Here is a 57,671-nt window from a genome sequence, read left to right on the forward strand (position 1 = left end):
CAGCGCAGCGATCCTAGCAGTGACGTAGTCACGCTCTAGATCCTAGCAGGACGCAGTCCGTCCTAGCAGCGCAGCGATCCTAGCAGTGACGTAGTCACGATCTAGTAACTAGCAGGACGCAGTCCGCCCTAGCAGCGCAGCGATCCTAGCAGTGACGTAGTCACGCTCTAGATCCTAGCAGGACGCAGTCCGTCCTAGCAGCGCAGCGACTCTAGCAGTGACGTAGTCACGCTCTAGTAACTAGCAGGACGCAGTCCGCCCTAGAAGCGCAGCGCACTATCCGCGTAGAGGCCTAGTAGCGAAGCGGCCTAGCCCCTAGGGATAATCAGCATTGGTATTGTGGTTTAATACTGTTAAGTTTATTTTCTGGTTAGATAGTTATGTTTAAGGAGGCGTATGCCAAAAGGCTTATTACAACAAGGTTGGTTGGCCAGCGCGAGACCATGTATTTCGCCACATTTTAATCCACGACCCAACAATGAGGTCAGCTTGTTGGTGATCCACAATATTAGCTTGCCTGCGGGGTGTTTTGGTTTACCGCATATTGATGAACTATTTCAAGGTTGCTTGGATATTGATGCCGACGACAGTTTTGCTCAGTTGGATGGCTTGCAAGTCTCGGCGCATTTTTTAATTAGGCGCGATGGTGAAGTGGTGCAGTATGTTGGTTGTGATGACAGAGCATGGCACGCTGGCGTGTCTGAGTTCAAGGGGCGTAAGGGCTGTAACGACTTTGCTATTGGCATCGAACTGGAAGGCACAGATAGTAGTGGCTATACCGACGAGCAATACCAGCAATTAATCCTGTTAACATTGGAGTTAATGGCGCAGTATCCTATGATTAAGGTAAATAATATTGTTGGCCATTGCGATATCGCTCCTGGGCGTAAAACAGACCCTGGTTTCAGTTTTGATTGGTCGCGATATCAACAGGCCATTGCAACTGTTTAAGTAAGCATTTGTGGCATAGCTTGTGTTACTCGTTACGTGTTTCGCTATGCGTTACAGGGTACTTGCAGGCTCCGCCCACTTACACCACAGTCCTTCAATGATGACAGCTGTAACTGAATAGAAGTAAAAAGGATATTCATGGCGTTATTTTCATTATTAGTGGCAATTTTAGTTGAACGTTTGAAGCTGCTGCCAAGTGGTTGGCAGTTCGATAGCGTTATGACGCGTTACCAAAAACAGTTTTGGGATAGCCAATCACTTAAATCAGCATTTAGCGTTGCGATGGCGATTGTGCTGCCGGCTTTATTGGTGTTTGTGATCAGTTTTCTACTCGATGGTATATTTTTTGATTTATTGAGTTTGTTATTTTGGGTACTGATATCCATTATTTGTTTTAGTCACCAATCATTACGAGGCGTGTTTAAACAGTATATCCAAGCGGCATGTCGTGGCGACGTACAAGCTTGTTATCGTTATGCCGGCGAGTTGGATTGTAGTGACTGTTTAGACGTGGTGGATGAACAGGATTTAGGCTGTAAAGTGGGCCAAACAGTTGCTTGGCTTAATTACCGCTATTACGGTGCCGTTGCATTGTATTTGATATTTTTAGGGCCGGTAGGTGCAATATTATACTGTACGGTGCGCTTTTACAGTGAGTACAACAGTAAGAATAAGCTTGAAATGCCATTGGTCGATCATTTACAGATGTTATTTGATTGGTTGCCAAGTCGGGTGTTTAGTTTTGGCTATGTATTAAGTGGCCAGTTTAGCGAAGGCTTAAGTGCGTGGCGGCAATATGGTTTAAGTGTCAATATTGATGCAAAAACCATAGTGACCAATACTGCTGTGGCGGCTGAGTCTTTACCTGAAGCAGGGGATGCGCCACTGAGCGTGCAGTCCACATTGGCATTACTGGCATTGAGTAAACGTAATTTTGTGTTGCTGCTGACGTTGGTTTCCGTATTAACCATTTTTGGGGTTGTTAGCTAGCTAGGCCGCTACGCTACTAGGCCGCTACGCGGATAGTGCGCTGCGCTTCTAGGGCGGACTACGTCCTGCTAGGGTCGCTGCGCTTCTAGAGCGGACTACGTCCTGCTAGGGTCGCTGCGCTTCTAGGGCGGACTACGTCCTGCTAGGGTCGCTGCGCTTCTAGAGCGGACTTCGTCCTGCTAGGACAGCTTCGCTGCTAAGATTTTATAGCCTCTAGCAGCGTAGCGCTCTAGTATCTAGGCTTTTAGCTTTTATAGCATCTAGGCTTCTTTAACGATTTATCCCAACGCTTATCCAGTATTGAGGCTAATATGGATAAATAGTCTGACCCTTAGAACAGAAATATAGGTTATGCTCTAGGCATGAGCGTTTTAAACGACGCAGCTCTCTTTTGTCAGTATTCTGATAACTAGACATGGCTTGTATGATTTGATAAAGTGCGCTCTCTCATATTAATTGGTAAGACCAATTGACAATTGCTTGTTAAGGAGCTGAGCGCAAAATGGCTTATATTAAGATCAACCAGCCAAAAATTTCTGATGTGATCATGGAGCAATTAGAGCGAATGATCCTCGAAGGCAGTTTGCAGCCGGGTCAAAAACTACCTCCTGAACGCGAACTCGCGGTGCAATTTGAAGTGTCTCGTCCTTCATTACGTGAAGCGATTCAAAAATTAGAAGCTAAAGGCTTGCTCATGCGTCGTCAAGGCGGTGGCACCTACGTTAAAGAACAACTTTGGCAAAGTCTTGCCGATCCTATTGTTGAATTAATGCATAACGATTCTGAAAGTCAGTATGACTTACTCGAATTCCGTCACGCCACTGAAGGCATGATGGCGTATTTTGCTGCGCTGCGCGGCAATGATGCGGATATGCAAAATATCCAAAAACGCATTATTGAAGTAGAAGCCGCAACGAATATTGAGACGAAATCTGATGCTATTGTGCGTTTTTATCGCGCAGTTGCTGAGGCGTCACATAATGTTGCCATGCTGCATTTAGTATTGAGTTTAACCCCCGTGCTGCACAAAAATGTGGCACAAAATTTGGAACTTTTGAGCAAACGCCAAGACGCTTCCACCATGGCAAATGATCACAGACGCGCGTTACTTGCTGCGATTATACGCCGGGACCCAGAGGCTGCACGTGAAGCTTCGAATGAGCATTTAAGCTATATCGAAGAAGTCATGTTGTTAGTAAGAGAAGAAGACAGTCGGTTGCAACGTAGTTTGCGCCGTTTAAAGAGCGGCGCGTAACTGAGTTGTTGTGTCAACAAGCAGCAACTAAAGCCGAAATATAACCCGTATATAGAGAAGGACTGCGATATGTCTGAAGATATGCTTCAAGATTTAGACCCATCAGAAACCCAAGAGTGGGTTGATGCTCTGCAAGCTGTACTAGAGCAAGAAGGGTCTGAACGAGCACACTTTTTACTCGAAAAATTAATCGACAAAGCGCGTCGTAACGGTACTCACTTACCTTACAATGCAACAACTGCTTACTTAAACACCATTCCTGCAGGCCAAGAGCCAAATATGCCCGGCAACCAAGAAATGGAACGCCGTATTCGGGCGATTATCCGTTGGAATGCCTTGGCGATGGTGTTACGTGGTTCTAAGAAAGATTTAGAGCTTGGTGGCCATATTTCAAGTTTTGCTTCTAGTGCGACGATTTATGATGTGTGTTTTAACCACTTCTTCCGCGCACCTAATGAGCAAGATGGTGGTGACTTGGTGTATTTCCAAGGTCATATCGCACCCGGTATTTATGCGCGTTCATTCCTTGAAGGGCGTATTACTGAAGAACAAATGGCTAATTTCCGTCAAGAAGTCGATGGCAAAGGTCTTTCTTCATACCCGCATCCTAAGTTAATGCCTACTTATTGGCAGTTCCCGACGGTATCGATGGGCCTAGGTCCTATTCAAGCGATTTACCAAGCGCGTTATTTGAAGTATTTAACTGACCGTGGTTTAAAAGATTGCTCTAAGCAAACGGTTTACTGTTTCTTAGGCGACGGTGAGTGTGATGAACCAGAAGCATTAGGTGCTATTAGTTTAGCAGCACGTGAAGAATTAGATAACTTAGTGTTTATTGTTAACTGTAACTTACAGCGTCTTGATGGCCCTGTACGTGGTAACGGTAAAATTATCCAAGAACTTGAAGGCGAATTCCGCGGCGCAGGCTGGGAAGTAGTCAAAGTGATTTGGGGTCGTTATTGGGATCCATTATTGGCCCGTGATACCAGCGGTAAGTTATTACAGCTAATGGAAGAAACCGTAGACGGTGAATACCAAAACTGTAAAGCCAAAGGCGGCGCATGGACCCGTGAGCATTTCTTTGGTAAGTACCCTGAAACGGCCGAAATGGTGGCTAACATGTCAGATGATGACATTTGGCGCTTAAACCGTGGTGGTCATGATCCGGTTAAAGTTTACGCTGCCCTTGAACATGCACAAAAAACCAAAGGTCGTCCAACGGTTATTCTGGCCAAAACGGTTAAAGGTTATGGTTTAGGTGACGCGGGTGAAGGTAAAAACATCGCTCACAACGTCAAGAAAATGGGTGTCGATTCTATCCGTCATTTCCGTGACCGTTTCAATATTCCGATCCCGGATGACAAGTTAGAAGATCTGCCTTTTTATCATCCAGGTCCAGACTCTGAAGAAGTGAAATACTTGAAGAGTCGCCGTGAAGCGTTATTAGGTTATTTACCACAACGTCGTGAAAAATTCACTGAAGAGTTAGAGATCCCTTCATTGAAGATTTTTGATTCGATTTTGAAGGGCTCAAATGGCCGTGAAATTTCATCAACTATGGCGTTTGTTCGAGTATTAACGGCGTTATTAAAAGACAAAAAAATCGGTAAGCGCATTGTGCCGATTATTCCTGATGAAGCGCGTACTTTTGGCATGGAAGGTTTATTCCGTCAAGTGGGCATTTATGCTCATGAAGGCCAAAAATATATCCCACAAGATTCTGATCAAGTGGCTTACTACCGTGAAGATAAAACCGGTCAAGTATTGCAAGAAGGGATCAATGAATTAGGGGCGATGTCATCTTGGGTTGCTGCAGCAACAAGCTACTCTGTTAACGATATGCCAACCATTCCTTTCTACATTTATTACTCAATGTTTGGTTTCCAACGCATTGGTGATATGGCGTGGGCCGCAGGCGATATGCGTGCGCGTGGTTTCTTAGTGGGTGGTACTTCAGGCCGTACAACATTGAACGGTGAAGGTTTACAGCATCAAGATGGTCACAGCCACGTGTTGGCGAACACGATTCCAAACTGTATTTCTTACGATCCGACTTACGGTTATGAAATTGCGGTGGTAGTACAAGATGGTATTCGTCGTATGTATGGCGAAAATCAAGAAGATATCTACTACTACTTAACCACCATGAACGAAAACTACGTGCAGCCAGAAATGCCAGCCGGTGCTGAAGAAGGTATTGTCAAAGGTATTTATAAGCTTGAATCTGTTGCTGGCAGTGGTAAAGGTAAAGTTCAGTTAATGGGTTGCGGTACTATTCTTGAAGAAGTTCGCAATGCAGCACAAGCATTAGCCAAAGACTTTGGTGTCAGTGTCGACGTATTCAGTGTGACCAGCTTTAACGAGTTAACCCGTGACGGTCAAGCTGCTGAGCGTTGGAACATGTTGCACCCAACCGCAGAGCCTAAGCAAGCGTATGTCAGTCAAGTGTTATCGTCAGATGCGCCTGTAATTGCGGCTACCGACTATATGAAAATATACGGCGAGCAATTACGTGCTTTTGTACCAACAGATTATAAAGTGTTGGGTACCGATGGTTTTGGACGCAGCGACAGCCGTGCAAACTTACGTCATCACTTTGAAGTGGATGCCAAGTTTATTGTTATTGCGGCGCTGAAGTCACTTGTTGATCGTAATGAAATGCCTGTTGATGTGTTAACGAAAACCATCGCTGAATATGGCATTGATGCTGATAAGATCAACCCACAGTTAGCGTAAGGGGATACAAAATGGCTGAATTAAAAGAAATTTTGGTTCCTAATATCGATACTGATGCCGTACAAGTTATTGAAATTTGTGCTGCAGTGGGTGATTTTCTTGAAAAAGAAGCGTCAATCATCACAGTTGAAAGCGATAAGGCAACCATGGACATTCCAGCACCTTTTGCTGGCACCTTGGCAGAATTAAAGATTGCTGTAGGTGATACTGTGTCTGAAGGCACGTTAATCGCGATGATGAGTGCTGCTGACGCCGCGCCTGTTAAAGCAGAAGCACCTAAAGCAGAAGCGCCAGTTGCCCAAGCTGCGGCTCCTGCACCTGTAACGCCAGTGGCAGTTACTCCAGTAGCTGCGCCAAGTGCTGGCAGTTCAGAAGTGATTGAGGTCAAAGTACCTGATATTGGTGGTGACACCGATGTGTCTATTATTGAAGTTCTGGTTGCTGTTGGCGATAGCATTGATGTTGATACGGGTCTGATTACCTTAGAAACCGATAAAGCCACCATGGATGTTCCGTCACCCAAAGCGGGTGTCGTTAAAGCGCTTAATGTGGCCGTTGGCGACAAAGTGTCTGAAGGTTCATTGGTTATCACGCTAGAAGTGGCTGGTTCTGCGCCTGTTGCAGCAGCACCGGTTGAATCTGCGCCACAAGCAGCTGCACCAGTTGCTCAAGCGGCTCAGGCGCCTGCCGCACAGGCCGCGACGACAACTCAAGTACAAGAAATTCATGTACCTGATATTGGCGACGCTAATGATGTTGATATTATCGAGGTGTTGGTTTCTATAGGTGATGACATCACTCTAGATCAAGGCTTAATTACCCTCGAAACTGACAAAGCGACCATGGAAGTACCGGCCCCATTTGCCGGAAAGTTAGTGTCGTTAACCGTTAAAGTGGGCGATAAAGTGTCTCAAGGTAGCTTAATTGCTACCATTGAAACCACAAGTACTGCGCCAGTGGCCCAAGCGGCTCCAGTGCAAGCTGAACCTGCACCCGCAGCGCCAGCGCCAACAATAGCGGCAAGTCGTCCATCAACTCCGCCAGTGCCGTATCATCCAAGTGCAGCGAAGCCTACGTCAACAGGTGTAGCACATGCATCACCTGCGGTACGTCGTTTAGCGCGTGAATTTGGTGTTGATTTAAGCCAGGTGTCTGGTACTGGCCGTAAAGCGCGTATTTTGAAAGAAGACGTACAAGCGTTTGTTAAGTACGAGTTGTCACGTCCTAAAGCTTCAGCTGTTACGGCGGTTGCTGGTGGTGCTGGCAGCTTAAACGTGATTGCTGCGCCTAAGGTTGATTTCAGTAAGTTTGGTGAAGTGGAAGAAGTGCCATTAAGCCGGATCCAGAAATTGTCGGGTCCTAACTTACATCGCAACTGGGTTACCATTCCACATGTTACCCAGTTTGACGAAGCTGATATCACTGAGATGGAAGCCTTCCGTAAGCAACAAAACGAGCTTGCTGCGAAGAAAAAAGCCGATTACAAGATCACCCCATTGGTGTTCATGATGAAAGCGGTTGCCAAAGCATTGGCTGAGTTCCCTGTGTTTAACTCGAGCTTAAGCAGTGACGGTGAGTCACTTATCCAAAAGAAATATTTCCATATTGGTGTGGCTGTAGATACCCCAAATGGCTTAATGGTTCCTGTGGTTCGTGATGTCGATAAAAAAGGCATTGTAGAATTGTCGCGTGAATTAACCGATATTTCTATCCGCGCTCGTGATGGCAAGTTAAAGTCGGCTGATATGCAAGGTAGCTGTTTTACTATTTCAAGTTTAGGTGGTATTGGCGGTACGGCGTTTACGCCGATTGTTAACTACCCAGACGTGGCGATTTTAGGGGTGTCAAAATCTGAAATTAAGCCAAAGTGGAACGGTAAAGAGTTTCAACCTAAATTAATGTTGCCCTTATCCTTGTCATATGACCATCGCGTTATTGATGGGGCGATGGCTGCACGCTTTAGTGTGACCTTATCTGCAATATTATCAGACATTCGCACATTGATTTTATAACCCCAAAGGTCGCTCATAAGAGCGACCTTTTTATTGTGATCGGTTTCAAACAAATTGATTTGAGTATAAAATGCGCCCATCCCAATTTTTTAGTTAACAACTGAATGGAAATTGGACGTGAAACGTAAGTTTCAAGCTGGCGACATCGACATTTGGGCCGATCCGTCTTTCACACGGAATGAACAAGATTAGAGGAAATCATGAGTAACGAAATTAAAACTCAAGTAGTCGTACTAGGGGCAGGCCCAGCAGGTTATTCTGCGGCGTTTCGTGCTGCTGACTTAGGCTTAGACGCCATAATTGTTGAGCGTTTCAGTACCCTTGGTGGTGTGTGTCTGAACGTTGGCTGTATTCCTTCAAAAGCACTATTGCATGTAGCAAAAGTGATTGAAGAAGCCAAAGCGGTTGCTGATCATGGCATCGTTTTTGGTGAGCCTAAGATTGATTTAGACAAATTACGTGGCTTTAAAAATAAAGTTGTTGGACAGTTAACCGGCGGATTAGGCGGAATGTCTAAAATGCGTAAAGTTGATGTGGTTAATGGTTTTGGTAAATTTACTGGCCCTAATAGCTTAGAAGTCACTGCAGAAGATGGCACAGTGACAGTGGTTCAGTTTGAACAAGCCATTATTGCTGCCGGTTCACGTCCCATTAAATTACCGTTTATTCCCCATGAAGACCCACGTATTTGGGATTCGACTGATGCACTAGAACTGAAAGAAGTTCCAGGTAAGTTATTAGTGATGGGTGGCGGTATTATTGGTCTAGAAATGGCCACCGTATACGCTTCTTTAGGCAGTGAAATTGACGTGGTTGAAATGTTTGACCAAGTTATTCCCGCTGCAGACAAAGACGTTGTTCGTGTATTCACTAAGCAAATTAAGAAGAAGTTTAACCTTATTCTTGAAACGAAAGTGACTGCGGTTGAAGCCAAAGATGACGGTATTTACGTCACAATGGAAGGCAAGAAAGCGCCTGCAGAACCTGTACGTTATGATGCAGTATTAGTCGCCATTGGTCGTTCACCTAATGGTAAGTCTCTGGCTGCTGAAAAAGCCGGTGTTAATGTTGATGAGCGTGGCTTTATTAATGTTGATAAGCAGTTACGTACCAACGTACCGCATATTTATGCTATCGGTGATATCGTTGGCCAACCTATGTTGGCTCACAAAGGTGTGCATGAAGGTCATGTTGCCGCTGAAGTGATTTCGGGCTTGAAGCACTATTTCGATCCTAAAGTTATTCCATCAATTGCTTACACAGACCCTGAAGTTGCATGGGTCGGCCTCACTGAGAAAGAAGCGAAAGAGCAAGGCATTGCTTACGAAACATCGACGTTCCCGTGGGCAGCAAGCGGCCGTGCAATCGCATCAGATTGCAGCGAAGGTATGACTAAGTTAATTTTCGAGAAAGAGACTCACCGGGTGATCGGTGGTGCTATTGTCGGCGTTAACGGTGGTGAATTATTAGGTGAAATTGGCCTAGCCATTGAAATGGGGTGTGATGCTGAAGATTTAGCATTAACGATCCATGCTCACCCGACATTACATGAATCAGTTGGCTTAGCGGCTGAAATGTATGAAGGTTCAATTACTGATTTACCTAACCCTAAAGCGGTTAAGAAGAAGTAATTCATACTTGACGACATAAGGCGCCCCTATCTAGGGGTGCTTTTTTTTACCTACAATTTGACTTTGTGGAGGAGTCTTAGGTGAAAGTATTACTTTATAAACATAATCATGTTAAAACATTAATATTGTTTATAAAAAAAAGATAGATAAACTCGCTAAAAAATAACTTGTCAGACGTTATGCAGGATTATTTTTGTTTCCGTTTAAAAGATTATATTGTTTGTTCCAGCTGCAGAGCCGTTAAATAATAATGCTGGCCGCGGTAGTCTCATCGGCTGATGATGACGATGAGTACAAATATTTTCTTTTCGAGGTATAGGCTTAATTTATGATAAAAGCGGTAATCTGTTGCTTCGTTAGTGTGATTTTTTACTTATTCAGCGCTGCTCCAGCGAGTGCAGCAGATATCGTTCAGCGAGTGTTTACTGCGCGCGATGGGTTAGCCAATGCCACGATCCAAGATATAAGCTTTGGCCATTATGGATTTGTTTGGTTGGCGACTCAGCAAGGTTTGTATCGGGTTAGTAATAATAAAGTTAGACGCATCGATAAAGTCGGTTTTGATTCAGTCCTTGATGATGAGCTCATCTCTACCGTCGTTAATTCTGGCCAAGACCATTTACTTATTGGCACCAATTCCTCGTTATATTTATACAGTATTTTAGATAATCAGTTTAGCTTGTTGCTTAAGCCTAAAGACAATGATGTCACTAATATTAATAACAGTATTCGCGTGGCAGCGACTCAGCGTCAGCTCGATGGACGGCTGTTAATATTAGCGTATTCTGGCCAAGTTTATTATTTTGATGATACTTCTCAGCAATTGTATTTATCCCCTAGTCATTTATTAGATCACAATTTACCTTGGCGTAACGCGCTTGAATTAAACAACGCGCAATATTTGTTTTCCACTGATCATGTGCTGCAACTTCATCAGGCTGACGGGACCTTCATCGGCGTATTTCCATGGTCGGATAAAAACGGTTCCATTAGAAAGCTGTTTCAAGATAAACAACAGCGGGTATGGATGCTGACATCGAAAGGGTTATTTAAGGTCAATACCAATACGCTCACACTGCAATCGGTGCCTGAAATTCCTTATTATGTTGAGCAAATGGAGCAAGATCTTAATGGTGATTTATGGATTTCAAGCCGTGCAGGATTGATTTTTTGGAGCCAAGAAAACAACAAGCTAATCGTATACCGTGACGAACTTAAACAAAGAGCTAATATTGATTACATTCATGATATGGCGGTTGATGCAGAGGGGTTGTTGTGGGTTGGTGGTTCAGGTGATGGTCTTGCTGTGATTGCGGGCAAACCTGAATTTTTAATTGATGATTACTCTAAAAAACCGCCTTATCAACTTGATAATGAAATGGTGTGGTCGGTATACAGTGAAGGCGACAAAGTGTGGTTAGGTACCGATGGTGGTTTGTCTGTGGTTAATACACTTGACCAAACATCAACCATGATAATCCCAGCAGGGTTTGAACTTAATGACAGTATTTATCGGATTGGTTCCCTAGACGCACAGCACCTTGTGTTAGCTACCACCAGTGGTTTATATGTGGTCAATAAATTAACCAATACTAGTACTGATTTTGCTCAGTGGAGTGGTGGCAAAGCGTCGCTGAGCGATAGGATCGTCATCGGTATTTATCGTGACGAATTGTTTAACGATATGATTTGGTTTACCACCAATAAAGGCTTGTACTATTGGCAAGAGGGTAATGATGATTTGACCTTACAAGCGCTATCAAATGGTAAGTAGTCATTAAGTAATACGCTATATAAAGCCTTATTAAGGGATGATGCGGATCGTTTATGGATTAGTGGCAGTAAACATTTTGGCTATTTAACCACCGCTGATGAATATGTTTCTAAAGTGGATGTATTTGCCGATTTTACTAATCTCCCAACGATGAATAGTATTATACAAGTGGCCCCAGGCGTTATCTGGTTAGGCACTTCCCAGCAAGGTATTTATCAATTAAATACTCAGACCGATGAGATTATTTCGCTTGATCAACAGTGGAAGATCGACTGTAAAGTGGTGTTCTTTTTTCAAGAAACGGCTACGGACCATATTATCGGTTGTGCTAGTGCCATCATTAAAGTCAATAAAACGTCAGGTAAAGTCAGTTCATTTAGCCATAAAGATGGATTCATTTCTGATGAATTTAATGAGTCGGCAAAATTTTATGATCCTGATAAAGGATTTTATGTCGGTACGCCAGACGGCGCGATGTTAATCGATCTTGATAAACTGGCTCCACGTACTGTCAATGACAAGGTGATACTTGAATCTGTGTCAGTATATTATGAGAATAATACCGCCGTTTTTTTGATCCCAAGCCAATTGTCGCAAGTCGAACCTGGTGCCAACTTAATTAGCTTTCAAATTGCCATTCTCGATTACCTTGATAATAAGCCGATGACCATACAGTATCGTCTGGTTAAGAATGGCGCCGACGCTGGGAATTACGTGTTATTAGAAGGGCAGTCACAAATTAATATTACCGGTTTAAGTGCAGGGGCGTATGTGCTTGAACTGTTATATAAAAGAAATGGCGTATGGTCGAGCGAACCCTTCCAGTATCCCTTTATGATTAAGCAATTTTGGTGGCGATCGCAACAATTTAAAGGTGCATTAACTTTTAGCCTATTACTTATTGTATTAGTGATATTGGTGTTTAGGCAGCGACAGATCAATCGCTTTAAAAAAATGAACGTTGCATTGCTGCAAAGTGATGACCGTTTGCGCCAAGCGTTGAAAGGCAGCGATTCAGACTTATGGGAGTGGCACGGCAATACGCGACTTTTATCATTAGATAATCGAGGTGGTGTACTGGGTCCTATACCGTATATCGAAATGAAACTAGAAGAAATTCCCATTCATCAAGATGACATTGAGCTGATCACCAAAGCCTGGAATAAGTTGCTGTTATCTGCAACAGATATGATTGATATTGAGTACCGATATCAAAATGAACATGATCATCAATGGCATTGGCTGCGGATTAAAGGCCGCGCCATTGAGGTTGATCAAAACAGTGGAAGGTTAATTCACGCTGCAGGGATGTATACCGATATCACTCAGCAAAGAGCACTTGAAAGTGAGGTCAATTTATTAGCTCAAGCGTTTGAGAATACCTCCGAAGGCATGTTGATCTTAGACGTGAATAAAAATATCAAAATTAGTAATGCTGCTGCTAATTTAATTCTAGCGGCTAAAAAGAGTGATTTAGCTGGCAAACCTTTTTCCGACTTAGTGTTTGAGACGGTAGAGCCTTTTGACATGGATGATGTGTTTGATAAGGAGCTCTTTTGGACCGGAGAATGCGAGTTTAATTGTAGTGATGGTAGCCGATGTCCTGTATGGATAAATGTGTCGACCATGTTTAATTTAAATGGCTCTGCATTACATTATGTGGTGGTATTTTCAGATATCACTGAGCGTAAACATAATGAGCTTCATCTGCGCCGCTTAGCAAACAATGACATGTTAACTGGCTTAGCTAATCGGGCGATGTTTTCGCGTCGATTAGGCCAGGTTATTGAAACGGCAAAACAACAGAACGAAACCTTAGCGCTACTGTTTTTAGACCTCGACAGATTTAAACATGTTAATGACTCATACGGTCACAGTATGGGTGACGCATTGTTAGTTGAAGCCGCAAGTCGACTGCAGTCTTGTTTGTCTGAAGAGCATTTGTTGTGTCGTTTTGGTGGTGATGAATTTGTTATTTTGCTGCGTGACGCCAAAGATGTCGATACCATTAATCACATTGCAAAACAGCTATTAAAACAAATCGAAACGCCCTTTAAATTGTACGGGCGGGAATTCTTTATTTCGACCAGTATTGGCATTAGCATTTGGTCTGGTGATGATCAAACCCCCGAGACCTTGATAAAAAATGCCGATTTAGCCATGTATCATGCAAAAGAAGAGGGCCGGGGGAATTTTCAATATTATTCCGCTGAGCGCAATGCAGAAGCATTATACCATTTGCGCTTAGAAGCTGATTTGCATCGAGCGATACTGTGCAATGAGTTTGAAGTGTATTACCAGCCCCAGATCGATGTTCACCAACAAAATAGAATCGTAGGCGTTGAAGCTTTGATCCGTTGGAAACACCCAAAAGATGGCATGGTCAGACCCGATGTGTTTATTGGTATTGCCGAATCCTGTGGCTTGATTGTTGAGATCGATCGCTGGGTGCTGACTCAAGCTTGTCTCGACGGTGCTCGATGGCATCAACAGTATCAAAGTGAGATAAAAGTGTCTGTTAACGTATCGGCAATGCATTTTAGGCAGCCAGATTTTATCGACTTTTTAACCGCAACACTGCATCAAACGGCAATGCCTGCAAGGTGTTTATCGGTAGAAATTACTGAAGGTGTATTGATGAAAGAGATCGATATTGCCAGCCAACACTTACTCGCACTTAAGCAGTTAGGTATTAATGTTGCCATAGATGATTTTGGCACCGGTTATTCATCACTTGCCTATTTGCGGTCATTCCAAGTGAACACCCTAAAAATTGATCGCTCGTTTTTAATTCATATTGATTCCAATCAAGCCGATCAAGCTATTGTGAGCAGTATTATTGAATTAGCGCGAAACCTATCCCTTGACGTTATCGCCGAAGGCGTTGAATCGGAGCAGCAATTGGATCAAGTGGTTAAGCGAGGATGCCATGTTATTCAGGGGTATTATTTTGCCAAGCCGATGCCCAAAGCCGAACTTGAACTCGACATTAAGCGAAAAATGCTGATTAATGAGTAATGTGCACTTTTGTCTGGTTGGTGTCATCTGCTGCTATCCATTAGTATGGCTATTGGTCAAATTTTGTTAGAATGAATTGTTTTTACTTACTTTCGGAATGATTTATGCAACAAACTTTGCGCCTTAACCTGACGACTTGGTTTTTGGCTAGCTGTATTTGCTTTAGCTTAGCGGTGCAACCAGTCTATGCTGCCAAAATATCTACTAAAGAAAGACCGACCATTGGCTTGGTGCTCAGTGGTGGCGGCGCCAAAGGTACTGCCCATATTGGGGTGCTGAAAGTACTTGAAAAACATCATATCCCTGTAGATTATATCGCTGGCACCAGTATTGGCGCCTATGTCGCCGGCATGTATGCGCTCGGTTATAACGCCGACCAAATCGAAAAAATTATGCTTAATGGTGAATGGTCTAAAGGCTATTCAGATACGATTCCGCGAGATAAATTAAGCTACCGTGATAAACAGCAACGGGATCAGTTTAATATTCCACTCACTGTGGGTTATAACAATAATAGCTTAACCTCACCCAGCGGCTTGTTGCGTGGCCAGAGTATGTCGCAGTTGCTGCGTAAATCGACAGGATTAGTTGAACAGTTTGGTGACTTTGATGAACTTGCCATTCCTTATCGGGCGGTAGCGACTGATTTAGCGACCAGCGAAGCCGTAGTGTTATCTAGCGGCAGTGTAGTACAAGCGATGCAAGCCTCTGCCACTGTACCGGGCGCGCTGCAGCCTGCGCTTATTGACGGTCGATTACTCGTTGATGGTGGCATTGCTAACAATATGCCTGTTGATGTAGTCAAAGCTATGGGTGCCGATATTATCATCGCGGTCGATATTGGATCTGCCCTGACCAAACAAGAAAACTTAGACAGTACCCTTGCCGTATTAGAGCAACTCTCAACCATTTTGACTCAAGCGAGCACGGCGCGCCAAAAAACCTTACTGACTTCAAGCGATATTTTAATTCGTCCTGCTATTGATAGTTTGAGTACCACAGATTTTTCCATTATGCCGTTGGCACTTAAATTAGGTGAAGATGCCGCCAATTTAGAGTTGGTGAAGTTAGCGCCTCTTGGCATTAGTGAATCAGATTATTTGGCTTATCAAGCGAATAAATTACAACAAAGTCTACTTTGGTTAGATCCGCTTAAAAAACCCATTTACAAAATTGCTTTTGATAATCAATCAAAAGTCAGTGAGAAATTATTGCGTGAGCGTTTAGGGATTACCGAAGGTATTGTGCTCAGCAAAGAGGATTTAGATTCAGCCCTAAACCGAGTGTATTCGCTGAATAAATTTGAGCGTGTCGATGCGGAGTTTGAAGATGTTGAACAAGGGCGAATTTTAACCATCACCACCAAAGCCAAATCATGGGGGCCGAATTATTTCCAGGCGGGATTTAATTGGGAGGATGACTTCACCTTAGATTCAGCGATTACCCTTAGCTTAGCTTATACCATGACCGACTTGACTGAAAATGGCGGCGAGTGGCGTAATGAATTAGAACTGGGATATAGAAAGTTAGTGGCTACTGAATTTTATCAACCATTAGATCGTGACCAAACATTCTACAGTCGAGGACGATTCGAGTATGAGATGAAAGATTGGAATTTGTTTAATCAAAACAATCGTTATATTCAACTTGAAAACAGTGTGGCTCAAATCGTTTTAGGTCTTGGTTATAACTATGACTCTGATGGTCTTATTGAATTGGGTTTTATCGCAGAAGATGGGCGTGTCAGCAGTGAATTTGGCTTGGTTGATTCGCTTAACTACCATTCAAGCGGCGGCTATTTTAAAGTGGCTTACGACAATCTAAACAGTATTAGCTTCCCGACAGAGGGTAATCGAATCACCTTTGTTAGCTATTTAAGAGATGAGTCTTATAAGGGCTTAAGTAACGTTGGCAACACTTCTAGTGATGATTTAGCCTGGCAATTTGAGGCTGACTGGAAAGGCGCGTTAAAGCTCGGTAATCATGCCATTGTGGGTAAAATGGAATTGGCTACGGTTGAGAATGATGGTGACTTTACCTTACATGTTGCTGATTTAGGCGGGTTTTTAAACTTGTCTGGTTTTCGCAAAGATACCTTAGTCGGGGCGCATAAAGTCTTTGCGGCGGTGATCTATCAGTATGATCTCGGCCGTGATGTGCTAATCACCGACTTACCTTTGTACTTAGGGACGAGCCTTGAAGCGGGTAATGTATGGTTTGAGCGAGATGATGTCGCTTTAGATGATTTGATTTTCGCCAGTAGTATGTATTTAGGTACCGATACCGATTGGGGCCCCGCGGCATTAGGTTTTGGTTTTACTGACCGCGGTGAAACGGCTTTCTATTTATTTGTCGGTAAAAACTTTTAGGCAGTCTATCTAAGCCAAAAGTCTAGTGGCTAGAGCGCTTCGCTGCTAGGACGCTACGCGGCTAGATGCTATACAAGCTAAAAGCCTAGAGGCTAGGACGCTATGCGGCTAGAGGCTATAAAATCTTGTTATCGCTTGTTATCGTCCTCGCAGCGAAGCTGTCCCTAGCAGGACGAAGTCCGCTCTAGAAGCGCAGCGCACTATCCGCGTAGCGGTCTAGGACCTTAGCAGCGTAGTGACCTAGGCCCCTAGCAGCGCGGGTAATAATCCTGCGTGAGCTAACTGATGATGGGCAATAACCCATTTCGTTTGAGTTGCGGTATGAGGCGCAGGGATCGCTACCGTTTGCATGCTGGCTGCCCGAGCCGCAATCAAACCATTAAACGAATCTTCAATAGCGATGCATTGACTCGGCGCTATGCCCAGCCCTGTGGCACAATTTAAATACACCTCGGGATGGGGTTTGCCGTAAGCTAGATTTTCAGCAGATTCAATCGCATCAAAATAATGACCAATAGTGAGTTTATGCAAAACAGCCTCAATAATCCGTGATGACGACGAGGTGGCTAAACCGATTTTAAGCCCTAGGCGTTTACACGCGTCCAGCGACTCAATCACGCCGAGCATGGGCTCACCATTGGCGTTGATTTGGGCTATCACTTCATTGACTATTTTTGTCGCCGTGGCGGCATTATCATAATTTGGCCAAGGAAAGCGTTGATACCAATAACTGACAACATGGTCGATCCGCATGCCTGTCGTTTGCTCCACTTCTTCGCGGCTGAGGTTTAGCCCACAACCATTCAGTACAGTTTGCTCGGCTATCTGCCAAGCGGGCTCAGAATCGATTAAAATTCCATCCATATCAAAAATAACGGCTTTTACCTGGGTTGACACAATATTGGTTCCATAAAGGTGGCGATAGTCAGGGCTAATTATTGCCTTGTTGTTGATAGGGCACAATCAGAACCGTGTTTTATAAAAAATATTTAATCGACAGCGTGGAATATAACTTTGTGGATAGTTTAATCATTGGTTCATTGTAAGTTCATGTATCTAATGAAATTTAAGGCTGTTTAAAACTATTGTCTAATTTTATTTTAGTAAACTTGTCGGTAAATTGATTTCTGGGCTGATAAATCGCGTTGATTTCATCTCGCTAATAGTGTGAGCTGATTCATACTTTTACAAAGCTGTAGTATACTGGAGGTCGGATTTCAAGCCCGAACCAGTGGAATTATCAGCGTATCATAATGACGCTGAGTTTTGCCGTTAGGCGTCAAACAAAGAGGAATGTTGCCGTGCTAGAAGCATATCGTAAACACGTCGCAGAACGTGCTGCAGAGGGCGTAGTCCCTAAGCCATTAAATGCACAACAAGTGGCTGAACTGGTTAAGTTAGTTGAAACACCTCCAGCAGGTGAAGAGGCATTCGTCCTCGATTTGCTAGAACATCGTATTCCACCTGGAGTAGACGAAGCTGCTTATGTTAAAGCCGCTTTCCTTGATGCCGTAGCTAAAGGCACTGTGTCATCTCCGATCTTAAGCGCTGAACATGCTGTTAAACTACTTGGCACTATGCAAGGTGGTTACAACATTGACCCGTTAATTGACCAATTAGATAATGCCGCATTAGCACCTCTATCTGTTAAAGCACTCTCCAATACATTGTTGATGTTTGATTCATACCACGATGTTGTTGAAAAAATGCAAGCGGGCAATGAATCGGCTAAACAAGTGGTTGAAGCTTGGGCCAATGCCGATTGGTTTTTAAACCGTCCTAAATTGACTGAAAAAGTCACATTAACCGTATTTAAAGTGTCTGGTGAAACCAACACTGATGATTTGTCGCCTGCGCCAGATGCATGGTCTCGCCCTGATATTCCACTGCATGCATTAGCGATGTTGAAAAATGCTCGTGACGGTATTGTGCCTGATGAATCAGGTGTTGTGGGACCCATCAAAGAAATCGAAGCGTTGAAAGGCAAAGGTCATCCATTAGTTTATGTGGGTGATGTTGTTGGTACCGGTTCTTCACGTAAATCTGCCACTAACTCAGTGTTATGGTTCATGGGCGATGATATTCCTTATGTGCCGAACAAGCGTGCTGGTGGCTTCTGTTTAGGCAATAAGATTGCGCCGATCTTTTTCAACACCATGGAAGATGCGGGTGCATTACCGATCGAACTCAACGTTGATCAGATGGACACTGGTGATGTCATTGATATCTACCCTTATCAAGGTGTCGTTAAGCGTCATGGCACAGATGAAGTGATTTCAACATTTGAATTAAAAACCGAGGTGTTATTAGACGAAGTCCGTGCTGGTGGTCGTATTCCGTTGATTATTGGCCGTGGTCTTACTGACCGTGCGCGTGAGACTTTAGGTCTTGAAGCATCGACAGTATTCGTTCGCCCACAAGACATTGCCGCGTCTGACAAAGGTTATACTTTAGCTCAGAAAATGGTCGGTAAAGCGTGTGGTGTTGATGGGGTGCGTCCTGGTCAATACTGTGAACCTAAGATGACTTCAGTGGGTTCACAAGATACCACTGGCCCTATGACACGTGACGAGTTGAAAGATTTAGCCTGTTTAGGCTTTAGTGCTGATTTAACTATGCAGTCTTTCTGCCATACAGCGGCTTATCCAAAGCCTGTTGACGTGACAACTCATCACACATTACCGGATTTCATTATGAACCGCGGTGGTGTGTCATTACGTCCAGGTGACGGGGTTATTCACTCGTGGTTAAACCGGATGTTATTACCCGATACCGTTGGTACGGGTGGTGATTCACATACTCGTTTCCCTATTGGTATTTCGTTCCCTGCAGGTTCTGGCTTAGTGGCATTTGCTGCGGCAACAGGTGTGATGCCGCTTGATATGCCTGAGTCAGTGTTAGTACGCTTTAAAGGCAAAATGCAACCTGGTATCACTTTACGTGATTTAGTCCATGCTATTCCATTAAAAGCCATTGAAATGGGTCTGCTAACGGTTGAGAAAAAAGGCAAAATTAACGCTTTCTCTGGCCGAGTATTAGAAATCGAAGGTCTTGAAAAGCTTAAAGTTGAGCAAGCATTCGAATTATCTGATGCCTCTGCTGAGCGTTCCGCTGCAGGTTGTAGCATTAAGCTAGACAAAGAGCCGATCATTGAATATCTCACCTCTAACATCGTGATGTTAAAGTGGATGATTGCTGAAGGTTATGGCGATCGTCGTACGATTGAACGTCGTATCGTTGCGATGCAAGAGTGGATTGCTAATCCTGAGTTGATGCAAGCGGACAGTGATGCTGAATACGCAGAAGTGATCGAAATCGACTTAAACGACATCAAAGAGCCAATTCTTTGTGCACCAAACGATCCTGATGATGCAGTATTATTATCAAGTGTTGCCCAAACTAAAATTGACGAAGTGTTTGTCGGTTCTTGTATGACCAACATCGGTCACTTCCGTGCGACCGGTAAGATGTTAGAAAAGTTTGCTACCACGCTACCAACCCGTTTATGGATTGCACCACCGACTAAGATGGATCGCGATCAATTAACTGAAGAAGGTTACTACGCCATCTTCGGCCGTGTTGGTGCTCGCATTGAGATCCCTGGTTGTTCTTTGTGTATGGGTAACCAAGCACGTGTAGAGGCAGGTGCTACTGTAGTATCAACCTCTACTCGTAACTTCCCTAACCGTTTAGGTACGGGGGCCAACGTTTACTTAGCATCTGCTGAGTTAGCAGCCGTAGCAGCGTTATTGGGTCGTTTACCTTCACCTGAAGAGTATCAAGACTACGCTAAAGAATTAGATGCCTCAGCAGCTGATACTTATCGTTACTTGAACTTCGACCAAATCGATTCTTACACCAAGAAAGCCGACAGCGTGATTTTCCAAGCCGCGCTTTAAGCTTTAACTAGTTAATTGTTGAACAAAAAATGCCAGCAGAAATGCTGGCATTTTTATTGGTGGTTTAGTTATGTAGGATTAGATATTGCTTTGTTAGGACAACGTTAAGCTTATCTTGTCTCAAGTAGTCGCTATGCTTTAAGTAAATCAAAACCATTTTTTTGCACGAGATTTAGCAGTTTTAAAGCGGGCCCTTCTGGATGCCGTTTTCCTTGCTCCCATTTTTGCACACTCGATACCGAGACATTAAGACCTCTAGCAAATACGGGTTGGCTAAGCCTATTTGAGACACGGATATGTTTAATTTCAGCAGCAGATAATACGTTAACTTCAGGCAAGCATAGTTCATCAAGCTCACGCATGGTGGCTGTTTTCATGATCCCTGCATCATGTAAGCCTTGTGCTGTGTTATGAAGTGATTTTAATAATCTACTCATCTCGTATTACCTCAAATAGTGCTTTGTGTTTCAATGCTTTTGCTAATTGCTTATTATCGTAAGCGAGTAACTCTTTGGCCATAATCTTTAATGCAGTCTTTTCTTTTGTCGAAATATTCGCTTTTTCATTCTTAGAAAAACCAAATATAAAAAATGATTTATCATCGACTTTAAAAGCAATAATGGTTCTAAAACCGCCACTTTTACCTTGAATTTACTAAATTGGCACTATTTCAGTTTATAACTTATGGCCTGCGGCCACTAACGTCGTGGCGCTTCACCCACACCAGACCAAGAGGAAACCAACGGCAGCTCCCTCTTTACTCTTTTTAAAAGAATTGGCCCAGCCGCCCCGCAACATTTTCAAACAGCGAAAACGTCGCCACGGGGATTTATCCAGCTTTTGACTTCATCTGTAACCGTCTTCGGCCCATCTTGTAATAAAGAGTGAAAATGCTAACACTTCCGATGGTACATCCTGTACCGCGAAAGCTAGCGGGCCATCCATGGCCAGCTCACGCTATTTTCTTCAACGGCCTCAAGTTCAGAGTTGAATTTAGGCATTTTCAAGCAGAAACTAGCTCGTTTTTGGACAAAAGTGCGTTAGAGCTTCGGATTTAGTGCAATGACATAAAGTTTACACTGACCCCACTAAATTTTTATCATCGACTTTAAAAGCAATAATGGTTCTAAAACCGCCACTTTTACCTTGGCCAGTACGGGCAACACGTTTTTTAATGACATTGCCACCAAGTTTGGCATCTATTAGCCCACCTTCAATTTCTTTAATCGCAGTCAATAAGGCCGAATCATCTAAATTTTCATCTTTAGCCCAAGATGCAAAGTCAGGTGTTTTAAATATTCTGCCCCACTTAGCATCCTTTAAGTGTATCACTGTGTCCTATAGAACATGTTAGCATTTGAGTGTTTTCTAATCAAGAATAGGGTTGTTCAGAACAAGCTTAGGTTTTGTACTGTAGTAAACGTTAGGTGAGTGAAGCCTTAAAAAGTGATAGCTAACGAGGCTTTCTAAGCAGCCGTTTAGGCTTGATCTCGAGAATTATTGACCGAAATGTCAGCATTTCTATTGGATTAAATTATTCTGTCGTCGTTTGCTTTATCTGAATAAAGCGTGAGTTCGGCCTTTGCTTTGTTATACGCATTAGTAATGAGGAGCAATATTTGGACTTCCTTCCCATTTAAAGCTTGCTAACAAATGATTTGTAATTTGCACCAATACATCTAAAACGGGCTGACTTATTTCAACACGTTGATAACTACCGTCGTCGATTGTGTAACAAAGCTGATTGTTTTCAAGGTTACTCAAACCAAGAAAGCCTTCTGTTTCCATTTTTTTACCTTTTTTCTTGTCTTGCCAAGTTCCATATCCTCTTGAACGATCTTCAATATGTAATGCGGAATTTCTAATTTTCCTGACAGAAGGAAGTAAACGATTAAATTCATCACGACAGTGCTGTACCTGTTCAGGCATACCATCATAAATACAGAGTTCTTCTAAAAATTTACCAAAAGAGTCAACCGCAAAAACAAATGTATGGGCATGTATAAATGGAATTTTATGGATATAGGATCTAGGCAGTATTCCCAGTTCAGCTTTTTTAAATCTTAATTGCTTTTCAGAGAGTATTCGATATTTATCGAAATCTTGGTAATAGTCTTCACCTGCCTCTTGGCGAATTCTTTCATCTATTTCTCGCCTCAGTTCAGCATCTCTTTCCCATTCATTCTTGGTGTTAGGCCTTTCATTTCTACACGCTTCAAACATTGATAGTGAAATTGCAGCTTCTGTAACAATCCCCTCAATACTTCTAAACATACTTTCAATTTCACGTTTGATTTCTTCATCTTCAAATTGAAGCCAAGTGCCTGGATAATTTAACTCGAAAATGTACATTTTCATCCTTGCGTAGAACGTCTATTGAACGGCTCGCCAAATAAAGTCGGCCGCTTAAGTTATTGATTAATATCATCCTACATTTGCTATGTCGTTGATGTAAAGTGATAAGTTATTCGCAAAACCCAAAACAAACCGAGGTGGCCAAAATAAAGTGTTCATAAAATCGCCGTAGAAATTTATTTATTCAAATATCAACAAGTTAAGCTTAATCGCATAATTGACACTTACTACTTTAGACTTACTTATTGGGTTGTTTGATTTAAATTAAGCTAAAACTCATTATAACTGTATATAAAAAAGGGCTATCCATTTAGCGCAACCAACCACTATATATTGTGGTTATCGATTTTTAATTGATTGGTACGTTATCGGCTTAGAATGCACTGCTTGTTCAAGCAACCTGTAGAATAATAATCCCCGAGAATCTGACTTTCTTCTATTGAAGCGAAATGTAAACTCATCTAAATAATAATCAAGTTGCTTAGCCTTTACCGCGCCTTGATAGGTACCTAAAAGCCATCTTTTACATAATGATGAGACTCGATGTACCCCAGGCATTGTTTCATGTGCAGGTACAGATGAACCTAAATGCACTATTCGGTTATGCTTATATCCTTTCTTGTCTATTTGTTTGTATGCTTGAGAGCCATCACTACAAATTGTACTACCAGGTTCAATTACATCTTGAATGAATTGATGGATATGTTCTTTGGTTGCACTTTCCACTTGCCTTAAACGTATCCGGCCAAATCCAGAGGGTGATAGCAGCTCAACAGCGACCAAAACTACAGCCTTACGCTTACCCTGTTGATTTTTAATAGATGATTGGGGAACGACGCCACCTATTAGTGTTTCGTCAACCTCTACGATGCCGGACAGTTTATCCCTTTCAGGATCAACCATGGCATGTCTTAACTTGTGCATTAATGACCAAGCGGTTTGATAACTCCCAAGACCTAATAACCTTTTAACTCCAAGAGCGCTGACACCATTTTTTTGATTTGTAATAAACCAGACGGCAGCAAACCAACTTTTCATGGGGGTTCTTGTTTTGTCAAAAAGTGTACTTGATGTTACTGAACACTGAGAGCCGCAAGCATGACATTTTAACTTGCCATTACTTAACTGATAAGGTGGTTGATGGCTTAAACAGCTTGGGCAAATGAATCCGTTTGGCCAACGAAATTTGTAAAGGTAGCTAATGCAGGATTGTTCATCATGAAACCAATCAACAAATTCGCCCCAACTTGTAGGGTAATCTACACCAGCTTTTAATAAATACGATGAAGTTTTCATCACTACATATTGACACTGGTGGCGCTAAATGGATAGCCCTTATATAAAACCAGCTCATTAGATTAAGCAATCTAGCCAGTAAAAAATGGTCTCTTTAGAAGAGCAATATCGATTAACTTTTGTATGGAAAACGAAGGCAAGCATTGTTAAATAGAGCTTTGGTTCTAACAAACTTTGGGCAAAATGAGTTAGTTTGCTTGATTTGGAAATGGACAAATTCAACATTTAAATTGAGGACGTTGAAGAAAATGACGTGAGCTGGCCATGGACGGCCAGCTAGCTTTCGCGGGGAAGGGACGCCCCATCGGAAGCGTTAGCATTTTCGAATAAGTCCGAAGACGGTTACAAATGAAGTTAAAAGCTGGATCAATCCCCATGGCGACCTTTTCGCTGCTGTTATTTAAGCCAATAGGAAAAATGTTGCGGGGCGGCTGGGCCAATTCTTTAACAAAGAACCAAGAGGGAATAGCCGTTGATTTCCTCTTGGTCTGGTGTGGGTGAAGCGCCACGACGTTAGTGGCCGCAGGCCATATCTTAAAAAGGCTTTGGGGCAGAAGTGTGCCAGCCATACTAGCTTAAAGGGACTAATTCAACTCTGAACTTGATCCCCTTTTGGTCCCGTGCAGGGTGGAACCTTGCGATGTTAATTCAAACGAAGTTTGAAAAAGCAGGTGTGGCCGTAGGCCATTGTTAAAACAAGGCTATGAATACTTAATATTCATATCAATCATTGGTTCTCGAGAACCTTTCTCAGCCCGCAATCTGGCTAAATACTGTTGCCATAATTCAGTTTGATTACTGCATAAGTTATGTAGCACCTTCCAAGAATACAAGCCTGTATCATGACCATCATCAAAGATGATTTTAACGGCGTAATGTCCAACCGGTTCGAGGGTTGTGATATTGACGGCTTTCTTATGGGTAACCAATATTGGGTTGCCATGACGCTGCACTTCTGCTGAGGGTGAGAATACCCGTAGCATTTCACAGCTGATGTTGTAGGTTTGGCTGTTATCGAAAGTGACTTCTAATAACTTGGATTGACGTTTAAGCTTAATGCCGGTCACAGTGGGCGTTGATTGAGTCATGGTATTTCCTGCACAAAAAAAATGATTAGTCCATTGTGGCACTAATCACTCAATAGTTGCTATGGCAAGAGGGTGATAACAGGCAAATATAGCGTGATTTATCACACTTACTGACGGTTAACTATGGGCCATCTCTATAAAATGAAGCGGCTTAAGTCTTCATCTTGTATCAAGGTATCAAGATGGTCATTAACATACTTAGCGTCAATGACAAACGTCGAACCTGATTTTTCAGAGGCATCATAAGAAATCTCTTCCATCAATTTTTCCATCACGGTATGCAAACGCCGAGCACCAATATTTTCAGTGCGCTCATTGACCTGCCATGCGGCTTCTGCGATTCGTTCAATACCCGACGCTTCAAACGTAACGGTTACACCTTCCGTCGCCATTAAGGCAATATATTGCTCCGTAAGCGAAGCATAAGGTTCGGTTAAAATACGCTTGAAATCAGCAGCGGTAAGGGCGTCCAATTCAACTCGAATCGGTAAACGGCCCTGAAGTTCTGGGATTAAATCAGACGGTTTTGACATCTGGAATGCACCAGAAGCAATAAACAAAATATGGTCAGTTTTTACCATGCCATGCTTAGTGTTAACAGTGCAGCCTTCCACTAATGGCAGTAAGTCACGTTGTACCCCTTCACGTGATACATCGGGGCCAGTGCTTTCGCCGCGCCGACAAATCTTGTCGATTTCGTCTAAAAACACAATGCCGTTTTGCTCAACAAGCTCGATGGCTTGCTCTTTTAAGTCTTCTTGATTGACCAGCTTAGCGGCTTCATCTTCAACTAACTGTTTGTAAGCATCTTTAATTTTAAGCTTTTTATGCTTAGAAGTACTTTGACCAAGATTTTGAAATAAGCCTTGTAACTGATTGGTCATTTCTTCCATGCCTGGCGGTGCCATAATTTCAACTCCAACTTGAGGAGCCGCAATTTCTATTTCAATTTCTTTGTCGTCGAGTTGACCTTCGCGTAGTTTTTTACGGAAAACCTGACGGGTGGTAGAGTTATCTTTTTTGTCAGTATCCCAGTCATCTTTTACCTTAGGTAATAGCGCATCTAGAATACGTTCTTCGGCCATTTCTTCGGCGCGATGACGGCATTTTTTCATTTGTCGTTCGCGGGTCATTTTCACTGCGGAGTCAGTCAAATCTCGGATGATTTGTTCAACTTCTTTACCGACATAGCCGACTTCAGTAAATTTTGTGGCTTCAACTTTAATAAAGGGTGCGTTAGCCAACTTTGCTAAACGACGGGCGATTTCAGTTTTACCTACGCCTGTAGGGCCAATCATTAAAATATTTTTTGGGGTCACTTCATGACGAAGCGCCGGTTCTAATTGCATACGGCGCCAGCGATTACGAAGAGCGACTGCAACCGAGCGTTTGGCATTTTGTTGGCCGATGATATGCGAGTCTAGTTCGTGAACAATTTCACGAGGTGTCATTTCAGACATAACGGTTCCTTATCTTTACGCTCGAATTAGTAGTCTAACTTTTCGATAGTTTTAAATTGGTTGGTGAATACACAAATGTCGCCTGCAATCGTCAGTGATTTTTCTGCGATTTCTTCGGCGCTTAACTCGGTATTTTGCAGTAATGCTAAAGCTGATGCATGGGCATAGTTTCCGCCAGAGCCAATTGCAATCAAATCATGTTCAGGTTCAACAACGTCGCCATTACCGGTAATAATTAATGATGATTCAGTGTCAGCCACTACCAGCATGGCTTCGAGTTTGCGCAGCATTTTGTCGGTGCGCCAATCTTTGGCCAATTCGACAGCAGACTTTAATAAATGGCCTTGATGCATTTCAAGCTTGGCTTCAAATCGCTCAAAAAGCGTAAATGCATCGGCAGTGCCGCCAGCAAAACCGGCTAAGACTTTATTGTGGTATAGGCGGCGCACTTTACGTGCATTACCTTTCATCACGGTATTGCCTAGAGACACTTGGCCATCACCAGCGATGACAACTTGATTATTGCGGCGTACGGATACGATAGTAGTCACGTTAAATCCTCTTTACTAATACATCAACGGGTGATTAGGGTGAATGCAATTGTTGATTGATAAAATGGATATGGGGACAAAATGACAGATATCAAGAGATACGTAATAAAAAGCCCTGTTCGAGTGGACAGGGCTAGGAGATTTATGCTTTATAACCGATCGCTAGCGTTAGTCCAACGACAAAAGTATGCAGCCATTTAAACCCGCTCGTTGCATTTTGTGGCGGTTATTTTCTGCATCGCGTTTGTTAGGATAAGGCCCTAATACCACGCGAAACCACAATCCGTTGCTTCCCTCACTGCGGCGCACTTGTGCCTCTACGCCTTGGAAGGCTATTCTGGCTTTCATTTCATTTGCTTGCGACTCTTTCCTAAATGATCCACATTGCATTTGATAGATACCGCTGGACACAACGCCTGACTGAGGCAAGTCTATTTCAACTTGTTTGTTTTCAAGCTCTTCCAGATAGCTCCACTCTTCCTGTGGCTTAGGTGGCAGTGCATTGGGATCTGTCTTGATGACTTTTTTAGGATCTTCTGCAGTCGAAGTTTGCACCGTTTTCGTTTTCGGTTGCTGAACGGGCTCGGTCACGACGGATGAGTCGGAGCTGCCATTAATGGACCATAAGAAATAGCCAAAACCGATGAGTAATGTGAGTATCACAAAAAAAGTCAAATAGGGAAAAGGGCCCTTAGGTGCTTTTTTTCGTTGTGGCGCGCGGGCTTTAGTGCCCGCACGAGGTTTGCGATTTGCGTAGTCACGACTCATAATTACATCCGCTCTAGGGTTTCAATGCCAAGTAGCGATAAGCCCGTTTTTAACGTTTTTGCGGTTAATTGTGAAAGTAATAAACGGCTCTGTTTTTCAGTCTCGGTTTCGGCAGCAAGCACAGGACAAGCTTCATAAAAACTCGAAAACTCGCTCGCAAGCTCATAAAGATAACCGCACAATACATGCGGTAAACCTTTGTCTGTCATGCGGGCTAATACTTCACCAAACTGCGCCAGTTTAGTGCCTAAGTCTTTTTCTTTTTGATGCTCAAGCACAATCTTAGCTTGGCTAAGATCAATATCTTCAGCACGCTTGAAAATACCGGCGACACGGGTGTAGGCATATAATAGATAAGGTGCGGTATTACCTTCAAAGCTGAGCATTTGCTCGAAACTGAAAATGTAATCACTGCTACGGTTTTTGGACAAATCTGCATATTTGACTGAGCTTATCCCCACTACGCGTGCAATTTCAGTCAGTGTGGCTTCATCCATATCTGGATTTTTGCTGCGAACCAGCTCAAGTGCGCGGACATCGGCTTCGTCAAGTAAATCAACTAATTTAACCACACCACCAGAACGGGTTTTAAAAGGGCGTCCATCTGCGCCATTCATGGTGCCAAAGCCCGTGTGCTCGAGTGACATTTCTGGGCGAACAAATTTGGCTAACTTAGCAAGACTAAACACTTGTTGAAAATGTAATGCTTGGCGTAAGTCGACAAAGTACAAGGCGCGATTGGCTTTTAGTACGTTTGAGCGATAACGCATGGCGGCAAGATCTGAGGTGGCATATAAATAACCCCCATCCGCTTTTTGGATAATAACAGGCAGAGGTTCACCCTCTTTGGTGCGAAAGGCTTCTTGGAATACCACTTTAGCGCCATTGCTTTCGACTAATAAACCTTGTGCATCAAGATCGTGAACCACTTGAGCTAAGTCTGCATTATAGGCACTTTCGCCGTGTACATCGGCACGGGTTAAGCTAACCCCTAAACGCTTATATACATCATGGCAGTGGCTTAATGATATGTCGTTAAACTCGCGCCATAATTTATTGCAGTATTCATCACCCGATTGAAGCGCGACGACCAGTTGGCGTGCCCGGGTGGCAAATTCGGTTGATTCATCAAAACGTACCTTGGCCGCACGATAAAAACTTTCTAAATCAGACAATTCCATTTTGGCTTGTTCGCCATTGGCTGCGCGTAACTCTTCCATTAACGCCAGTAGCATACCAAACTGGGTGCCCCAGTCGCCAACGTGGTTTTGGCGAATGACGTTATGACCTAAATACTCGAGTGCACGCACCACGCTGTCACCAATAATGGTAGAACGTAAGTGACCTACGTGCATTTCTTTGGCTAAGTTTGGCGATGAATAGTCAACAACGATGGTTTGCTTAGCCGGCAGTGTGATGCCTAAATGCGCATCATCCAATGCATTTTGCAGTTGGTTGGCGAGGGCATTATCATCAATGAAAAAGTTAATAAAACCTGGGCCAGCAATTTCCACTTTGGCCACATAAGATGATGCCGGCAAGGTGTCAATAATCAGTTGTGCTAATTCGCGAGGGTTCTTCTTAGCCACTTTGGTCAGCATCATTGCAAGGTTAGTCGCTAAGTCACCATGACTTTTATCTTTAGTGCGATCGACCTGAATGCGAGCTTGAAAATCAGCTGGCACAATTCCTTGTTGTTTGAAGGATTCGATGGTTTGTTCTAGTAAAGATTCAATATGTGATTTCATGGGCGTTTGCTTGCACTAATTCGTTAAATGAATGACATGACGGAACCGCATATTTTAGCCGTTTATGGGGTGTGATTGCTATCTGCTTTAACGGAAATATGGGTTTTTTTGTATTGAATACTAACCTAAGTGAAGTTTATGTCATATATAAGGTCGGTTAACTCGGTAATGTTGCTGTTTTATTACATCAAATCCTGCGGATCACGATCGATACTCCAACGACAACGCTTACTTTCAGGTATTTGTTCAATTTGGGCTAATACCCGTTCAAATTCAGTTTGTAAACGCTGCCTACTCTTGGCTTGCAGTATTAATTGGCGTCGATATTTGCCTGCTTTGCGATCAAGGGGGGCCGGAATTGGGCCAATGATTTCAAAGTCCTTATCTTGTGGTAATAGTTCACTGGTTCGGGCTAAAAAAGCATCAGCATCTTCTGCTAAATGCGCTTCTGCACGAATTAATACCATGTGCCATGCGGGTGGTAATAATGCTTGTTGGCGTTCTTTTAGCTGACTGCGAGCGAACTCACCATAACCGCGTTTCAATAAATCACGTAAAATGGGGTTATCACTTTGATGGGTTTGCAGTAGCACTTTGCCGGGTTTGTCTGCGCGGCCAGCACGGCCCGATACTTGAGTATATAGCTGGCCAAAACGTTCTGGTGCACGAAAGTCAGCACTGAATAATGCGCCGTCAACATCAAGTAAACCGACTAAGGTCACATCTGGGAAATGATGGCCTTTTGCGAGCATCTGCGTGCCGACCAGGATTTTATATTTTCCCATATAGATTCCCTGCAACTGCTGCTCTAGCGAGCCCTTTCTTCGCGTGGTGTCTCGGTCAATACGCACAACGGGGTGTTTGGGAAACAGTTTGATTAATTCTTGTTCTAGTTGTTCGGTGCCTAAGCCGTGACCCATTAGCATGGTGCTACCACATTGATGGCATTGACGTGGAATAGCGTATTGATTGCCGCAGTGATGACAACATATTTCATTTAAGCCTTGATGGACGGTAAAAAAGGCATCACAGCGATCGCATTCATGTAAGTGACCACATTCATGGCACAGCAAGGCGGGAGCAAATCCACGGCGGTTTAAAAACAGAAGCACCTGATTACCCGCGTCAAGGTGCATACGCATTTCATTAATCAATGATGTAGACATGCCGGCTTTTAGTGGCTGCGAAGTAATATCGACAATACCTTGCTTGACCTTTTGGGCCGCACCGGCGCGTTCGCTCAGTTCAAGGTGATGATAGCGTCCTGATAATGCATTTTGTAAGGTTTCTAACGATGGTGTCGCCGACCCCAAAACCACCTGGATATCTTCAAGGTGTCCGCGCATTACCGCTAAGTCACGGGCGTGATAGCGCACTCCTTCCTGTTGTTTAAAGCTACTATCATGCTCTTCATCCAGAATAATTAATCCAGGGTAGGCCATCGGCGTAAAGAGTGCTGAGCGAGTACCAATGATAATTGCCGCTTCGCCCACACGCGCTTGCCGCCAAGCCTCAAGTCGTTGATTATCGGTTAGTCCTGAGTGGATCACCGCAACATTGACTTCGAAACGGCGTTTAAAGCGATTAATGGTTTGCGGGGTTAAGCCGATTTCCGGAACAAGAATAAGTGCTTGTTTGCCTTGTTGTAAAATAGTCTCAAGCAAGGTTAGGTAGACTTCGGTTTTACCTGAGCCGGTAATCCCTTCTAATAAGGTGCAATGAAACCCTTGTTGTTGCGTTAGCACCGACACCGCGACGGCTTGTTGCTTGTTAAGCTTATGGGGTGATTCATTCATGACCAGCTGTTGACGCCAACTTAAATCATGGCTGAGCACTTTTTGCTGCCGTTCAATCCACTCTCTTTGTTCTAATGCCTTTAGCGCAGGTTTGCTTAATTGTTGGGTGATGAATTCATCGTGGCTAATTGAGTTGGCCAGCAATAACTCATACAGTTTTTTTTGTGCTGGGGCACGTTTTAATACGCTAGAATCAGCATTGCGTCCTTGTTGGCTTAAATGATATTCAATCACCGCCTGCGGTGCAGCGTTTAGGCCTTTTCGCAATGCAACCGGCAGCGCTTGGCTGAGCATTTGTCCTTGAGTGGTAAAGTAATACCGGGCGGCCCATAGGGTTAATTTATAGAGCGAATCAGGTAACAATGGGGCATCATCAAGTACTGCAGTGACAGATTTAATTTGTTGCGGTGCCAAGTCACAGCTATCATTAATAGCGGTAATTAGGCCGATGAGTTGTTGAGGGCCAAAAGGGACTTTAACTCTAAGACCTATTTGCAATCCCGCTTGATGTTGCTCTTTTACGCGATAACTAAAGTTTCTGCGCAAGGGGACGGGTAAGGCGACTTCAACAAACACGGGCATAAGACTTCATCATTTTTCAATTGTATAGTGGATTGTTGATCAGTTTACCTCTAAGTGTCATCAAAGAGATAGGGCAACATATATGCGTAAAGGACTTATTGAGGTCGGTATCATAGTCTTTGGATTATTAGGTAATATTGCTGCAGTAACGGCTCAAGTGGATCATGTCAGTATCAATAGTCGTCAATTTGAATTGAATAAAGTAGCCAGATTAAGAGTCAATATGGTGGCTCAAAATGATGATGTGTCGCGGCTAAGCTTTTATATTCGTCAGTTAGATGATGGTAACGTTCAGCAGCAGAAGTTAACGGTACAAGGGATTAATCACTTCTTATTTCAGCTTAGTGGCACTGACGTTGTCAGTGATCCAAATGCGCAGTTAATGATTACTCAAGACACTGCGGCAGGAGTGGCGACGTTAGCGATAATGGCCGTTTTTGATGCACCGTATTCGGTTAATAGTGCAACCTTAGTCTCTAATCTTGATAATCAGCAAACATCACCAGTTGCGACCCCCCCCGTTATGAGAGCCTCCAAAACTCGGCAAGTTGACCATCGCTTGGCTCAAGAGCCATCACTACCAGCACCATCAAGCGTTAAATCAGCTCAACAGGTGAGATGTTTGATTGAACGGGATAATAGTGACACATTATGGCGAATCGCTAACCGTTATAAAGAACAATGGCATACGAGTGTTTATGGTGCGATGCTAGCTATTTTTGAGACTAATTTACTGGCTTTTTCCAAGCAAAAAATTCACTTATTAGTGAAAGATGTTCCATTGAATTGCCCATCAACTGCTATTTTAGCGGAATACAATAATAAAGCATTCGACAAGAAAGTCTTTGAGATGATTGAAGCGAAACATGGCGAGAAATAAGTTTTCTGACCATAAAGAGTGATAATCAGCATCACCCATCGAGTATTTACTCTTGTTTGTCAGTAATGGGTTGCAGCTGATTATGTTAATTTATATAGTTGTCCGTATTAAGACTTGTGATTTCGATCGGTCTTAAGGTTAAAAAGTAAACAATAATAATAAATTACAACCAGATAAGCTTAGTGTAAGAACATTATTAGTCAGTGCTGTTAGTCAGCGAAGTAGTGTATAAGGACATTAAATATCATGGTTTTACAGCGTAATTTTGCGCTGTGTTGAAGCGATTTATAATCAAAAGGATTGATTTAATGAGAAGCTTTAAGGTGCTAGCAATATTAGCATTACTGGCTGTTGATAGTATTTCAACGGTTATTGCACAAGTCAGTCATATCAGTATTGATACCATTCCATTTGAAAGTGGACAATCTCCTAACCTAACCGTGCAAATCATAACCGATCAACATGATTTATCGCGGCTGACTTTTTATTTACGTCAAATTTATCAAAATAATATAGTGTTAGAAAAGCTTACTGTAGAACGACGCGATGGTGATGTATTTGTGTTAAACGGTGCTGAAAAAATACACGATCCGGATGCGGCACTTATTGTATCTGAATACCGTAATGCTAAATGGCTGCAATATTCGCCGGTATCTATATTCTCTCAAGCTATTGTTCAGGATCAGTACCAGCCAGTTGCCATAAAAACAATGAAGTCTCCTTCGGCATTGCCGACATCGATACCTAAGTCAATAAATACCAAGGCCATCGCATCACCTCAAGACGCGCCAATGCAAAAGAGAGTGGATCAATGTCAGATCACTTTGTTAGCAGATGATACCTTATGGGAAATTGCTGTGCGTTATCGCAAGCAATGGAATTCAAACCTCTATGGCGCAATGCTTGCCCTTTATCAAACTAATCCATCAGCATTTCATCAAAATAATATTAGCCAACTGCGATTAGGAAACTCATTACGCTGCCCATCAGTGGAGACGCTTTCGCACTATCAAGATATCGCAGTAGATAAAGTGACATTTGATAGTTTAGTGGCTACTCAAGGTGGTCAGTCTCAAGTGGTACCAACGCCGGTGTTACCCGTTAGTACATCGATTGTCGCGACTCAGCCGGTATCAACAAATGGCTCAATCAATTCAATCGACAGTAAAACATCTGAAAGTAATCAACAATTAGCGATTATTGATAAAACGCAAATAGTGCCTCAGCCAACACCCGTCAATAAAGTAGCCAAGACATCAGCCCCTGCAAAAAAAGACATGCAGACCGATGGGCAGGATAAAATCTGTGTAATTGATAAATCTCCACAAGATACGTTATGGCGTGTTGCCGATCGTTACTATCGACAATGGCAAATCAGTGTCTTCGGGGCAATGCTGGCGATTTATGATGCAAATCCGAATGCGTTTGCAGATGATAAAATTTACTTACTGATGGCAGATAGCCGTTTAAAATGTCCCTCTAGGGTGATATTGAACCAATATCAAAATTCGTCGGAGGCCCAAGTTACCTACGAGGCTCTAGCACGTAGGTATAGGTAGTCATAGTATCGTTTAGAAATTCTACTTGTTTGTGTACATGAGACACTGTATTATCTTGCGCCTAAAACATATTGTTATTAACTGCATGTGGTGCTCAACTTCGGGTTGGGAGAGCGACATGGCCTTCAATTTAAGGTAACCCCAAATGAAAACAGGTATCCACCCAAATTACGCTGAAATTACTGCAACTTGTAGTTGTGGTAACATCATCAAAGTGAACTCAACTGCAGGTAAAAACCTACACTTGGACGTATGTGGTGCATGTCACCCATTCTACACTGGTACTCAGAAAGTTGTTGATACTGGCGGACGTATTGATAAGTTCAACAAGCGTTTTGGTATGCTTGGCAAAAAATAATTGCATTGCAATTATTTTTAATAAGGCGCCTTTGGCGCCTTTTTTATTGCTTATCGTTAACCAATCCCATCTCTTAACTCGAGTTGAGGATAAATAACCTCAATTCTGGCGAATAAACGGTTATCAACCAGCCCTTTGTTACGCTCTACGTGTTGTATCGACTTACCATAGGCCAGTTATTGCCGCGTCAATACGCCTTGTTAGCAAAACAAATGCAAGTTTGATATTGCAGACTTGAAATAAACCTATTTTTTACACGTTACTCCATCTCTTATCCCGAATTGAGGTTAACCAGTATTGTGCTGAGGCGAAAACTAATTTTTTAGTGACAAACAATATAAAAAAAATAAAGGCTACTTTATTGTTATTTAGACAAAATAAACTGCAAATATCAACCTCTATATCCGATTGTTATGGTAAATCTTGTTATTTTCCTACATTTTTAACTTATTGATTTATATATATTCATATTCGAAGAGTTAGATTAATAAAACATACCCTCTGTTTTGGCCCACAACACCTCCTATGATTAAGTTTTTGATTTATATCGTCCTTGTATTAGCGTATTGTGATTAAAATTTTCGATGGTTAGCAAGCTCACTGTAAGTGTGTACTGCGGATCATACTTTCCTTCATAGATAGCGCATTTCAGGATGTATAAAATGTCAGATATTCGTCAACAAGCCCTCGATTATCATGAATTCCCCATACCAGGTAAAACAGCTGTTTGCCTGACAAAACCCGCTCAATCGAGCCACGATCTTGCTTTGGCATATAGTCCTGGCGTGGCAGAGCCGGTTAGAGAGATCGCATCGAATCCTGAAAATGCCTATCGATATACTAATAAAGGCAACACTGTCGCGGTGATCACCAACGGGACCGCTATTTTAGGACTGGGTAATTTAGGTCCATTAGCTTCAAAACCTGTTATGGAAGGCAAATCTCTGCTCTTTAAACGTTTTGCTAATATTGACTCGATTGATATTGAAGTGAAACACCGCACCACTGAAGATTTTATCAATACCGTCGAGTCTATTGCCGATACTTTTGGTGGGATTAACTTAGAAGACATTAAGGCGCCAGAATGCTTTGAAATTGAACGCGAGCTTATTAAGCGTTGTAATATTCCGGTGTTTCATGACGATCAACATGGCACTGCAATTGTCACGGCTGCCGGCATGTTAAACGCGCTCGAAATTCAGGGTAAAAAAATTGATGATGCAGTATTTGTCTGTTTAGGTGCTGGTGCAGCTGCGATTGCGTGTATGACCATGATAGTAAAATGTGGTGCATTACGAGAAAATGTCTACATGCTCGACAGACAAGGCGTTATCCATACTCGTCGTGACGATATCAATGAATACAAAGCATTATTTGCTAACAATACTGACAAACGCACCTTGCAAGATGTGATGAAGGATGCCGATGTATTTTTAGGATTGTCAGGCGCGAACCTTTTGGCTGCTGATGATATCGCCTTAATGGCACCAAACCCGGTTATTTTTGCTTGTTCAAATCCTGATCCAGAAATTAAACCTGAATTAGCCCATAGCATCCGTAAAGACTTAATTATGGGTACGGGTCGTAGTGACTATCCAAATCAAGTAAACAATGTATTGTGCTTCCCGTTTATTTTTCGAGGCGCGCTCGATGTCCGCGCGGCTGTGATTAACGACGAAATGAAGCTGGCTGCAGTGTATGCTATTGCTAACCTCGCCAAGGAGCCTGTCCCTGCTGAGGTATTAGCCGCTTATCCAAACGTGTCATCATTGAGTTTTGGTTCACAATATGTGTTGCCTAAACCAATGGACCCAAGATTACTGCCGCTAGTTGCTCGAGCAGTATCACAAGCGGCAATCGATTCTGGGGTGGCTAAAATCATCACCTTGCCGACTGAATATCAGGTATAGACAGTTAGCTATAAATAATCAGCGATAGATGATCTGCTATAAGTCATCGCATGATGGTAAAAAAATATCGTTAATTAAAGGGGCTTTTGCCCCTTTTTATTGGCTATTGCAAAAGCATGATTAAAAACGAATAGTGAACTTGCCGAGCACAATCGTTATACTGGACAAAATTTGAGTTATTAATAAAATAAATAAATCCAGCAGGATAGCGGATAAATGAAACTCACCAAGATCCTTACCAAAAAACTGACCAGCTTTTGGCTGCTTTCATTAGTCGCAGTGGCTTTTGTGTTTTTACTGTGTGCGGTGATGGGCTTTACTCAATTAACCTACACTTTTCAGCAACAGAAAGTCGCTGAATTAGAAACCATGTTAGCTGCTGACTATCAACAACATGGCAATAATCAATTTTCTACTTGGTTACCCCCTTTGCTAACGGCTTATAACGCGGTTGATTTTTCTCTGTCGCAAGGCAGCCAATTAGTTTATCAATTTCATCGCAGTAAAGCCGACACGCCCAGCAGTAGTTTGACCCTATATCAGACCCAGTTAAGTCATGGAAAATTATCGATGACGATAACCTTACCTCCACCATTTTCTTTACATGATCTTGGCTGGCATGAGCTGATTATGCTCGTCATTGGTTTTATCAGCATAGGTATTTTTGTGCGTTTTGGTTATGGTTGGTATTCCAGAGAGTTAGATGGGATTGAACAACTCGCTCTGCGCAGTAAGCTCATTTTAGACGGTCACTTAAAGCAAGCTGCCGATATGCCGACTAATGGTAAGCCAAGGATGATAAACCGTGCGATCAGTCAATTGCTTGCCGAGCTCGATGATGCCCGCAAAGAACGTGGCCGCTTAGATCAATTTATTCGTAAAGATACTTTCCTTGATAAACAAACTCAGATTGGCAACCCGATATTCTTTCAAAACCGTCTTGATGGATTGAGCCATAATCAAAAAATGATTGTTCATGGCGTACTGATGTTGATTGAGTTTGATGATGTTGATTTAGTCGAAGACCAATACGGTGAGAGCGGTGTGAAGACCATGCTTTCATTAACAACCCAAGCCATTACTGCTGCATTAGTCCAATATGAGGACAGTATTTTTGCGCGGCGTAGTTACTCACAATTAGCCATAGTCGTACCACAATTATCCCAGGTAGAAGCGGATCAGTTAGCCCAGCGAATACTCAAAATCTGCCTTGCATTACCTTTTTCTGGCATAGGTAATCCTGATAATTTTCTACATTTAGGCTGTGCGTTTTTTAAAATTGCAGATTTACAAGTTCAACTTGTTGAAGAAGCAGAGATGGCACTTCGAGCAGCACAATTACAACGGGTTAATAACTGGTTTATGTACGACAAAGGCGCGTTAGATGAACAAATTGCTAAAGGTTCTGTGCGTTGGCGTAGTTTCATTGAAAATGCACTGGTTTCAAAACGATTTTTTACCTTACAGCAAGTTATTGTCGATAGCGATAATCAGATTTTACATTATGAAATATTCAGTCGTGCTCGTGATTTACACGGTAATGATGTGCGCGCAACACTGTTTATTCCGATGGCCAATAAATGTGGATTGATGCCACAGATTGAACGCCAAATGTTGGAACAAGTACTCTTCAGGTTAATGTCCGAAAATACATCAACCTACAGTATCAACTTAAGTCTATATAGTTTGACCAGCAGAGCGTTTGTTCGTTGGTTACAATCGACGTTATTGGAACATCGCCCTTTAGCGGCACGACTTATTTTTGAAGTGTCGGAAGACATCATTGTTAAAAACCAGAAAAATACTTCACTGCTTAAAACGCTCGATATGTTAAGAAAAATGGGCGCTAAATTAGCGGTAGATCATGTTGGCCAATATGTTGTGGGGACTCACTATATTCAGGAGTACCACTTTGATTTAGTGAAATTACATCGTTCGATCGTGCGACGAGTACATCAACGTTCAGAAAACCAATTGTTTATACGCAGTCTAATTGGTGGCCTTTATCGCGCCGAAGTGAAAGTTATTGCTGAAGGTGTTGAATGTTTCGAAGAATGGCAAACGTTAAAAATTCTAGGCGTGAGTGCTGCTCAGGGAGAGTTTTTGGGGCAAAGATCTGAAGTTTAAGTATTATAGTGCTATGTTTGCGGTAATTCATTCACGTTAGATCTTGTTTATCAATAGATTGCACCTTATTGTAAGTAGATATGTGGCATATTTATGATGATTTATAGCATTAACGCAATAATAACAAACTGTAATCGTGATAAAATTGCCCGGTAATACTAGAAAACACCATATATCTTAATCGAATTGTATCGATGTTACGTGTTGTTGTATTAGATTTATAATGTCGTTTTTGGATGTTGTACCTCTGCTCAGTAATCTTAACTAACTAATTAATATGTTAGTGAATATGGACTACCCAATGGACAATGGTTTTTTGAGTAAACTAGCTTTTTGGCAGACATCGCAATTGATGGGTAATGTAGGCGTATTTATCACTGGTAATTCGCTGTGGGTGTGTCATCCCCAACAAGGTCAAATCGCGCCAGTTATCAATCAAATTTTAGTACAAAAAAACAATTTGCTTCAAGCCTTTGAAACACTAAAGAGCCAGTTTGGCCGAGTTCGGGTGCAATTAGTACTGTCGCAGCAGTATTATCAATTATTACAAGCTGACAAACCCAATGTCGAACCTGGCGAAGTGACTCAGGCGTTGATCTGGTCTGTTAAAGATATGGTGTCAGAGCCTGTCACTAATATTTATCTGGATTATTTTGAGTCCAGTCTTATCTCCAGTTCAAAAGTGAATGTGGTGGTTAGTAGCCGTCAGTTTTTAACTCAAGTGGCAAGTGCTTGTGATGCTAACGGATTAGATGTTGCCGGGATAAGCATTGAAGAATTCGCATTAAGCCATCTATTAACCCACGATAATATGGCACATATGTTGGTAGCCCACTTGCCACAACAAGAGTTGTTGTTGTTGGTTGTTAAAGCGGGTGAAGTGTTAATGCAACGTCGAGTGAGAGGGTTTAATCAGCTTAACAAAGCGACTTTAGAAGAGTTAAAGCTGGGCTTAGCCGATAATCTCAGTTTAGAAATTCAACGGTCTATGGACTATTTTGAAAGCCAATTACGTCAAGCTCCAGTGGGATCGATTAGTATCTTGGCTGAAGGTGATAGTTCATCATTAGCCAATCTTGTCGGCGCTAACTTTAATCAAAAAGTGGTTGCCGTGACTCACGATGGCGTACCGAGTTTACTTGCTCAGTTAGCGTTGCAGGAATTAGCTCGAGGTGAAGCGTGATAAAAACCGCCGTTAATTTATATTCCACAGATTTGTTGCCGAAAAAACAAAGACTGACCTTTATAAGGCTGATGCTTGCATTGGCCTTTCTGTGCGGATGCAGCGCGGTACTTTATGCAGTAGGACTGTGGCATGCCGATGAGTTGCAAACCCTAAACCAGCAGGCAAGCACTGAGAAAAATAGTTTAAAAAACCAGAAAAGTCAGCTTGAACAACAAATTGCTGCCCGTAAGCCCAATGGGGACTTAGTGGCAAAGGTTGAGCTTGAACAGCAGCGTTTAGATCTAAAAAAACTGTTAAAAGATGAGCTTAGCCAACGCAATACTCTGATTAGCCAAGGTTACTCGCCAATGCTGACTGACTTGGCCGCCGTGGCGGATAGCAGTGTGTGGTTGAGTCATATCACCATTGAACAGCAAAAAAACGATGCTCAACGCATTGAGTTTGAAGGTTACGGTCGTCATCCGCAAAGTATTCCATTATGGATAGATAAACTCAAAACCACTTCAACATTAAAGGGTTATGCGTTTTCAGCAATGACGATGGATCGCGGCGAAGCACAACCGTTGGCGTTTAAATTAATAAGCCAACCCATTGCTAAGGAGTCAGCACAATGAAGCAGCAATGGCTGGTGTGGTCGTCAAAATTTGATGCGTTAAGCCCTCGAGAGCGGATATTGATTACGTTTGCTCTGCTAGTTCTGGCAGGGATGTTGCTGTTTATGCCATTAGAATCGCAATGGAAACAGCACCAAAGCTTACAAAATCAGCTTAAGGGGCTAGAACAAGAAAATTCGATTTCCTTACAGCAAGTGGCACTCTATGAAGAGCGTTTACAACTTGACCCTAATAAAGATTATCAGCAACGGTTACAAATCATTACCGAGCAGATGCAATTGATTGATGCCGATCTCACCGATCAAATGGTTGATATGGTTCCTGCGGATTACATGCCAACAGTATTAGCCAACTTGTTGGGTAATGTGAAAGGCGTGACATTAATCTCGTTTGCCTCCATTGCACCCAAAGCCTTACTGCAAGTGGGTGATGGCAGTAAAGTTAACCTTTACAGTCATGGTATTAAGCTGATGTTACAAGGCGATTATTTTTCTATTTTAGCGTTTATTAAAGCCGTTGAAACGATGCCAGATAAATTGTATTGGAAGCGTTTAGATTACCGTGTTGAATCTCATCCCGAAGCGTTAGTTGAATTAGAACTTTACACACTGAGTGTGAATAAGGACTTTATCAGTGTTGCGAAACAAGATTAATCCCATGGCGTATGCATCCTGCCTAATGATGCTGTTAGTGTTTGCTGCAAACGCACAGACATTACGTGATCCAACCTTACCGGGTCAGGGCTTTATTGCCGTTAAGGCCAAAGCCGATAACCCATCTTTGGTGTTAAACAGTATTGTTAACGGCCAACATAGCTATGCGGTCATTAATAATATTATTCTTTCGGTGGGTGACGCAATTAGCGGCAGTGGATTACGTGTATCAAAGATTAGCCAAGACTATGTCACCTTGTCAGATGGAAGAAAACTTCAGCTATTTCAGTCGATAACAGAGCGGTAGGATAAGAATAAAAATGAATGTAATTAAATATGTTACTCCTCTGATGTCGCTGTGCCTAGTTGCTTGCCAAACGACAGATAGACCCGATCCACAAACCGCAAAAGCGGCTTTGAATGAGTCAAGGCAACAAGCTGAGACCCGTCAAGCCACTGTGCCACCACCAGCGGTTATGCCAGAAGATGTTCAACGTGAGCTTAATGGTAATAATGTGTTGAGCTCATCAGCAAGGGCCTTACCTGCAGAGCGTCGTTTTGATGTGTCAGCAAATGACGTTGATGCGAGAGTGTTCTTTCCAAGCTTAGTCAAAGACACGCCCTTAAGTGTTGCGGTACATCCTGATGTGCAAGGTAACATTTCGTTATCATTAAAAGCGGTCACCTTGGCAGAAACCATTCAGGTTGTTGAAGACATTTACGGTTACCAAGTTAAGCGCGAAGGTCGTATTTTACGGGTTTACCCGTCGGGTATGAGAACCGAAACGTTCCCATTAAATTATATCTATATGCAACGAGAAGGTTTGTCATTAACTTCGGTGAGCTCTGGTCGTATTTCCGATCAAAATAGTAACTCAAACAGCAGTGGTAATAGCAGTTCGAGCAGCAACAGTAGTTCGAGTAACAGTAACAATAGTAGCAATGGTAATGCCAACAGCAGTGACAATACCAATGGTACGTTTATTCGTTCAACGACCAAGACGGATTTTTGGGGTGAGTTAGAAGCCACCTTAATGTCAATTATGGGTGAAACCGGTGGCGGGCGACAAGTGGTGGTGACACCTCAAGCAGGGCTGGTAACCGTTCGGGCTTTCCCTGATGAATTACGTCAAATTCGTAGCTTCTTACAAATAGCAGAAAGCCATTTACAGCGCCAAGTGATTTTAGAAGCAAAAATTATAGAAGTAACCTTATCTGATGGTTACCAGCAAGGGATCCAGTGGGAGAATGTTTTAGGCCATGCCGGCAATACCAACATTGATTTCAGTACCTCAGCAGGACAAGGTTTAAGTAATGCCATTACATCTGCCATTGGCGGTGTCACCTCGATTAATTTCACCGGAAGCGATTTTAGTAGCATTATTAGTTTGCTGGATACTCAAGGTGATGTAGATGTGCTTTCAAGTCCTCGTGTTACGGCTTCTAATAACCAAAAAGCGGTTATTAAAGTGGGTAATGACGAATACTTTGTCACTGATGTGTCATCAACGACAGTGGCTGGCACCACTCCAGTGACGACGCCACAGGTTGAACTAACGCCATTTTTCTCCGGCATTGCCTTAGATGTAACGCCTCAGATTGACGAAGATGGCAATGTAATATTGCATGTTCATCCTTCCGTGATAGATGTGAAAGAACAAACTAAAGAGATAAAAATCAGTGATTCAACCTTAGAGTTACCGTTAGCGCAAAGTGAGATCCGTGAGTCGGATACGGTTATCCGCGCCGCTTCTGGCGATGTCGTGGTGATTGGTGGATTAATGAAGAGCGAAAACATTGAAACCGTGTCAAAAGTACCGTTATTGGGTGATATTCCTTTTCTGGGCGAAGCTTTCACCAGCCGCACTAAATCTAAAAAGAAAACCGAATTGATTATTATGTTGAAACCAACGGTTGTCGGTGGTGATACATGGAAGGATGAGTTAAAGCGCTCACAAGATTTAATAGAGCGTTGGTATCCTTCTAAGTAGTGGCGGTTGGTGATTGATAGATAAGTTGCCGTAGGCGGTTGATAAGTGTGGCGGTTGAAATTGATAAGGGATAGCCAGTAATTATGTATTTGCAGCACTTTGGCTTAAGTCAGTTGCCCTTTACGCTTACCCCAAATACGGGTTTCTTTTTTGGCTTGTCGCCGCATGTGGAAGCCTTACAAGTACTCCAAACCGCATTGCAGACAGGTGAAGGTTTTATCAAGGTCACTGGTGAAGTGGGCACAGGTAAAACCTTGGTTTGTCGTAAGCTGATAAATGATTTACCGGCTCAATACCATTGCGCTTACTTACCTAATCCCTATTTAACCCCTAAAGAATTACGCTGGGCTGTGGCGGGTGAACTTGGCTTGGCATTACCGAACAAATTAGATCAGCAACAGCTAACAAGGCTAATCCATGAGCGTTTGTTAGCGTTAAATCACCAAGGCTTTCACGTAGTGTTAGTGTTGGACGAAGCACAATCATTACCTGATGACAGTATTGAAGCGTTACGCTTATTTACTAACTTAGAAACCGAAAGTCGCAAGTTGCTGCAAGTCGTGCTGTTTGGTCAACCAGAATTAGACGAACGTTTGGCGCAAGCTAAATTTAGACAATTAAGACAACGTATTACCTTTAGCTACGATCTGCGTCCGTTAACATGGGATGAAATACAAGCTTATATTCATCACCGACTTGCTGTTGCGGGTTATCAAGGGCCGGAATTGTTTAGTACCGTCGATATTAAGCGTATTGCCAAAGCCGCTCGAGGCATCCCGCGTTTAGTGAATATATTGGCGCATAAGAGTTTATTGCTGTGTTATGGCCAAGGTGAAAAAAAGGTACTGTCGCGGCATTGTCTCGCGGCAATAATGGATACCGAAGATGTTAATTTACAACACAAAGTAACGTTCTCTCGTGTCAGTATGCTGCTCATTATATTGTTTGGGGTATTGCTGTTGTTTATCGGATTGAATGGCCCAAATTGTTGTGGTGAATGGATGACACAAATAAGCGAAATTAAATGAGTGTGATTATCAAAATGCTCAAAGATTTAGAGCAGGGTCAGCAGCCCGGAATAGACAACCCATCGGCACCACCGGTGGGAGAATTCGTGCGTCCTGAAATTCAGTATCAATCCGTCGCTAAATCTCGCTCAGCATCTATTGGTCTTTTTATTGTTGCGGCACTATTGATCCCCACGTTGTGGTTTGGTGTGTCGATGTACCGCCAAGCCAATATTCAAATGGTCAGTGAGCCAGTCGCTGTCAGCGCTTCTGCGAGTAAAGAAACCCAATCATTGCTGAGTCAGCCACAAGATAATGATGGTGTTGCTACTGAGTCGCCTAAGTTGTTAGTTGTAAGCTCAACAGCGACATCGATTCAAGCTCCTATTGAAGCATCAACTCAGGCGAACACTGTCGCAATAACTCAAGACAGTACTCAAGTCAGTCAGACAACGGATACCTCAGCAGTGGGCACTGCATTAGAGACTCATCAAAGCATTGACATGACAGCACCTGAAACGCCACAAACTAGGGGGCAAGTCGCTGAAACAGTCAAAACACCCGCGCAAATAGCGGCAGCCTTAGTCACAGAAATAGTCACAGAAACAGTCACAGATAAGCCCAGTGTTTTAGGCTCGAATAAGACAGCCCTAAATAACATCGGAACAAATCAGACTGTATCGAATAACGCGGTATCAAGTAAGACTATATCGAATAACACTACATCGAATAAGATTGCACCTAATAACAGTGCATCTAATAACATTGCCCCCACGCAAGCCTTAACCACAGCGCCATCGTCTGGTTTGCCTGCACAAGCTCCAATTGTGATACAAAAGCCGGTGGAAATGACGGTTAAAGAAGTGGTTCTCACTAAGACGCAAATGGCGCAATTGCAATATCAAAAAGCGATGAATGCAGAGCAAGCGCAGCGCCTTGATGATGCAGCAGGTTACTATTTAGAAGCGATTATTTTACAGCCGAGTTTACATAAAGCCCGTAAGCAATTGGCCAAAATTTATTATGTGCAAAGTAATCTTACGGCGGCAATGCTATTACTCGAAAGTGGAGTCAGTTTATTTCCGCAGCAATGGGAGTTTTATGTGATTCTGTCGCAAATTCAAACTCAAATGAAGGCTTATGATGCCGCATTGTCGACAGTGGCCATGATCCCCGATAACTCTTTATGGGCTCGTGATAAATGGATAGCCCAAACCGATTTAGCCCAAAAATCGAAAAATTTTGCTTTAGCCGAGGCTGCTTATCGTCACTTATTGTTATCCGAATCGACTAAACCTCGCTGGTGGATGGGCTTAGGTTATTCACTCGATTCGCAGAAAAAATATCCCCAAGCCGCTCAAGCTTACCGATCAGCATTAAGCTATGAAGGATTATCAACTTCAGCCATGACATTTATTGAAAAGCGTTTAGATCAGTTAGGAGCAAACCGATGAAGCCTAAGTTAAAGATGCGGTTAGGAGATCTTCTTGTTCAAGAGCTGATTATCACCGACGAGCAATTACAGCAAGCATTAACAGAGCAACGTAGCTCAGGTAAAAAGCTGGGTCGGACATTAATTGATTTGAACTGTATCACTGAAGATCAGTTACTTAAGTTTTTATCTCAGCAGCTTAATTTACCGTACCTTGATATTAGTCGTCGTCCGATTGCCGCCGAAGTGGTCAATATTCTCCCCGAAGTACAAGCGCGACGTTTTCGTGCTTTAGTGGTGGAAAGTCATTCCGACCATGTGTTAGTTGCTATGAGTGATCCTGCTGATTTGCAAGCTATCGACAACATTGAAGTATTAGTTGCCCCTAAGCAGTTAATGATCGCGGTGGCGCCAGAACAACAATTACTCGATGCGTTTGACAACCTTTACCGCCGTACCGATCAAATTGCAGCGATTGCCGGTAAGCTTGATGAAGAATATGCCGCTGATGACATGTTCGATTTGGCTAATTTAACGCAAAGCGACAGTGATAACGAAACCACAGTGGTGAAGTTATTACAGTCTATTTTTGAGGATGCGGTTCAAATGCGTGCCTCAGATATTCACATTGAACCCGGCGATAAAGTCTTGCGGATCCGCCAGCGTATTGATGGTCAATTGCATGAAAACATTCTCAGTGAGGTTAATATTGCCTCGGCCCTGGTATTACGGCTTAAATTGATGGCGGGATTGGATATTTCAGAAAAGCGTATGCCACAAGATGGCCGTTTTCATATGGAAATAAAAGGTCATCAAATCGACGTGCGGATGTCGACCATGCCGATTTATCATGGCGAATCTGTGGTGATGCGTTTATTAGATCAAACCACCGGCCTGCGCACCTTAGATGAAACCGGCATGCCAGCGCATATTGTGGCGCGTATTCGTAAACAGATTAAACGTCCTCACGGTATGTTGTTAGTTACTGGGCCAACAGGTAGCGGTAAAACGACCACCTTGTACGGTATTTTAAGTGAGCTTAACACTGCAGATAGAAAGATTATCACCGTAGAAGATCCGGTTGAATATCAATTACCGCGAATTAACCAAGTCCAGGTTAATCATAAGATTGGTTTAGACTTTTCTAACGTGCTGCGTACCACGCTTCGTCAAGATCCCGACATCATCATGGTGGGAGAAATGCGTGACCAAGAAACCGTGGAAATTGGTTTACGAGGTGCATTAACCGGTCACTTCGTGTTATCGACGTTACATACTAATGATGCTGTTACCAGTGCGTTGCGATTACTCGATATGGGCGCGGCAAGTTATTTGGTTGCCAGTGCGCTACGGGTCATTATCGCTCAGCGTCTGGTTCGACGTGTTTGCCATAATTGTGCGATAGATTATCAGCCCACAGCGGCTGAACGTAGCTGGCTTAACAGTGTGACTAAAAGAGATATTAGCAGCGCCACGTTTAAAGTGGGCAGCGGTTGTCAAACCTGTAACGGCTCAGGCTATCGCGGCCGAATTGGTATTTTTGAAATACTCGAACTCGATGAGAACATGATAGATGCCATGCGCACCGGTAATCCGCAAGATTTCGCTCGTGCAGCCCTGCGCAGTCCTAACTTTATCCCACTGGCACATTCCGCGATGGAGTATTTATTCTTAGGCACGACCACACTCGAAGAGGTGTCAAAACTGGTTGAAGATGTCAGTGAATCGAAAGTGGCCTTGTCGGAAGATTTGATTAGCCAACAAGATATTGGATTGTAATAATGCCAACATATCAATATCGAGGACGTAATTCACAAGGGCAGGCTGTTAGTTCACAGCTTGAGTCCGCCAATGAAAGCGCGGCGGCCGATGCGTTGCTTTCCCGGGGGATAATTCCACTAGAATTACGTGAAGTGAAAACCAAGCAACCTTTTTCAATGAGCTTGTTTCAAAGCAAAGTGTCGCTAGAAGAATTGCAAATATTTAGTCGGCAAATGTATTCACTGACCCGTTCAGGTATTCCCATTTTAAGGGCGATTGCGGGCTTATCAGAAACCACTCATTCTGATCGGATGAAACAAGCCTTAGATGATATTTCACAACAGCTCACTTCGGGCCGACCATTATCTTCGGCGATGAATCAACATCCGGAGATATTCGATTCGTTGTTTGTGTCGATGATCCATGTGGGTGAAAATACCGGTAAGTTGGAAGATGCCTTTATCCAGTTGTCAGGTTATATCGAGCGAGAACAAGAAACTCGTCGGCGGATTAAAGCGGCAATGCGTTATCCCATGTTTGTATTGATCGCCATTACCATTGCGATGGTTATTTTGAATATTATGGTTATCCCTAAGTTTGCCGCTATGTTTTCTCGTTTTGGTGCCGAACTACCATGGGCGACAAAAATATTAATTGGCACCTCTAGCCTGTTTGTTAATTTCTGGCCCCACATGATAGTGCTATTCATTGGCGTTGTAGTGGGTATTCGATATTGGCATCATAGTGCAAAAGGTGAAAAACAGTGGGACTTATGGAAACTGCATATTCCTGTTATAGGCTCCATTATTGAGCGTTCAACCTTGTCGCGTTATTGCCGCAGTTTTTCGATGATGATCAGTGCGGGTGTTCCCATGACCCAAGCATTAAGTTTGGTGGCCGATGCAGTGGATAATGCCTATATGCATGACAAGATTGTCGGCATGCGCCATGGCATTGAATCGGGAGAATCAATGCTAAGGGTATCCAATAGCAGTCAACTGTTTACGCCGTTAGTCTTACAAATGGTGGCCGTGGGTGAAGAGACGGGACAAATCGATCAGCTATTAAATGATGCCGCTGATTTTTATGAAGCCGAAGTCGATTACGATTTAAAAAATCTGACGGCAAAACTCGAACCTATTTTAATCGGCTTTGTTGCTGGCATTGTATTGATACTGGCACTGGGCATTTATCTTCCTATGTGGGATATGCTTAATGTGGTCAAAGGCGGTTAACGCATAATGCACATTATTGATGGGATAGCGGTATGCTGAGCCAGCAAAAAGCGGATCATGAACTGCTTAGCATGTATGGCAAGGTCATTGCTATTGTGGTGTTGTTAGTGTTGCTGGCTATTTTCGGTATACGTTATCTCAATACCGCGTCAAATATAGGTGGACGGGGTCTAGAGCTTGAACAAAATCGTTTTTTGAATGTGTTAGCTATGGTGCGCAGTCAATGGTTAGCTTCTGGTCGGCCGGATAAAATGCAGTTGTCATGGCATAATCTGGCATCAAATGTGCTTACTTCACAGAGCAATAAGACAGCGTCAAAAAACGGTCGAACCAACACCGAAGAGATTAACGACGATGCTGATCTCGTTGGCACCGATAATTGGATTTCTTTATCTGACCAAGGTTGGCCAATCATTGATACGAATGATGTTCAAGGTTGCGAGCGACTATGGGGTCAATTACTGGCCACTAATCTTCAACAGTTGCATATTACGGTAGATTATCAGTCTGATACTAATATTTGCCGCTACTCTTCAGATAATAAAGCCAGTTTAAGTTATCAATTGAAAACGGGTAGAGTGATATTTTTAATTAATGACGGATAGAGAGTGTTCCATTAGTGTTAAAGTGTTAATAAGCTGATAATATTAGCTAAGTTAGAGCTGAACCAATATTATTTCTGTTTTAGGCGCAATATAGAAGAGCAAAATATTATGAAATTGAAACAACAAGGTTTTTCATTGATCGAGTTGGTCATTGTTATTGTTATCCTCGGTTTATTGGCCGCCACAGCGATCCCGCGTTTTTTAAATGTGACCGATGATGCTGAAGACGCCAGTGTAGACGGTGTAGCGGGTGGTTTAGCCACTGCGGTGAGTTTTGTGCGTGCCCAGTGGGAAGTCGATGGTCGTCGTAATGCCAGTGTGCTATTAGACGGCACCAGTGTGTCATTAGACACGCGTTTTGGTTATCCAACAGGCACCACAAATACCAATGCAACCGCAATGAATAGCACCCGATGTCAGGAAGTATTTGATTCAGTGTTACAAAATGCGCCAAGAAACGTATTGGCTAACCAAGATGCAAGCGATGTACGCTACACCGTTAGTGTACTAGGTGGTGCTGGCGGTTCATCTATCAGTATTGACGGTATAACCGTTAACAATCTTGATTTATGTGTTTATCATCAAGTGGCTTCACTAGTACTGAACCCAACCAGCGGTGTGCCTACACCAGCACCTGACTTAACGACTGCGGATGCAAAAGGCGTGATATATAATCCAGGTACAGGGCAAGTATTAAGCTTTACCCAAACACCCTTCACGCCATAAGTCATAGTTTATAGTTTGAGGCGTTTACCATTGAAATGATTAATAAAATATGCTGTTATTAGTCTAAGTGTTATTTAGCTTAAGAGTTAAACAGTCACCGTATTAAGCCGTCACTGCCACTAAAGGTGATAGTCGTTTCAAACAATAGCCGGAAGTTCAGCTCGTGCTATGTTTTACCAAGGTTTAATAAGGTTCAACGAGATGAGATGTTAAATACATTATTTTATTATATAAAAGGTAAGTTAAATGCAAATTAACATGCAAAAACAACAAGGTTTTACGTTAATCGAATTAGTGGTTGTGATCATTATTCTCGGTATTTTAGCGGTAGTCGCGGCACCTAAGTTTATTAATCTGCAAGGTGATGCGCGTGCGTCAGCTTTAAGTGGTTTGAAAGCAGCCATTCAGGGTGCAAATACCCTAGTTTACTCGAAGGCAGCATTAGCTGGTGAAGAAAAGGGTGACGCTACTGATGGTACTGCGACAGTAGATATTTCTGGTACAGACGTTAATATTGTTTACGGTTATATGGCTGCTGCTCAAGTTGATATTCAAAATTCTGTTGATGTTGCGTTTGATGTGGAAGCGGATCCGCAAACAGGTACTAATGATTGGATTATTCAAGCAGATACCCCTTTAGCAGGACAAGTCACTATTTATCAACGTGGTGCGCCAGATACTTGTACCTTGATTTATACACAAGCAGCTGATGCTGCAACTATTCCTACTTATGTAGCAGAAACAGATCCTGATAATTGCTAAAATATTATTTGATTAATAAAGCCTGCTTTTGCAGGCTTTTTTTTGAGCGTTTTTTCTCCAAGCTAAAATAGCCTTTTTGAGCACTTGATCCGCTAACATTGGGTTGGTAATTGTTAATGATGGATATTATGACTTTAAAGAGGCTCGATATTCTTTAGTGAATGAATCTCAACTTCAGGTTATTGAGTGTTCATTTAGCGCATTTGAATCATCAATGCGCAATATTGATTTTTTGACTAACTCAATAAATAAACTGATAATTTACGCTATTTTTTGGCATACTGATTGAACATGAACATGAACATCTATATTGCCTATAGGGAATAGCCGCAGCCCAGATGAGTGGGTTTATCTGTTGCCATTGTTGCCAAAAAATTATGACTAATCGTTTTAACTGTTTTATGACGCTAAGGACTTCATTACCGTGAAACAACAACGCAATATTCAGCTGGGGTTTACCTTAGTTGAATTGGTAACCACCATGATTTTGATCGGCATTTTGGCCGTGGCGGTATTACCACGTCTATCATCTGACTCATCTTTTAGTGCCTATAGTTTGCGTAATGAATTTATCAGCGAGTTACGTCTGGTCCAGTTACAAGCGCTGCAAAATACCGATCAGTGTTATCAAATTGATGTTAGCGCCACTGGCTATACCTTAGGGTATTTTAGTGATCGCTCAGGTAATACGTGTAGCAATCCAGTCCGTACCGAACAAGCACAATCTTTTAATGGTGGCGCCCATATTGCCCTTGCCAGTACCGCCAGCCAAGTGTTTTCGATCACCTTTGATAGTCTAGGTCGCATAAGCTCTCCGGCGTGTTCAGGTCATTGTTTTAATGTGGTGGCAGATGAAACCCTCGCCATAGCAGTAGAGTCTGAGGGTTATATTTATGCTCTCTAAACCGCAAATTCAAATGCAAACACCATCCCGACTTAAGCATGTAAAAGGACCTGTAACAGGGCTTAGAAAAGGGCTTAGGAAAGGGTCTCAAACGCGGCAACTGTCTCCATCTGAGCGTGGCTTTACCTTAATCGAACTCGTGGTGGGTATGATGGTGATAGCTATTGCGATAGTGATGCTCACCAGCATGCTATTTCCCCAAGCCGATAGGGCGGCAAAAACCTTGCACAGAGTGCGCTCGGCCGAGTTGGCTCATTCGGTAATGAATGAAATTTGGGGTAAGCGTTATGATCAAAATACCAATCCCAATGGCGGTGTCCCAGCTTGTGATAGTTCAGCAGGTTCAGCTTGTTCTTATGCTTTAGCAGTGGACGGAACCCCATTTCTTGGGCCTGACGGTGAAAGCCGCGACACCTTCAATGATGTTGATGATTATAATGGCTTGGATCAAGACGATAAAATGCTCGACTCAAGCCAAACCTATGCCCAAGCCTATCCGCGTTATAGACTGAAAGTGACAGTTGAGTATCTTGACTCGGCGACGAAAGCGCAAAAATTAATTACCGTCGCCGTGACCACGCCTGCCAATGAAGTGATCAATTACCAAGCGCTAAGGAGTAACTACTAATGCCTTGTCGCAGCCGATCAAAAACTGCTGGTTTTACCTTAATTGAAATGGTTACGGTGATTTTAATCTTGGGCATTATTGTGGTTGGGGTCAGTAGCTTTGTTATTTTTGGCACCCGCATTTTTGTTGAATCAAGCGCGGTTGACCAAGTGCTCAGTCAGAGCCGATTTGGTATCGAGCGGATGACTCGGGATATCCGCCGTGCCGTGCCTAATAGCATGCGAGTGCTAACCGCAACCGATGGCAGTTATCAATGCCTAGAATTATTACCCATTAGCACCAGCACATCGTATCTTGATGCGCCGGTTTTTCCGCAAACAGCGCAAAATAGCTTAACGGCGATTAAAAGCGTTGGTTCAATTACTGCCGCTCAGTCAGTGCTGATTTATCCATTAACAACGACAGAAATCTATCATCCCATAGGGACAACCGCTAAACGATTTACCGTGCAAAGTGTGGCAGAATCGGGCGACCAGCTGACTATTAATTTAACTCAAAGCGTGCGCTTTACTGAGGCTTCGCCATTAAAACGCTTATATGTTGCCGATAACCCATTGAGTTACTGTTTTATTAACACCGCCAATAATGTCGAGCTGCGCTTATACCAAGACTATGGTTACCAGCCCAATCAACCGTCACCAACAATGTCGCCAACAGTGATGGGTGATGGGGTATTAATGGCGCAAAATATTACTAATGCGTTAGCGGTTAATCCAGCGATTATTCTTGCCCCAGCAACGTTAATGACCAATGCCATTGTGCATTTACAGCCAGTATTTAGCGTCAATGGTGAAACGTTCAATTATCAACATCAAGTGCAGGTGATGAATGTTCCCTAAGCTGAAATTAAGCCAACATTCGCAACAAGGCAGTGCACTTATTATTGGTATTTTTGTGCTGACTGTGATGTTTCTTATTGCGGCGAGTCTGATCCGCATTGTTGGTGATGCTGATGAGTCGGTTAATCAAGAAGTGTGGGGCACTCGGGCATTATTTAGTGCTAACAGTGGCGCTGATGCGGCGCTTGCTCAGCTGTTTCCGCTTAATGGCGTTACCAAAACTTGTGCTAATGTGAGTCCTACATGGACACCACCAACTGGGCCAGACTTCAATGGGTTTCATAACTGCACTGTGTTGGTGAGTTGTAATACTGCCACTGTGGGCAGTGTGAGCCAATATCGCATTAACAGCTCAGCGGTATGTGAAACCGGTAATTGTGCTGGTAACTCCAGCAGTTCAACGTGTTTGCGAGTCAGTCGTCAAGTGGAGGTAGAAGCGCGTGCGCAATAATCTTGGTTTTATTTTATTGGTTTGTTGGCTGTTATTGCCTTCGCAAGCTTTTGCTGCGCCGCAATGTGACAGCATATTTACCGACCCACCTTCAGGTAACCATTCTCCTTTTGGGTTAGCTTTGCCGTCAGGTATTTTAGCCTCTCCATTATCAGATTTAAACTGCAGTTCAACAACCTGTAACAGAGATGGTGGCAATCAATTCCAGCCTGGAGACTATGATTACAATAATGGTAACTTTGACAATAAAGCTGTGATTAAAACCACGGGCGCCACAGCGCGTTTATATTTTAATAACTTAAATTTGAACAACGCGAATATCAATTTAGATGAAGCCGCGGAAAACCTGATTATTTATGTGGCAGGTTCGTTAAGCATTTCTGGCAACACTAATATTAATGCTATCGTGTATGTGGCTGGTTTTGTTTCTATGTCGGGAAATAGTAGCATTACTGGCGCACTTGGGGCTGGTGGTGCCTTAGCTCTTTCAGGTAATAGTACCGTCGATTTTAAGCCCATTAGTAAAGCAAATTTTAATGGTATGTGCGATGTGGAACCAGAGGGTTTCTATATCCAATATGGCAAAGCGACCACCAATAACATTACTTTTGACAGTCCATTTCCAACGGGTGTGACGCCATTAATTTTCTTGATGCCGACTATAGAAGACAGTAATAGTGATGGCCCTGCATCGGTATTTGTTAAGAGTGTGTCTGAGCAAGGTTTTACTTGGTCACAACAAGAACCAGAATCACCTGATAACCGTTATGTTAAATCTAATGATATGCCTGAAGTACATTGGATAGCGGTAACAGCAGGTACTTATGAGCTCGCAGACGGCGTACCACTTATTGCTGGATCGGTTGACTATAATCAGGCTTTATTCGGTTCTAATTCACCTTATACCACAGTGACCTTACCTTCTACTCAAGGTGTTACTCAAGATGTGTTATTAAATCAAATTCAAACTCAAAATAATGAATGTTGGTTTACCAGTACTTCTCAATTACCTACTCCTGATACTACTACTTATGATATTGAACTAGCGCTAGATACTTCAGAGGTAAGAACTAATAATAATAAATGCCAACCTGGAAATTTGAAAAATGGAAAACTTCAAAATGAAACTATTGCTTATTTATCAGTGCCATCAGGCTCTGGGACGCTAACACTTGGAGGTAGCGCCGTTAATTATCATTTTGGTCAAGCGCAAACCTTTACAGATAATGGCACCAAGGATATTACCGATCAATGTGCTGAAACGACCGAATTAAAGGGGTTTACTAATGCTCCTATGCTGGTGGCAGGTAAAAACAGCCGCCTAGGTGGAGATGGAGGCTGGCTGCGTCGTTGTCAGTTGACTAACGACAAAGTCAGCATGGTCGTTGACGAAGATACTTTTAGAGATAACGACCGCAAACATCGCTGGGAGAATTACAGCTTTGTTGCGTTTGAAAAAAAAGTAGACACCTTGACTTGTTTTACTGACGATTTTAATCGCACTGATGTCGGTGATGATTGGGCGCTCAAGGTCTTAGGCTCGTCATTGCCGCCTGCAATAGTGAATAACCGTTTGCGTTTTACCTCAGCCAGTGGCAATCAAGCGACATCCAGTACTTATCAGCGATTATTCCCTGCTGCGGATAACTTAGTTGAGCTGGAGTTTGACTATTATGCTTGGTCCAGCCAGTCGGGCACAGGGGCTGACGGCATTGCAATTATCTTGTCTGATGCCAGTATTACTCCTCAGCCTGGTAGTTTTGGTGGCGCCTTAGGATATGCACAGCGTAATAATGGTACTCCTGGTTTTGCTGGTGGTTGGCTTGGTATCGCATTGGATGAATACGGCAACTTCTCTAACCCCAACGAAGGTAAGATTGGTGGACCTGGGTTTAGATCTCAGGCCGTGGCTATCCGTGGTTCCTCAGGTACAGATTACCAATATCTAACAGGTACTAATGCCAACATTAGCCCCAAAATTGATGTGCGCAGTACGTCCAGCGCTCAGCCAAATCATAAATACAAAATCATCATAGATTCGCGAACCCCAGGTAAGGCCATGGTGTCAGTGCTGCGAGATACTGTTAACAACGGTGATCCAGATGATTATGAAACCTTAATCGCTCCTTTTGATGCATTAAGCGTCAGCGGGCAAGCGCCCGTACCTGAAAGTTTTTACCTGTCTATTACTGGTTCCACAGGTGGCGCAAACAATAATCATGAGATGGATAACTTTAAGGTTTGTGCCCTTAAATCCAATCCGATCGGTCAACAAATTCATCATTTTGAGTTTGACTATACTAGCTCGCCATTGACCTGTAAGGCCGAAACCATGACGGTCAGAGCGTGTAAAGATGCGGCATGTAATTTATTTACTGATCCAGTGGAGGCTAATTTATCGCTTGCTCCTAATACCAATGGCGCTTGGTATGTTGACGCTATTAAAACCAATGTAGTGAAGTTTGAAAATGGCAGTGCAACGGTCGCTTTACGCAATAATGTGATTACACCCATAACCATAGGGGTGAGTTCTTCCGTTCCTTCTACCATAGCAGGCAGTAATACTTTGTGCCGAAGCGGTGCTGGTGGGTTAAATGCTGCAAGTTGTAAGTTAAGCTTTGCCGAAAGCGGTTTTATTTTTGATGTGCCGGATAAGCTAGCAAACAAACCGACAGGCAATATTACCATTAGTGCGGTGAAAACATCAGATGAGACCCTGCAATGTGTACCCATGTTTGCCGATACCACTAAAAATGTTGCGTTTTGGAGCTCCTATATAGAGCCTATTTTACCAATAAATGGCCAATCGGTCACCGTGAATAATACGGTGATGGGTAAACTGGATAGCGCAGCAACAACGCTTGCGTTGGCATTCGATGCGACAGGTAAAGCTGATATTATTGTTAATTACCCTGATGCCGGAAAAATGCAGCTTGATGCTAAGTACACAGGCACAGGCGATGAAGCTGGCCTAGTGATGGTAGGCTCAGATCAGTTTGTCAGTTTTCCCGTGGGCTTGTGCGTTACACCAAAAGATAATAATGCTGAGTGCTCTGCAGGTGACAGTAGCTGTAATCGATACAAAAAAGCCGGCGAGTCTTTTGAGTTAACTATTCAAGGTAAAGCCTGGGAGTCGGATGGTGATACCGATTATTGCGATAACATCATCAATACCCCAAATTATGCCCATGACGAGGTAACATTAGGCCATCAATTAGTTGCCCCTTCTGGTGGCGAGCTAGGTGAGGTCGGCTTGTCACAGTATAACCATGTAGCAGAAGCAACAAACACTAATGCCGTTGCTCAATCCGTCAGTGAAGTCGGCGTATTTAAATTCAGCGCTAATCCACCCAGTCCTTATTTAGGTTCGAGCTTTTACGATATTCCGCTGGCGACATCGCCTAATATAGGGCGCTTTGTACCCGACCGCTTTGTGGTGAGTAGCTCAAGTGTGCTGCCATCTTGCGGTAGCTTTAGCTATATGGACCAAGCCTTTGATCTAACATTAACCTTAAGTGCTTTAAATACTGGCAGTTATGTTACCCAAAATTATCAAGATGCCTTTGCTAAAGCCGGTGCCAGCTTAGTGGGCGAAAATGCCAATGATGGTGTGGATTTAAGCGGCAGGTTAAGCGTGTTACCTATTGATGCCAGCTCTTGGGCTTTGGGAGAAGCAAACGTAGGATTATCTTACCAAGCTAATTTTAGTCGTACTGTGGCCCCTAGTGTGGATGGACCATTTAGTCAATTAGCTATCGGCGTAC

At 43.0% G+C, this 57,671-nt stretch carries 42 protein-coding genes and 1 pseudogene (1 of these 43 running past the window's edge); 31 read left to right on the forward strand and 12 right to left on the reverse strand.

Translation table 11 applies throughout. The features are described from left to right. Positions 1–396: 396 nt before the first annotated feature. The 8 genes and pseudogenes from ampD to AAEZ02_RS03175 all read left to right on the forward strand — a co-directional run bounded on the left by ampD (position 397) and on the right by AAEZ02_RS03175 (position 16,736). The gene (ampD, locus tag AAEZ02_RS03135; RefSeq protein ID WP_351121907.1) at positions 397–951 is read left to right on the forward strand and encodes a 1,6-anhydro-N-acetylmuramyl-L-alanine amidase AmpD; all 555 of its coding nucleotides are present in this window, start codon (positions 397–399) and stop codon (positions 949–951) included. Positions 952–1,089: 138 nt separating this feature from the next. After that, positions 1,090–1,941 (forward strand): beta-lactamase regulator AmpE, encoded by an 852-nt coding sequence (gene ampE / locus AAEZ02_RS03140; protein ID WP_351121910.1) that lies wholly within the window; start codon positions 1,090–1,092, stop codon positions 1,939–1,941. 502 nt (positions 1,942–2,443) lie between these two features. Beyond that, positions 2,444–3,196 carry a pyruvate dehydrogenase complex transcriptional repressor PdhR gene (pdhR, locus tag AAEZ02_RS03145; RefSeq protein ID WP_351121913.1) on the forward strand — a complete coding sequence of 251 codons (753 nt, stop codon included), beginning with the start codon at positions 2,444–2,446 and terminating at the stop codon, positions 3,194–3,196. A gap of 69 nt (positions 3,197–3,265) precedes the next feature. Next, positions 3,266–5,932, forward strand: a complete 2,667-nt coding sequence (gene aceE, locus AAEZ02_RS03150; RefSeq protein ID WP_124013430.1) for a pyruvate dehydrogenase (acetyl-transferring), homodimeric type — start codon at positions 3,266–3,268, stop codon at positions 5,930–5,932. 11 nt (positions 5,933–5,943) lie between these two features. After that, positions 5,944–7,944 (forward strand): pyruvate dehydrogenase complex dihydrolipoyllysine-residue acetyltransferase, encoded by a 2,001-nt coding sequence (aceF, locus tag AAEZ02_RS03155; RefSeq protein ID WP_351121915.1) that lies wholly within the window; start codon positions 5,944–5,946, stop codon positions 7,942–7,944. A gap of 200 nt (positions 7,945–8,144) precedes the next feature. Continuing rightward, complete coding sequence (gene lpdA, locus AAEZ02_RS03160) at positions 8,145–9,575, forward strand: dihydrolipoyl dehydrogenase (RefSeq protein ID WP_124013432.1); 1,431 nt, start codon at positions 8,145–8,147, stop codon at positions 9,573–9,575. A gap of 328 nt (positions 9,576–9,903) precedes the next feature. After that, positions 9,904–14,367, forward strand: a pseudogene (locus AAEZ02_RS23710) (EAL domain-containing protein). Positions 14,368–14,471: 104 nt separating this feature from the next. After that, entirely contained in the window at positions 14,472–16,736 is a 2,265-nt protein-coding gene (locus tag AAEZ02_RS03175; protein ID WP_351074708.1) for a patatin-like phospholipase family protein, read from the forward strand. A gap of 240 nt (positions 16,737–16,976) precedes the next feature. Here the strand turns inward: AAEZ02_RS03175 and hxpB are convergent, their stop codons facing one another. Then, on the reverse strand, positions 16,977–17,636 hold the full coding sequence (gene hxpB / locus AAEZ02_RS03180; protein ID WP_124013485.1) for a hexitol phosphatase HxpB: 660 nt from the start codon (positions 17,634–17,636) through the stop codon (positions 16,977–16,979). Between the two features lie 401 nt (positions 17,637–18,037). On the opposite strand from hxpB, the gene acnB reads away from it, so the two are divergent. After that, positions 18,038–20,635 (forward strand): bifunctional aconitate hydratase 2/2-methylisocitrate dehydratase, encoded by a 2,598-nt coding sequence (gene acnB, locus AAEZ02_RS03185; RefSeq protein ID WP_124013435.1) that lies wholly within the window; start codon positions 18,038–18,040, stop codon positions 20,633–20,635. 131 nt (positions 20,636–20,766) lie between these two features. Here the strand turns inward: acnB and AAEZ02_RS03190 are convergent, their stop codons facing one another. The 11 genes from AAEZ02_RS03190 to priA all read right to left on the reverse strand — a co-directional run bounded on the left by AAEZ02_RS03190 (position 20,767) and on the right by priA (position 32,279). Further along, positions 20,767–21,072 (reverse strand): helix-turn-helix domain-containing protein, encoded by a 306-nt coding sequence (locus tag AAEZ02_RS03190; protein ID WP_124013436.1) that lies wholly within the window; start codon positions 21,070–21,072, stop codon positions 20,767–20,769. Further along, positions 21,065–21,286 carry a type II toxin-antitoxin system RelE/ParE family toxin gene (locus AAEZ02_RS03195; RefSeq protein WP_124013486.1) on the reverse strand — a complete coding sequence of 74 codons (222 nt, stop codon included), beginning with the start codon at positions 21,284–21,286 and terminating at the stop codon, positions 21,065–21,067. Before AAEZ02_RS03195 ends, AAEZ02_RS03190 begins: the two co-directional genes overlap by 8 nt. A 423-nt stretch (positions 21,287–21,709) precedes the next feature. After that, the gene (locus AAEZ02_RS03200; RefSeq protein WP_233768600.1) at positions 21,710–21,967 is read right to left on the reverse strand and encodes a type II toxin-antitoxin system RelE/ParE family toxin; all 258 of its coding nucleotides are present in this window, start codon (positions 21,965–21,967) and stop codon (positions 21,710–21,712) included. Between the two features lie 267 nt (positions 21,968–22,234). Further along, on the reverse strand, positions 22,235–22,987 hold the full coding sequence (locus AAEZ02_RS03205; RefSeq protein WP_206191866.1) for a hypothetical protein: 753 nt from the start codon (positions 22,985–22,987) through the stop codon (positions 22,235–22,237). 342 nt (positions 22,988–23,329) lie between these two features. Continuing rightward, positions 23,330–24,286 (reverse strand): IS1595 family transposase, encoded by a 957-nt coding sequence (locus AAEZ02_RS03210; protein WP_351121926.1) that lies wholly within the window; start codon positions 24,284–24,286, stop codon positions 23,330–23,332. A 701-nt stretch (positions 24,287–24,987) separates the two neighbouring features. Continuing rightward, on the reverse strand, positions 24,988–25,374 hold the full coding sequence (locus AAEZ02_RS03215) for a gamma-butyrobetaine hydroxylase family protein (RefSeq protein WP_101033787.1): 387 nt from the start codon (positions 25,372–25,374) through the stop codon (positions 24,988–24,990). Positions 25,375–25,508: 134 nt separating this feature from the next. After that, the gene (gene hslU, locus AAEZ02_RS03220; protein ID WP_124013437.1) at positions 25,509–26,834 is read right to left on the reverse strand and encodes an ATP-dependent protease ATPase subunit HslU; all 1,326 of its coding nucleotides are present in this window, start codon (positions 26,832–26,834) and stop codon (positions 25,509–25,511) included. Between the two features lie 26 nt (positions 26,835–26,860). Then, positions 26,861–27,385 carry an ATP-dependent protease subunit HslV gene (gene hslV / locus AAEZ02_RS03225; protein ID WP_101033789.1) on the reverse strand — a complete coding sequence of 175 codons (525 nt, stop codon included), beginning with the start codon at positions 27,383–27,385 and terminating at the stop codon, positions 26,861–26,863. A gap of 168 nt (positions 27,386–27,553) precedes the next feature. After that, a complete protein-coding gene (locus AAEZ02_RS03230) occupies positions 27,554–28,156 on the reverse strand; it encodes an SPOR domain-containing protein (RefSeq protein ID WP_351074726.1) in 603 nt (200 codons plus the stop codon). Next, positions 28,156–29,901: an arginine--tRNA ligase gene (argS, locus tag AAEZ02_RS03235; RefSeq protein ID WP_351121929.1), complete on the reverse strand. Its 1,746-nt coding sequence runs from the start codon at positions 29,899–29,901 to the stop codon at positions 28,156–28,158. Before argS ends, AAEZ02_RS03230 begins: the two co-directional genes overlap by 1 nt. A 182-nt stretch (positions 29,902–30,083) precedes the next feature. Beyond that, complete coding sequence (gene priA / locus AAEZ02_RS03240) at positions 30,084–32,279, reverse strand: primosomal protein N' (protein ID WP_351074699.1); 2,196 nt, start codon at positions 32,277–32,279, stop codon at positions 30,084–30,086. An 82-nt stretch (positions 32,280–32,361) separates the two neighbouring features. Here priA and AAEZ02_RS03245 point away from each other — a divergent pair, with 82 nt between their 5' ends. From AAEZ02_RS03245 to AAEZ02_RS03350, 22 genes are all read left to right on the forward strand, one after another. Continuing rightward, positions 32,362–33,159 (forward strand): FimV/HubP family polar landmark protein, encoded by a 798-nt coding sequence (locus tag AAEZ02_RS03245; RefSeq protein WP_124013440.1) that lies wholly within the window; start codon positions 32,362–32,364, stop codon positions 33,157–33,159. A gap of 308 nt (positions 33,160–33,467) precedes the next feature. Further along, a complete protein-coding gene (locus AAEZ02_RS03250) occupies positions 33,468–34,718 on the forward strand; it encodes a FimV/HubP family polar landmark protein (RefSeq protein WP_124013441.1) in 1,251 nt (416 codons plus the stop codon). A 145-nt stretch (positions 34,719–34,863) separates the two neighbouring features. Beyond that, positions 34,864–35,076, forward strand: coding sequence for a 50S ribosomal protein L31 (gene rpmE / locus AAEZ02_RS03255; RefSeq protein WP_101033796.1), 213 nt, complete (start codon positions 34,864–34,866; stop codon positions 35,074–35,076). A 662-nt stretch (positions 35,077–35,738) separates the two neighbouring features. Then, positions 35,739–36,986: a malic enzyme-like NAD(P)-binding protein gene (locus tag AAEZ02_RS03260; protein ID WP_101033797.1), complete on the forward strand. Its 1,248-nt coding sequence runs from the start codon at positions 35,739–35,741 to the stop codon at positions 36,984–36,986. 216 nt (positions 36,987–37,202) lie between these two features. Next, positions 37,203–39,113, forward strand: coding sequence for an RNase E specificity factor CsrD (gene csrD / locus AAEZ02_RS03265; RefSeq protein WP_124013442.1), 1,911 nt, complete (start codon positions 37,203–37,205; stop codon positions 39,111–39,113). A gap of 301 nt (positions 39,114–39,414) precedes the next feature. After that, positions 39,415–40,296 carry a biogenesis protein MshI gene (locus tag AAEZ02_RS03270; protein WP_164839428.1) on the forward strand — a complete coding sequence of 294 codons (882 nt, stop codon included), beginning with the start codon at positions 39,415–39,417 and terminating at the stop codon, positions 40,294–40,296. Beyond that, on the forward strand, positions 40,293–40,913 hold the full coding sequence (locus AAEZ02_RS03275) for a PilN family protein (RefSeq protein WP_124013444.1): 621 nt from the start codon (positions 40,293–40,295) through the stop codon (positions 40,911–40,913). Before AAEZ02_RS03270 ends, AAEZ02_RS03275 begins: the two co-directional genes overlap by 4 nt. Further along, the gene (locus tag AAEZ02_RS03280) at positions 40,910–41,566 is read left to right on the forward strand and encodes an MSHA biogenesis protein MshJ (protein ID WP_124013445.1); all 657 of its coding nucleotides are present in this window, start codon (positions 40,910–40,912) and stop codon (positions 41,564–41,566) included. Before AAEZ02_RS03275 ends, AAEZ02_RS03280 begins: the two co-directional genes overlap by 4 nt. Positions 41,567–41,570: 4 nt before the next feature. Further along, a complete protein-coding gene (locus AAEZ02_RS03285; protein WP_164839429.1) occupies positions 41,571–41,873 on the forward strand; it encodes an MSHA biogenesis protein MshK in 303 nt (100 codons plus the stop codon). Positions 41,874–41,886: 13 nt separating this feature from the next. Next, positions 41,887–43,557, forward strand: coding sequence for a pilus (MSHA type) biogenesis protein MshL (gene mshL / locus AAEZ02_RS03290; RefSeq protein WP_124013447.1), 1,671 nt, complete (start codon positions 41,887–41,889; stop codon positions 43,555–43,557). Between the two features lie 83 nt (positions 43,558–43,640). Next, a complete protein-coding gene (locus AAEZ02_RS03295; RefSeq protein WP_124013448.1) occupies positions 43,641–44,585 on the forward strand; it encodes an ExeA family protein in 945 nt (314 codons plus the stop codon). Next, positions 44,582–46,018, forward strand: a complete 1,437-nt coding sequence (locus tag AAEZ02_RS03300) for a tetratricopeptide repeat protein (protein WP_124013449.1) — start codon at positions 44,582–44,584, stop codon at positions 46,016–46,018. The genes AAEZ02_RS03295 and AAEZ02_RS03300 overlap by 4 nt, the downstream gene beginning before the upstream one ends. After that, the gene (locus AAEZ02_RS03305) at positions 46,015–47,775 is read left to right on the forward strand and encodes a GspE/PulE family protein (RefSeq protein WP_124013450.1); all 1,761 of its coding nucleotides are present in this window, start codon (positions 46,015–46,017) and stop codon (positions 47,773–47,775) included. Before AAEZ02_RS03300 ends, AAEZ02_RS03305 begins: the two co-directional genes overlap by 4 nt. Before the next feature lie 2 nt (positions 47,776–47,777). After that, positions 47,778–48,992 carry a type II secretion system F family protein gene (locus AAEZ02_RS03310; protein WP_351121934.1) on the forward strand — a complete coding sequence of 405 codons (1,215 nt, stop codon included), beginning with the start codon at positions 47,778–47,780 and terminating at the stop codon, positions 48,990–48,992. 32 nt (positions 48,993–49,024) lie between these two features. Then, positions 49,025–49,597: a hypothetical protein gene (locus AAEZ02_RS03315; RefSeq protein ID WP_351121937.1), complete on the forward strand. Its 573-nt coding sequence runs from the start codon at positions 49,025–49,027 to the stop codon at positions 49,595–49,597. Between the two features lie 108 nt (positions 49,598–49,705). Beyond that, positions 49,706–50,323, forward strand: coding sequence for a pilin (locus AAEZ02_RS03320; RefSeq protein ID WP_351121939.1), 618 nt, complete (start codon positions 49,706–49,708; stop codon positions 50,321–50,323). 258 nt (positions 50,324–50,581) lie between these two features. Continuing rightward, positions 50,582–51,085, forward strand: coding sequence for a prepilin-type N-terminal cleavage/methylation domain-containing protein (locus AAEZ02_RS03325; RefSeq protein ID WP_351122018.1), 504 nt, complete (start codon positions 50,582–50,584; stop codon positions 51,083–51,085). Between the two features lie 424 nt (positions 51,086–51,509). Then, on the forward strand, positions 51,510–51,989 hold the full coding sequence (locus AAEZ02_RS03330; RefSeq protein WP_351121942.1) for a pilus assembly FimT family protein: 480 nt from the start codon (positions 51,510–51,512) through the stop codon (positions 51,987–51,989). After that, complete coding sequence (locus AAEZ02_RS03335) at positions 51,979–52,617, forward strand: type IV pilus modification PilV family protein (protein WP_351121945.1); 639 nt, start codon at positions 51,979–51,981, stop codon at positions 52,615–52,617. Before AAEZ02_RS03330 ends, AAEZ02_RS03335 begins: the two co-directional genes overlap by 11 nt. Next, complete coding sequence (locus tag AAEZ02_RS03340) at positions 52,617–53,456, forward strand: PilW family protein (RefSeq protein WP_351121948.1); 840 nt, start codon at positions 52,617–52,619, stop codon at positions 53,454–53,456. The genes AAEZ02_RS03335 and AAEZ02_RS03340 overlap by 1 nt, the downstream gene beginning before the upstream one ends. Then, positions 53,446–53,907, forward strand: a complete 462-nt coding sequence (locus tag AAEZ02_RS03345) for an MSHA biogenesis protein MshP (protein WP_351074680.1) — start codon at positions 53,446–53,448, stop codon at positions 53,905–53,907. The genes AAEZ02_RS03340 and AAEZ02_RS03345 overlap by 11 nt, the downstream gene beginning before the upstream one ends. Then, positions 53,897–57,671: the 5' portion of a DUF6701 domain-containing protein gene (locus AAEZ02_RS03350; RefSeq protein WP_351121951.1), read on the forward strand. Its footprint extends 554 nt past the window's final position; the window shows 3,775 of its 4,329 coding nt (coding positions 1–3,775); it begins with the start codon at positions 53,897–53,899; its stop codon lies beyond the right edge, outside the window. The genes AAEZ02_RS03345 and AAEZ02_RS03350 overlap by 11 nt, the downstream gene beginning before the upstream one ends.

It is taken from the genome of Shewanella sp. T24-MNA-CIBAN-0130 (assembly GCF_040310185.1).
GTDB lineage: Bacteria > Pseudomonadota > Gammaproteobacteria > Enterobacterales > Shewanellaceae > Shewanella > Shewanella psychromarinicola.

What these genes read in the sequence shown, in the direction of transcription:
- ampD (WP_351121907.1), top strand. Translation starts at nt 397, where the DNA reads ATGCCAAAAGGCTTATTACAACAAGGTTGGTTGGCCAGCGCGAGACCA.
- ampE (WP_351121910.1), top strand. Translation starts at nt 1,090, where the DNA reads ATGGCGTTATTTTCATTATTAGTGGCAATTTTAGTTGAACGTTTGAAG.
- pdhR (WP_351121913.1), top strand. Translation starts at nt 2,444, where the DNA reads ATGGCTTATATTAAGATCAACCAGCCAAAAATTTCTGATGTGATCATG.
- aceE (WP_124013430.1), top strand. Translation starts at nt 3,266, where the DNA reads ATGTCTGAAGATATGCTTCAAGATTTAGACCCATCAGAAACCCAAGAG.
- aceF (WP_351121915.1), top strand. Translation starts at nt 5,944, where the DNA reads ATGGCTGAATTAAAAGAAATTTTGGTTCCTAATATCGATACTGATGCC.
- lpdA (WP_124013432.1), top strand. Translation starts at nt 8,145, where the DNA reads ATGAGTAACGAAATTAAAACTCAAGTAGTCGTACTAGGGGCAGGCCCA.
- AAEZ02_RS03175 (WP_351074708.1), top strand. Translation starts at nt 14,472, where the DNA reads ATGCAACAAACTTTGCGCCTTAACCTGACGACTTGGTTTTTGGCTAGC.
- AAEZ02_RS03190 (WP_124013436.1), bottom strand. Translation starts at nt 21,072, where the DNA reads ATGAGTAGATTATTAAAATCACTTCATAACACAGCACAAGGCTTACAT.
- AAEZ02_RS03205 (WP_206191866.1), bottom strand. Translation starts at nt 22,987, where the DNA reads ATGTACATTTTCGAGTTAAATTATCCAGGCACTTGGCTTCAATTTGAA.
- AAEZ02_RS03210 (WP_351121926.1), bottom strand. Translation starts at nt 24,286, where the DNA reads ATGAAAACTTCATCGTATTTATTAAAAGCTGGTGTAGATTACCCTACA.
- AAEZ02_RS03215 (WP_101033787.1), bottom strand. Translation starts at nt 25,374, where the DNA reads ATGACTCAATCAACGCCCACTGTGACCGGCATTAAGCTTAAACGTCAA.
- hslU (WP_124013437.1), bottom strand. Translation starts at nt 26,834, where the DNA reads ATGTCTGAAATGACACCTCGTGAAATTGTTCACGAACTAGACTCGCAT.
- argS (WP_351121929.1), bottom strand. Translation starts at nt 29,901, where the DNA reads ATGAAATCACATATTGAATCTTTACTAGAACAAACCATCGAATCCTTC.
- priA (WP_351074699.1), bottom strand. Translation starts at nt 32,279, where the DNA reads ATGCCCGTGTTTGTTGAAGTCGCCTTACCCGTCCCCTTGCGCAGAAAC.
- AAEZ02_RS03245 (WP_124013440.1), top strand. Translation starts at nt 32,362, where the DNA reads ATGCGTAAAGGACTTATTGAGGTCGGTATCATAGTCTTTGGATTATTA.
- AAEZ02_RS03250 (WP_124013441.1), top strand. Translation starts at nt 33,468, where the DNA reads ATGAGAAGCTTTAAGGTGCTAGCAATATTAGCATTACTGGCTGTTGAT.
- rpmE (WP_101033796.1), top strand. Translation starts at nt 34,864, where the DNA reads ATGAAAACAGGTATCCACCCAAATTACGCTGAAATTACTGCAACTTGT.
- AAEZ02_RS03260 (WP_101033797.1), top strand. Translation starts at nt 35,739, where the DNA reads ATGTCAGATATTCGTCAACAAGCCCTCGATTATCATGAATTCCCCATA.
- csrD (WP_124013442.1), top strand. Translation starts at nt 37,203, where the DNA reads ATGAAACTCACCAAGATCCTTACCAAAAAACTGACCAGCTTTTGGCTG.
- AAEZ02_RS03270 (WP_164839428.1), top strand. Translation starts at nt 39,415, where the DNA reads ATGGACAATGGTTTTTTGAGTAAACTAGCTTTTTGGCAGACATCGCAA.
- AAEZ02_RS03280 (WP_124013445.1), top strand. Translation starts at nt 40,910, where the DNA reads ATGAAGCAGCAATGGCTGGTGTGGTCGTCAAAATTTGATGCGTTAAGC.
- AAEZ02_RS03285 (WP_164839429.1), top strand. Translation starts at nt 41,571, where the DNA reads ATGGCGTATGCATCCTGCCTAATGATGCTGTTAGTGTTTGCTGCAAAC.
- mshL (WP_124013447.1), top strand. Translation starts at nt 41,887, where the DNA reads ATGAATGTAATTAAATATGTTACTCCTCTGATGTCGCTGTGCCTAGTT.
- AAEZ02_RS03295 (WP_124013448.1), top strand. Translation starts at nt 43,641, where the DNA reads ATGTATTTGCAGCACTTTGGCTTAAGTCAGTTGCCCTTTACGCTTACC.
- AAEZ02_RS03300 (WP_124013449.1), top strand. Translation starts at nt 44,582, where the DNA reads ATGAGTGTGATTATCAAAATGCTCAAAGATTTAGAGCAGGGTCAGCAG.
- AAEZ02_RS03305 (WP_124013450.1), top strand. Translation starts at nt 46,015, where the DNA reads ATGAAGCCTAAGTTAAAGATGCGGTTAGGAGATCTTCTTGTTCAAGAG.
- AAEZ02_RS03310 (WP_351121934.1), top strand. Translation starts at nt 47,778, where the DNA reads ATGCCAACATATCAATATCGAGGACGTAATTCACAAGGGCAGGCTGTT.
- AAEZ02_RS03315 (WP_351121937.1), top strand. Translation starts at nt 49,025, where the DNA reads ATGCTGAGCCAGCAAAAAGCGGATCATGAACTGCTTAGCATGTATGGC.
- AAEZ02_RS03320 (WP_351121939.1), top strand. Translation starts at nt 49,706, where the DNA reads ATGAAATTGAAACAACAAGGTTTTTCATTGATCGAGTTGGTCATTGTT.
- AAEZ02_RS03325 (WP_351122018.1), top strand. Translation starts at nt 50,582, where the DNA reads ATGCAAAAACAACAAGGTTTTACGTTAATCGAATTAGTGGTTGTGATC.
- AAEZ02_RS03335 (WP_351121945.1), top strand. Translation starts at nt 51,979, where the DNA reads ATGCTCTCTAAACCGCAAATTCAAATGCAAACACCATCCCGACTTAAG.
- AAEZ02_RS03340 (WP_351121948.1), top strand. Translation starts at nt 52,617, where the DNA reads ATGCCTTGTCGCAGCCGATCAAAAACTGCTGGTTTTACCTTAATTGAA.
- AAEZ02_RS03345 (WP_351074680.1), top strand. Translation starts at nt 53,446, where the DNA reads ATGTTCCCTAAGCTGAAATTAAGCCAACATTCGCAACAAGGCAGTGCA.